A 47,138-nucleotide genomic window follows, 5' to 3' on the forward strand; every position below is an offset into this window, starting at 1 on the left:
ATAGTATCTGTTACTTTAATGAGATCGCCTATCTTGAAAGGTTTAAAGATGATAATAAAAAATCCTCCTATTATGTTAGCTAGTGCCTCTTGAGAAGCGATACCTGCAATAATAGCAATAACCCCAGCACCACCTAATGCAGTATGAGCAATACCCCGCATAGAAGGAAAAGCTAATAGAGCAAGTATAATACCTAAAAAATATATACTAAAGACAGCGACATATCTTAGGTACTTATATGCTGTGGGATCTTCATTACTGGCGATTTTATGCGCTACCTTTCTTTTAAACCAAATATTAATACCGGCAGCAGCAACGATGGCGAAGATGGTAATTGCGCCTAAATAAAGGACTATGTTAAAGTTGCGTAATATAATCTCATCTTTCTCTCTATCTACTACAACAAAACTCAAAGCAATAATACCCAGAACAAGCCACAGCGCCTTGAGTATTCTTTTCAATACGTTTAAAATATTTGAGTTTTCATCGGGAAGTAGTTGCTTCTTCTTCCTTACAGCCCATTTATAAAATAAATTAGTAACACCCCGTAAAATAATTACGGTTATAATAACTCCTATGATCCAATATATTGAAGCTTTGTATGTGAGAATAAATTCTTCCATTAGAAATTAACTATTGCTTAATGTTTGATTACTATCATTTGAGATTTTGCTAAATCTCAAAATCAGATAGCCTATTATTGCTGAAATAAAGGAACCTAACAATATTCCTATTTTTGCCGAATCTATAAATTCTGGTGATGATGTAAATGCCAGACTAGCTATAAAAATGGCCATTGTAAAACCTATTCCTGCTAAAAAAGAAACCCCTAAAATTTGTTTAAAACCTATATCATTGGGAACTTCTATCAACCTTAGTTTTTTAGCAAACATCACAATAGAGGTAATGCCAATTGCTTTACCTATCACCAGACATATTATAATATTGATTACTAAAGCTGAATCTAAATATGCATTACTATCAATGAACACACCTGCATTAGCAAGCGCAAACAAAGGGATTATAAAATAGGCGACCCAACCGTGCAAGCTGTGTTCTAAATGCTGTAAAGGCGATTGAAATTTTGAAGACCAGTCCTCTAAATCATCTATGTGCTCTATCTGTTCTGTAGAAAGTATAGGCTTATGCAAAATACTGGAGTTTTTAATGTTATTGTAAACGACCTCTAATTGAGCCAGAAATTTTGAAGTATCGATTTTCTGTCTAATAGGAACTGAAAATGCTAATAAAATTCCTGCAACCGTTGGGTGTATACCAGATTTTAAAAACAAGAACCAAATTATAACTCCAAAGAAAAACAAAAGAAATCTTGAATAAAAACCTTTAAATGATAAGCCATACAATATACCGAGCATTGTTAATGGAATCAGTAGTAATGTAAGATTGATGGAGCCACTATAGAATAAGGCAATGACTAACACCGCGCCTATGTCATCTACAATAGCGAAGGCCGTTAAAAATATTTTGAGACTTAATGGGACGCGTTTTCCAAGTGCACTAAGAACTGCCAGTGAAAAAGCAATGTCTGTAGCCATAGGTATACCCCATCCTTTAAGTGTTTCTGGGTTTTCATTGAGTATAACAAAGATTATAACAGGAATTAACATCCCGCCGAGAGCACCTACTAAGGGAAACGCAATTTTTCTCTTTGAATTGAGTTCTCCAATCATCAATTCGCGTTTAATTTCTAAACCAATAAGAAAAAAGAAAACAGCCATTAAGCCATCGTTTATCCAAAGAATCAATGGTTTTTTAAATTCAAAATTTTCGGTTATGATTCCTAAATCATTTTGCCAGAGTTCCCTATATATATCACCAAACGGAGAGTTTGCCCATACTAACGCCACAATAGTTGTGAACAATAATAAAATACCACTAAGCCCTTCGATTTTTACGAATTTTTGAAAGGGTGTTAGAAAAACTCTTTGAATCATCTAATTGGTTTTATAGTTTACGTGATTCTGGTAGTGGTATAAATTCTTTTTCATCCCCCTGAACTTTGGCAAAAGTCTTCAGATTTTGTTCTTTCCAATCTTGTTTAGCCTGTTCGATGACAGCTTTATCAGAATTCACAAAATTCCAATGAATAAATCGCTCTTCTTCAAATGGGATTCCTCCAAAAACATATATGATCGTATCAGGTTCCATTTCAAACGAACACAAAGTACTATCCTTAGCGATTAAAATTAGTTTATTACCATATTTATGTCCGTCTGTATTAATACCACCTTTTAAAATATACAGCGCACTTTCGCCGTAGAGTTCATCGCCAATATTAATTTGCTGTCTATCAAAGCTTTTTATTTCGATAAAATACAAATCACTATAAACAGGCACGGGAGATTTTTTGTCAAATGCTTTACCTGCTATCAACTTAAATTGAGCTCCTTGTTCGTCCCAATGAGGTATATCTTTCTCTTCAATATGGGTAAAGGAGGCTTCTGTCTGCTCTAAATGTTTTGGCAATGCTACCCAAATCTGTAATCCGTGTAGAGACTTCTCTAAGTCACGTAAATACGCTGGAGTTCTTTCAGAATGTACTACACCTTTTCCAGCGGTCATCCAGTTTACCGCTCCTGGTTTAATCTCAATATCTGAACCCAAGCTATCTTTATGCTGAATGGATCCCTCAAACAAATAGGTAAGTGTGGACAACCCAATATGTGGATGTGGTGGCACATCAAGATTTTCTTCTTTGCTCATTTTCGCTGGTCCTATATGATCAATAAACGCAAAAGGCCCTACTGTGCGTTTCTGTCTAAATGGCAGTAAACGTCCTACCATAAAATTGCCGATGTTGGCGGCTCTTTCTTCTATAATTAATTTAATGTTCGACATAGTATTATTATCTACCTGGTCTGTTTAGTTTTTGAACCAATTTAAAAGATGCATAGTCTGCATAAATACCATAGGCATTTACTAATAAGCCTCTTACTTTACCATCTGTAGAAGAAATAGCATACAAAACGCTTTCATTGTCCACATCAGACATTTCCTGAAAACGGTATTTTTCATCAATTTCGAATTCTTCAGGTTTTAATTGACAGTGTTTTTCTGGACATTCTATAAAATCTTCTTTCATATTAAAGTTGTAGGTGTAGCCTTTGTTTGTAAGGTCATTGATGGCTGTAGATAATGTGGTGTATTTTCCCATTGTATGATCATTTAATTTGTTGTTGTGATACTATTTAATTGTCCAAATAGCCCATTTTTGTTGTCCATATTTCAAGTTTTTCGGTTTAGGAAAGTTCTGATAAGACTTTTTCACTTTCTTTTATCGACATTTCCGATAATTCAGAAAATTCTTTTGCAGTGAGTGAATGGTATTTAGAAAAAAACGTTTTCCAATTTTTACTGTATTCACTTTTAGTTTGAAAAGGGATTTTTAATTATTTCAAATAGGAGTTAAACATCCAAAGGGTTTTTTCTGTTTCTGAAATATAATCACTCATTAGACTTACAGTACCTTCATCATTAGTATCTGCTGCAAGCGTAAGAATTTCCCGTTCTTTTTTTACTAATGTTCTAAAATTATCTATGACTACTTCAACACCTTTTGTACCATCTGATACGTTTTTTTCTTCTTTAATCTGTGTGGTTTCAAGATAATCTGTGTAAGCGTGCAACGGTACGGCTTCTAGTGTTAAAATGCGTTCTGCAATCTCGTCTATTTTAACAAAAGCATCCTTATACAATTCTTCAAACTTAGCGTGTAGTTCAAAAAACTCTTTACCTTTTATGTTCCAATGTAGTCCTCTGAGGTTTTGATAGAAGATTTCATAGTCTGCTAATAAAACATTAAGTTCTACAGCTAATCTCTCAGCTTTTCCCCTGTCTAATCCTACTAAATTTTTCATATTTTTAAATTTTTAATTGGGTTATATATTATAAGCTCCCTACGAGCATTTTTATTATTGAATTATAGCAGAATAATAAGTATTTGAAATACTTATTATTTATCTAATATACAGCTAAATAACTCCTTCTGTGTTATTAATTGCAATTGCTGTACCTATTATTTGTTAGTATATCCAATAATCTCATATAAATTTGAAAATCAATATGTTAGATTGATAATTGTTTTGTATTTATCTTTGTGTGTGAGTGATAATTACCCGATAGGGTAATTATTACCCGATTTTGTTTTCCTATTTCTCAATTTTAAAACGTGCTATAATCCCATCGAGAGATGAATAATACATTAAATTTCCACGCTAAATATTAATCTCAAAAGACTAACGAATTTGTAATGATACCATTCATTTACAGTTTAATATTCGTAAAATGAATGGTACCTTTAACATAACCATTAATGATTAGTATCATTACAAGCTTCATAAAAAATAACCTTAAGGAACTTTCAGAATTCTTAAAAAGCACCAGCTTTTCAAAGGCTATTTTGGTAGGTGTCGCCATTACATTACCAATTGTTACTGGAATTGTTACAAACCGTTTGGACATTGGTCTTGCTATAGGTTTTGGTGCCTTTTGGTGCTCGCCCAGTGATGTGAGTGGTAGCTTAAAACACAAGCAAATTGGAATTTTGTTTTCATCCATTTTGGTTGTAATAATCAGTTTTTTTGGAGGTTATTTTCATATTTCCAACATTTTTCTTTTTCCGCTATTGGGCGTTTTAACCTTTGGAATTGCGTTTATTTCTATATATGGGTTTAGAGCTTCACTTATAAGTTTTTCTGGATTACTTGCTTTGGTTTTGAGTTTTGCTATTACTTCAGAAAATTTGGAAGTATATCAATATGCATTATTAATCGGGTTAGGAGGTATTTGGTACCTAGTGTTATCTACATTAGCATACTTAATAAACCCTAAAGCTCAAACTGAGGAAACTCTCACAGAGATAATGCTTCTCACAGCAGATTTTCTGGATGCCAGGCGAAAACTCATTGGGGAGCAACCCGATAGAACCACTTTGCAAAATCAATTGATGACCTTGCAAATTGAAATAACGAACCTTCACGACATCTTGCGGGAAATTCTCATTTCTTACAGAAAAACATCAGGAAAATCTAAATACCAAAGTAAGCGTTTGTTGATTTTTATTCAACTGGTAGAATTACTGGAAACCGCTACTGCTAATCCTGTAAACTATGAAAAAATGGATACACTATTTGAAGTCCATCCTAAATTTAAAACCGATTTTCAAAAATTGATTTCAGAGTTGTCAAACCAACTTCGTACCATAGCTAACAATTACCACAAACCTAAACGAAAACTCTCAAGCAATACACTTATGTCCATTTTTGAAACTCTTGAGATTGATGTTCAAAAATTAAAAAATGCATTATCCTCAGATAGTTATGAAGATTTTTTAATACTCCAAAACTATTTAGATTATCAAAAGAAACAGTATGAAAAGCTCAAGAAGATCAAATGGTTATTGGGCACTCCTGAATTAACTTCAGAACATATTTTGGAAAAGGATAAATTGAGACTTTTCATTGGTGCGCAGGATTACAACCCTAAACTTATCCTAAGAAACCTGAGTTTTAGGTCAACAATTTTTAGACATTCGCTACGCTTAGCAATTACTGTAATGGTAGGTTATGGTATAGGCTTGCTGTTTGATCTGCAAAATCCGTATTGGATTATCTTGACCATAATAATCATAATGCGCCCTAGTTATGGATTAACAAAAACACGTTCTAAAGACCGAATAATCGGTACACTCATTGGGGCCGTCGTAGCGAGTGGTTTCGTATTTCTAATAGATCATCCTTATATATATGGCGCATTTGGAGTAGTTTCTTTAGTGGCTGCGCTTTCTATGGTTCAAAAAAATTACAAAGCATCATCTGCTTTTGTGACGCTGAGTGTCATTTTTATTTATGCCATTATACAGCCTGATATTTTAAGGGTCATACAATTTAGAGTTATTGATACTCTAATTGGTGCAGGATTATCATACCTCGCAATGCGATTTTTGCTACCTGCGTGGTCATTTATGGAAATTGGAGACACGATAAAGGATGGACTAAAGGCAAACACAGCATTTTTTAAATCAATCAGTAGTTATTATCAAGAAAAAGGTAAGGTCCCAACCAGTTTAAAAGTAAACCGAAAAGAGGCCTTTTTGCAAATGTCTAATTTAAGTGCTGCTTTTCAACGTATGGCTCAAGAACCAAAATCAAAGCAAAATCACATAGATCATATTTATGAGCTTGTGGAAATTAACCAAAGTTTTTTGACCTCCTTAACATCGTTAAGTGCATATATACAAAACCATAAGACCACCAAAGCTTCCAAAGAATTTAAACAAGTTTCAGAAAAAATACAACAAAATCTAGATGCAATTTGTTTGCAATTAAAATCGATCGATTTTGAAAATCCTAAAATGCATTCTAATTCAACAAAGTCAAAGATTGAAACTCCAACACTTGGGTTATCAATAGAAAAGCTTACTAATGAGGTAATTTCCAAAACTGATAATGTACGTGCTCATAAGGAAGTGCACCTTATCTGGGAGCAGTTGTATTGGTTGTATAGCTTAAGTGAAGATATGTTGAAGTTAGTAGTTAAATTTCAATTATATTGAGTTCATAAAATACATTCTTGTCAAACTTATCTTTAAATTTGATTTTCTAAATTTATATTAGAACAATTCCTTTTTTCAATTAAAGTATTAAACTTAAGGTATGAAAGTTCGTGAACAGTTTATTTTAATTTCCGTAATTGTAGTGATTTCTATTATAGGAATAGCATTTTTTTGGGAACCAGTTTTATGGCTTTTTATTATAATAGGCCCTCTAGTTTTGTTAGGGGTTTTTGATATTTTTCAAAAAAAGCGAACGATAAGAAGGAACTTTCCCCTAATTGGCCGTTTTAGATATGCTTTAGAGTCCATTAGACCAGAAATAATGCAGTATTTTGTGGAGACCGATACTTCTGGAAGACCTATTAATCGTATTCTGAGATCGTTAGTGTACCAAAGAGCGAAGGGGGAAAATGATACAGAGCCTTTTGGTACACAAATGGATATTTATCATTCCGGATACGAATGGATGGAACATTCTATGTATGCAAAAAATAATCCTAAAGACATAGGTAAGTTTCCACGGTTAATTATTGGAGGGAAGGATTGTAAACAACCATACTCCTCTAGTTTATTAAATATTTCTGCGATGAGTTTTGGTTCTTTGAGTAAGAATGCCGTTTTAGCGATGAATAAGGGGGCTAAAATGGGAAATTTTGCGCAAAACACCGGGGAAGGTGGAATAAGTGACTATCACTTAAAGCACGGGGGTGATCTTATTTGGCAAATTGGAACTGGATATTTTTGTTGCAGAAAAGATGATGGTACTTTTAACGAAACTACCTTTAGGGAAAATGCGCTTCGACCCGAAGTTAAAATGATAGAGATTAAGTTATCACAAGGAGCCAAACCAGGACACGGAGGTATCTTGCCGGCTATTAAAAATACTGAAGAAATTGCAAGAATAAGACATATTAAACCTGGCATTGCCGTTCATTCTCCACCGTCTCATTCAGCTTTTTCCGATCCAATAGAGTTTATGCATTTTATCCAAAGACTTCGTGATCTATCCGATGGTAAACCCATTGGATTTAAACTATGTCTTGGGCGTAAACAAGAGTTTATGGATTTTTGTGAAGCGATGCTTTTTACCAACATAATGCCAGATTTTATTTCGGTTGATGGTGGTGAAGGTGGAACAGGCGCAGCACCTGTTGAGTTTTCTAATTCAATGGGAATGCCGCTACGTGAAGGTCTCATTTTTGTACACGATACCTTAACCGGTTTTGGTTTAAGGAAAGAGATAAAAGTAATTGTAGCAGGAAGGATTATTACAGGGTTTCATATGGCCAGAGCTATAGCTTTAGGCGCGGATGGGTGTAATAGTGCGCGTGCAATGATGCTCTCTATAGGATGTATTCAGGCTTTACAATGTAACAACAATACGTGTCCTGTTGGCGTTGCTACTCAAAACAAATCACTAGTCAAAGGTTTGGTAGTAGATGATAAAGCACCTAGAATTAAAAGATATCACGAAGCTACTATCCATAGCTTTTTAGAATTAATTGCTGCGGCAGGACTCAATGGGCCAGAAGAATTAGACCGAAGTCACATAAGCAAAAGGGTTGGGATGTATAACGTGCAAACCTATGATGAGATTTATCCATATATAAAAGAAGGTTGTTTGGTTAATATGGAAACAGTGCCTGAAGAATATAAAAGGTTTTTTCAACTTACAAGGTTAATGAAATAATATTCACATCGTTAAATTATTTAAGATGAAATGAAAAAATTCTAATTTTTCATATAAAGAAAAGTCCTAATGAAACATATACCAATTTTACTAGTATTTTCAATTTTGATTGCGGGCTGTAGTCCCACAAAGTTGATTCAGCAATATAAAAATCCTGATGCTGTAAACTTTAATGCAAATAAAGTACTCATTATTGGAGTTTCGGCGGACAAAGACTTACGCCTCATTTATGAAAAAAGAATGGTAGAAGAGTTAAATAAAAAAGATGTAGCGGCTGTTAAAAGTATAGACCTTTTTGAAAAATCTTTTACAAATAATGAAAAAAAGATAGAACAACTTAATGAAATCGAAAAAGAGCTCTTCAAAGCTGGTTACGATGCCATACTTATTACTAAAATTACGGATAGGAGAAGCAAAATAAGTATGACGGATTCTTACCGAAATTTTGCAAAAAAACATCAATCTTTTGAAGAGTACTATTATAACAATCAACATATTTACTTATCAAAACAGCTAGAACGGAATCAAGTATACACTACCGAGACTTCTTTATATTGTATTTGCCCAGAGAAAGAACGAGAGTTGTTATGGCGAGGTGAGATTGACGTTGTAGATGCTACTAAAATTAATAGAAATATTAATAGTATCATTAGTGTTCTTCTTAAAAACTTAAAAGCAAATAAACTGTTGTTGCGAAATTAAAGATAGTAATAATAAGAAAGTTTTAATCTTATTGAACAGAGTGTAGGTGGCCATTTTACAAAGAAAGGTTGTCATATTTTCTCCTCTCTTATAATGGCTACAGATTAAGCAACAATCGAGTTTACGGAACAGTAGTAAATTTTATAAGATTTACACCTATATATTAATTTTTGTCCAAACCGCAGGATGTTCACTCGCGGCCTGTTTTTTAGAATGCATAGTAGGATAAACCTTCCAAATAGGGCGCTTTTTAGGAAGTATCCCTTTTCGGTTAAGACCGCAATCCTTGACATTGGTAAATAGATTAGGAGAAAGTAATAAATAGTCTTTCTGTTTGATATTTACTCCTAAGCGATATGCACCCAACCTAAAATAATCGGCATCGCTGCCTTCATCAAAGTCTACATTAAACGATTTGTGTTTAGTTACATCCTTTAAATCTGTTTCGCGCAATAATGGTGAAAGCGAATCAGAATAGGAAACTGAATTTAATGTGCCAGCAATGATGATGTTTTCGTGACCAGATTTAAAGAGTTGGTGATATACATTCGCTATTTGTTCGGCTTGAATCTTACGGTATGCATCCGTCATTTCCTTGTCTGAGGTTTCTTCTTGCAGATGAGCGGCCAGCAACCATATGGTCTGATTAGATGTCGTTTCAATTTCATATTGAAAAAACTCTTTTTTCGGATTAAGGCTATTGTCGATATCGAAAGGATGGGTTCTAACAGATTTGATGCGGTAACCATCTTTCAGTAAAACTCCCATTTCCTGACCACGTTTGTCGCTACCTTGAACAACTGTTACCTCTTGAAATGGTTCACAATCATATTCGGGCAACAGTAGGGCGTTAAATTCTTCCAACGAAGCCCTATCTTCGATTTCCTGCAAGAGCAATATGTCTGGATTTACATCGGCTATAGCTCTGGCTTTATTTTGCACCGCTTTTGGGTCAATAGGGGTAGTTCGTAAGGCTATCCAACCGTTCCAATCGGTAAGTTCGCAAGATTTCATTTCCTTAGAATAGTCCATCCCTTTTAAGAAAACAAAGCCGGCTCGCTTACGCATTACAGCATAAGGTACATCAAAGGTTTTGTCAAAACCCAATAAAAAAACAAGTTCTTGAATACGCTCGGCATTATTTGATGCACGACTGTTTCCCCGCATTAGTTCATCAAGTTCATTTATCCAATCTGTAACGCATTTTCCGTACGGTTTTTCTAAAAGGGTTCTGTCTCTGTGGAAGAGGTTCTGGATGTTAAATGTGGCTATTTTCATAACTATTTACGTTTATCATTAGTATTCTCATCAAATGCAATCAGGTTAAAAAGTTCCCGCATCCTGCTCCGTACTCGATTGCCGTATCGTTCTTCGAGTTCTTCGGCATTGAGGTTCGTGGTGGCGTGTGTTTTAATTTTTGATTTGGTTTTTAGAAACAGATCGTACCGTGAAAGAAGGACTTCGCCCATCACATTACAATCCTTGCCATAGTGCCGACCTATGGGCTCTACACCCAAATCATCGAAGCAGATAGGACTGCTGTCACCATAATCTTCAATGATTTTATATCCCAGATGATTGAAACCGAAAACAATGTTGCGACAAGGAGCAAACAAATAGGGGCGTTGTAATGGAACCAAATTTTTTAACAGTTTTATCAAACTGGTCTTGCCACAGCCTACGGGACCTGTAAGTAAAATCCCTTTTTCTGGGTCAATGTCATTTTTTTGGCAATTTTCTTTATCCTTGATGAAGTAATGGCAGAGTTTTCGGATGATGTTTTCGTCTTCAGTATAAATTCTGAAATGATCTCCAAAAAGCAATTTTCCCTTTGCATTTAGATAGATAAGTATTTTATCAAAATCGTACAGTACGCTTTTTCCATCAAATTTGCCCAAGGTGTACTCAATGCCACCTTCAATTATTTTAGAGGGGTTGTCCATAATCCTTGACTTTAGTAGTTTTAAGGTTGTCCCTATTTTGAGACAGTTCCTTTTCCGTTTGTTCTTTTTTTATTTCAGCAGCTTTTAGCATCCAATTTTTAGCTGAAGCTTGCCAATCGACAATTTTTATTTTACCGCCAACTTTCCACCCAATTGAGGTGTAGTGGTTAAAGAACTTTCTGCCCTCGATAGATGGCCATTTCTTTTTTTTGAAAAAATCCAAAACCTCATTTTCATTTTTGGGTAGCTTAGGTTTATTTTTGTTTTCTATTTGTTTATTACTGTTTGTGTTAGATACTAATGCTTGTCCCACAACTTGTTTAATACTTGATCCAGTAGTTGTACCACTACTTGTATCACCACTTGTGCCGAATTTGAGCATCTTGATTTGACTGCCTTTGTATGGATTATGTGAGGGCATATAATAAATGTATTTCCAGTCGTTCAAATTCTTTAGGCATCGGTGATAGGTTGCTTTGGAGCCTATTTTTGCCATTGCCATCACTTCTTCCCGGTTGATGTAGAACACCTCCGGAAAGCGGTGGATGTTCCAGAACTGAAACAAAGCAACATACAAGCTGATGTGGGTGGGGTTCAATCTGGAGTCCATCGAGAATTGCTGAAAGACTGCGTTTAAATGTTTTATATAATTCATACATCATTAATCAATTTTATGATGAACTCTATTGGCCGTCATTACAGATTGAATTTCCTCAACATCGTAATAGATGATGCCACCTATTTTTGTGTAAGGTAATGTACCGTTGATCCGAAGATTTTGTAATGTGCCTGGGCTTACTTGAAGCATATCCATCACTTCGGAAGACTTCAGATATTTTTTGAGTTTTCCCGTAGCTTGTTTTGATAAAAGTTTTTTGATGTCATCGAGCAATTCGATTTTGAATTCCCGAAGGTCGTCTGTGGTTATGATGCTTGTTGGCATAGTAGAACGGTTTTAGTAGAAAGAGACTTCCGTTTAGTGTTCAACTAAAATGATAGTCCCTGACCGGATTTAACTTTCGTTCTACAAATTTGTAGAGTATTATTGAGTTTTCTTCCCCAGTACAACCGTACTACGGTCAAAATTTAACATCTTAAAATTTGATAGATATTGTAGTGTTTTGACGGTTATTTACTGGAAATTATATGTCAAAACATTCCAATTTAAATGAATACAGGACACAAAATAAAAAGACCGTAGGTTAACCGTAGTACGGTCTTTTTTTGTGTCTTAACAAGTGGGTGTAAATACTTGGTAAAGTTTATTATTCCTCACTTTTAGCCATCTCAGTGAGTAGGGAGGTCATAAGCTGGTCGAGAAATAAAGTGCGACTATTTTTACGATTTTTGATGTCTTGAAAGGTTTTGTAGATATCCTTTGGTTCAAAGTCGAATATTTCTTGTAACAACTTGGAAATTTTAACAATACTCAGCTTATTATTTTTAGATAGTCCAGCAGCATAAAGCGCATATACGAATTCAACCCAATCTGTATTCGTAAACGGCCAATCAATTTTTTCAATTTGTTTTCCATTCAAATAGCTACCGTTTAGACTGTTTTTAACTTTAAGTTTCTTATGATTCATATACTCCACCAAAGAATTGTAAGCTTTATATTTTCCCAAAAGCATATCTCTGGGTGTGCAGAAATCAGGATCCTGGAAGTAAAATTTAGAAGTAGTTATATAGAAAGTATCCAGATGTTCCCGTGTGAAGTATTCTTCATCAAAATGGGTTGAGCCTGATTTAATATATTGTCCAAAATCAAGATTATATAAAAAGAATCGATTCAGTTTCTTGATCTTTTTTCTGATGAATTTTAATTGCGCAGATTTATCTGCTTTTGGAAACTGTATTTCGAAGGAATGAATTTCAGAAAAATAAATAAGTTCTTTGAGGGGAAGTTGTTTGGTTTCTTTGAAGAATTTGATTTCATCGCCCAGTGATTTGAAACCAAATTCCAAGACCTGCTTTTTAAACTCACTTAAAATACTTCTGCATAGAATTATTGACCGTTTGGCTTGCTTCAAAATCGGTTCATCTTGAAGTTTGATTTTTTCCAACTGGTCAGGTAACTGTGCAGATAGTAATTCGAAATTCATAAATAGGCCTCCATTCTTGGTGCAACATATTGTTAAGCTTTGATTGGTTTCGGTTGTAAAATTTCCTATAAAATTCTATATACCAAAATAACAAGTACAGTACTAAATTGATATGAAAAAAACCGTATTTTCCTACGGACTTGTATCATACCGTATAATTTGTGGATAATTATTTGGTTTTGAATCGTTTTATAAATTGTTTTCTGTTTTTCACCCCCGTTTTTTTATAGATGTTAGAGGCGTGTTTAGAAACGGTGCTTTCGGCAATGAATAATTCTTTACCAATATTTTTGTAAGATGAATTACTTAAAATAGCCAACGCTATTTCTATCTCTCTACGCGTAAGATTTTCATAGATTGCGGTTTGTTCAGTATTCTGAACGTCTGTGATATTGTTGAGTGCATATACCTCATACATTTTAGCTTTATTTTCAACGATGTATAAATACCGGTCAACTTCAATAACAGTTATGGCATAAAATGCAATGTTCATATTTGTAAACGTCAACCATTGATAATCGCCTATTACTGTAAATATTGGTAGTAGTGCAATACAAGCAACGCTAACTATGGACAACTTGTTTCGTCTTAAAATAAACTTGTTTGGGTTTTTAGGATTTGATATTCGCTTGTAAAATATCCTAAGAAATATAAATGCTGCAATCGCAATGGGAACAGTAAATGAAAAACGTGCATAATCCAGTGAACCAGTAACAAAATAAGGGCCTAAGAAAAGTATATGGAAACATACGATACAAAGTAATGCCAGATTTTTTATGGACGAACGAAACTGAAGTACAACAATATCATATTCTTTATAAAGATAGTAAACAATATAAATGCACATCGTTATAGCGATGCCATAGGTAATGATATATTGAAGAATAAAAGGGCCTGGAAAATTATCTATCGGTAAAAAACCTCCTGTAACGTTATAGGCTATGAAAAGAAAACCAAGTGTAAGAAACCTTTTATAATTACTGTTTTTATTTTTAGAAGCGAAGTATAAAGTGATCAATACAATAACTATATCTAAAAGTAGATAGAAGAACGTTGTCCAATGTATCGATGTGCCAAACATACCTCATTCATATTTTCTCTCAAATTTGTTGTCTTTAAGATTCTTGGTTACGTTATCCCAATTAAAAATTTGTCCGTTCATTGCTACATAAACTCCATTGTTAAGGTGCTGTAAAGCACTAACAGCATAACCTAAATTGAAAGAGGCGTCTGTATTATTTTCTGAGCCTAAAATAAATGAACCCACAAGAACAATTGTTTTTTTTAAGTTGAGTTTACCCAAATATTGAGCGGTGTCTTCCATTGTATAGGTACCGTGAGTGATTAAAACTTTTGTAGTTTTAATTGCAGTTATCCTATCCGCCAGCAGTTGTCTATCGGTTTCAGTTATGGCACGGCTGTCTTTTTTAAATACATTTTCGATAGTGTATTCAAAGTTAATATTTGCACTCTTTAGAAAATCCTTAATGGTAATATTAGATTCTGTAATTCCTTCATTATCCACATAATCTAATCCCTCGATAGTACCTCCGGTTGTGAGAATGTGAATCATAGTCCATTAATTTAAATGCTTGTATAAAGTTAGGGGATTTATTTTATATGAAGCAACTGAGCAATAACCACAGGTAGAACAAATTTTTTTTTATGAAAATGGTATGAAACTATTTGTCATCTACAGTTTCAATGAAATCTTCAATAGTTACACGTTTTTTTTCATCCAATAATAATGGGGAATCGTCATCTACTTTTATCCTTTTATAATTAATATCAGCCTGAATATTTACTGTAAGCGTTCCTTCTTGTTTATGAGTTTTGGACATAAATTTCCAATGTAATTCTAACCATACATCTTCTGGGTATGCTTTTAAAAAAATAGGGTCAGAACTAAAACTATCATCACTCACCAAAATTTTCTTTCTTGGTTCTAATTCAATGAGATTATTTTCTTTATCGATATATGTGTCAAATTGAATAGTTGGTGAATTATGAAAAAAAGTATAACCTTTCTTTTTTTCATAATTTTTATGGGTTGCTTCTGAAATTTGTTCAGGTAGCAACAAAATTAATTTCCAATGTTCTAACGGTTCGGAGCCGTCATTTGTGACTAAAAGAGTACTGTCAAAAAAACTACGATTGAATTCAGTTCGTTTTGGAACAGGCGTATACCCCATATCAAGTATACCGTGATTATTCCAAAGGTCTTCTTGAAAATCTGTAAAGATTTTAGGAATGTACTTCGCTGCCTCTTTTTCGAGCTCTTCGTATCGAGTTTTGGAGATTCTGGATTTTTGTGTAAACTTAGGATAAACCGTCATTTCCGTTTCCCCGTTTTTGAAAGTCACTTGTACAGATTGGTTGGTTTTAAACGAATTGCTGTTCAAATAATAATCGTAAGTGCCTTTGTTTTCTTTAATAAGATCAACGATATCCTCCCAAGAGTAAAGATAGACTTCAAAAATCCCTTGCTTAATATGTTCAAGATTTTTCTTTCTTACAAAGCTTTCAATCTTTGCATCCTTAACTGCAGTGGTAGTAAAGTACATTTTCTTTAAGGCAGGCTCGAAGGTTTTGGCTTTCTCAATTTCTTCAAGAATTTCTTTTTCGGTCAGTTGCTTGTGGGTATATAGGTCTTTTCCTTTACATTGAATCCCATAATAAGAATCTTCCCCTTTAGGTATTCCAGAAATATCAATACCGTTTTGATTTTGTCCATTGCGACCATTCATTGTAATTTCTGGACAATCCCATATTTCGCCCCAAAGCTTTTTACAGAGTCTTTCAAAGTCTTTCCAGTTATCTGGAGGTCGTAAGGATTTGGAAATTTTCATATACAGCCATATTTAAACGAAAATATTAATATTCCGTTAGAATTTCTATTTAATGGAAAATATTTTACTAAAATCCGCTTATACTGGAAAATATTTGACAGCATTGACTATTTAAATTTTTTTAATGGAAAGTCTTATGACAATTATAATGGAAAATATTTTGCAATAAATATTCTATAATGGAAAATATTTTGCATTTTTGCAGTTAAATTGATTTATGATGGAAAAAAATAGCCCATTGCATCTACAAGAAATTATTTTTGGTTCGCCAGATTCTGTAACCTCCCGTAGAATATCGAAGTGGGAGGATGACGGTATTGTACGAAAGATTGCTTCAAGAATCTATACGTCGAACTTTGAAGATACTCCAGAAGACATCATCCAACGAAATATATTTCCCATTCTTGGCAACTTATACCCGGGCGCTGTATTAAGTCATCGCTCTGCATTTGAGTTTAAGCCTACAGCTAGCGGTCAATTATTTGTAACGTACAAATACACCAAGAAAATAAAACTTCCCGGTATTACCATTCGGTTTATAGAAGGAGCGGGAGCGATTGATGGTGACACCTCCTTTTCGGGGGAACTAATGGTTTCACAACAGGAACGAGCACTACTTGAAAACTTACAGGTTTCCCGACAGACGGGTGCCGACTCCAAAACACTTGCGTATCCGCAGATAGAAGAAAAACTGGAACAGATTATCCGTGTTAATGGCGAGGATGAACTTAACGCCGTGCGTGACCGTACGCGTGAAATAGCTGAAGAGTTGGGGATGCATAAGGAGTTCGAAAAGCTTAATAAAATAATTAGTGCGCTATTGGCCACGCGATCTGCAAAGGAACTTAAATCGCCTGTAGCTGCTGCCAGAGCAGTTGGACTGCCTTATGACCCTGCGCGAGTGCAATTGTTTGAGATTCTTTTTAGAGAACTGAAACAACAGGAATTTAAGAATAGGGAAGAGCAAAATACAACGACTCAGGCCTATCGCAATTTTGCTTTTTATGAAAGCTATTTTTCCAATTATATAGAGGGAACCGTTTTTGAAATAGATACTGCAAAACAAATCATTGCCACCCAGCAACCGTTGCCAGCCCGTAATGAAGATTCCCACGATGTATTGGGAACCTATCAGTTGGTTTCCAATAGGCAGGAAATGAAAATAATACCGTATTCGGGTGAAAACCTGCTTGACATCTTGCAGTACCGCCACGAGATATTATTGAGTGCGAGAACAGATAAAAATCCCGGTAAATTCAAGAATAAAAATAATCAAGCTGGTAACACATCTTTTGTAGAAATGGAACTGGTGCGAGGAACGCTACTGCAAAGTTTTGACTTTTATAAAGCACTTGTGCATCCTTTTGCAAAGGCCGCTTATATGATGTTTGTGGTAAGTGAGGTACATCCGTTCTTAGATGGAAATGGACGTATGGCGCGGGTAATGATGAATGCAGAATTGTCTAGCGCTGGTCATACAAAAATAATTATACCCACCGTCTATAGGGAAGATTATTTGGGTGCATTACGCAGGCTGACCAGGAACAACGACCCAAAAGTATATATCCGAATGCTGGAAAGAGCCCAAGCGTTTAGTCATACGATTTATGGTAGCGATATGGATGCGATGGAAGCTATCTTAAACCAAAGCAATGCCTTTAAAGAAAGTAACGAAGGGGTTTTGAAGATAATAGAAAAATAATAACTTGTTTAAAATTTAAAAATAAGAATGGGATCAACATCAAGTAACGCTCAGAATAGAGAATTAGCCGATTGGTATAGAAAAATAAAAAACGGAAATATAAAATTACCACGTTTTCAAAGGATGGAAGCTTGGGATAGAGGAAGAATAGAAAGCTATCTTGAAACAATCGTCCAAAATTTACCGATTGGGATAACACTAATCTTGAATGTGGGTTCTCAAGAAAAATTTATTTCACGATACATTAGCACAGCGGAACCTGAAACTGAAGATAAAGTAACTGAGCATCTTCTTGACGGACAACAACGATTAACGTCGTTTTGGAGAGCATTAAATAATAATTACGAATCAGAGACATATTTCGTTTATTTTCCTGAGTTTGAAGATTACGACGATTATCCTTATAATGATGAAATAACGATATTCTGTCGTACTCGTTATCTGAAAAAAGGGCAGAAGTACCCACTATGGGCAGATTCACCAAAGCAGTCTTTGAAACGCGGATTCGTACCAACTCATTTATTTAGACCAGAGGAAATTCAATCTGAAATTGATTCTTGGATTGACGAAGCTACAAAACATTTAGAACCCAAAGATTCTGAACCTGATGCACTTTCAAAGTTTAAAAAATATACAAAGTTTCAAAAAGACCTTACATTAAGAATAAACAAGTTAAGAGAAACTATTGCACATTTTAATTTGCCATATCTTTCCTTACCCGAATCAACGCCAAAAGACATAGCATTGCAAGTATTTATAAATATGAATACAAACAGCAAGCCGTTATCTATTTACGATATCATAGTTGCTGAAGTAGAAAGTGAAATGAAAAGCTCACTACACGACTTACAGGCTAACTTAGATATAAAACACCCAAAATTAAAAGACTATTTTGAACTTGAGTTTTTAATTTTAGCCACATCGGCATTATTACAAGATAAATTACCTAATCATAGGGGAATGGCAGAAATGGATAAATCCATACTTGTTTCAAATTGGGATACTTTAGAAAACTGCTTGGGTAGAATGGCAGAATTTATGGAATCCCAAGGTATTTATGATAAAGCAAGATTACCAACAAATGCAGTTCTATCAGTTATATCTGCGGCATTTTCACAAATTCCCGAAAGTGGTGATTTAGCTGGAAAAGGAGAAATCCTTCTTAAGAAATATCTCTGGTCTTCATTTTTTACCAATAGATATGAAAATTCAGCCGCTTCAAGGGCTTTTCAAGATTTTATAAATTTGAAAAGAGTATTGAATGATAAATTGAAGGAAAATTCCGAGCCATACACGGAAAAGGATATTCCTGTATTGAACAGAAAATTATATCCATTAGTAGAGAAAGAAGAACTATGGACTATTGATTGGCCTAAGAGAGTAAATATTCGTGCAAGAGCAATACTTGCAATTTCAACTTATTTAGGAGGCTACGATTTTGCAGATGGAAAACCAGTATCAAGGAAGAATATAAAAAAGAGGGAATACCATCATATATTTCCTGATGCATTGCTTTCTGAAGCTGAGATAGACGGTGATGTTGCATTAAATTGTGCTTTAATTACAGGAAAAACAAACAGAAATATAGGGCGCAAAGACCCTTTGAAATATTTATCTGAAAGATATGATTGGGCTGAAAGAGAAATTGTACATAGTAGGTTGAGCAGCCATCTAATACCTATTGAAGAGCTTGCAAATGGCGGATATGAAGGTCTCGAAAAAGAGGAAAGACTATCCAAGATTTATGAAGATTATGAATCTTTCTTAGAAAAACGTGCAGATTATGTTATGTCTGCAATTGAAGCTCTCGTTTCGGGAAAACAAATCTATGCGGATGCGATTATAAAAGATGATTTCAAACTTCCCCCAGCATTGGAAAATTTGAACAAAGAAATTGAACAGATAGAAATTTCAATTAGAGATTTAGTTAATGAGAGATTATTAGCAGTAAGCGATAATCCATTTTACCAGTTTGTCCCTGAAAGAACAAGACAAAGTGCAGAAGGAAAAATAAATTCTCATATAAAAAAGTTTCCAGGAGAAAGTTTAAACAATTATCAGTCATTCAGAAAAAAGTTAAATTTTTTTACTCTTGGGGAGTTTAAAGATTTAATCATCAAAAAAGACTGTTGGTCACAATTTGAAGATACTTTTAAATCTAAACCAAACTTAGAAAATAGATTTAATCAATTGTTCACTTTACGGAATCAGATTGCTCATAATAATGACCTCAATGATATTTTAGTTAAGGACGGTGAGGCAGCGATAATGTGGTTTAAAAGTATTTTGAATTAAGGAATATTAAAAATTTACATATTACACGAAAAGAATTTTTAGGTTACAATTACAAAGGTATAAAAGTCTTCCCAAGGTTGGATTTGCTTAGGGTTTACAAAACTATTGGCCGGTCAACCAATACCATAATTCGCAATACAGAAAACTGTATTTTTTGTGGCGATGAACTGAAAACAAACAATAAGACACATTCTCATTTAATACCGGAATTATTCGGTAAAAACTCCAGCCGAAATAATTTTGAGTGTGACAGTTGCAATGAACTATCGGGCAAATGGGAAAGTTCTGTAGGCACTTTTTTAACACCTATTAGGATTGTAAGTAGAATAAAAAACAAAAGAGGTAAAATCCCTAAGTTTAAGTCGAGGCTGGATGGGTTTGATTATCCAACGGAAATTTATGTTGATGAATCTGGCATATTCAAAGGGAAACTGGCTACAATGGATGATTTTCAACTACAAGCAGATGGTTCAGGTAGATTGGTTTTTAGGTTGGGTAGGACAAATCCTTTTCATATTTACAAGGTGTTCTTAAAAATAGCCCTTTCATTAATGCCGGAAGAGGTATTAAAAAAGGAAAGCTGGATGAAGCAACATCTTTTTAGAGAAGAAGTTGACAAGCAACTATTTCCTTGTATGTATCAAATATTTACGGACGAGATTATTTTTCCAACACCTATATTTGAATTGAAACGACTTTCCGTACATCATAAATATCATCCACAATACCTTTTGATTGCTTACTTTGGCAAGACAATGGTTGAAATTATATTACCCATTAAAAAGCCGAAAAAAAAGATTGTTATTAATATGCCACCTATCTTAGAAATTCAGAGTGTAAGGCAACGCTACGAAGTTGAAAAGATAGACTTATGTGCTACTGAAAACGCAAAATGGGATATGACTTTTAACTTTCAATTAAAGAATAAAGGTAAAGAAGTTGATTTTTCAGTATGACTGTTAATGCCACGAAACTTTAAAAGTTAACATCGATTCTTCGCCTGCATAATTTCTTAAATAAATCGATATATTATAATTTAAGTATAACTGGGAGATTTATTTAAGCTCAACAATTTCTTCTGAACGATTATCAAAAAAGAATACTCGGTCAAATCGTTTTCGCGAAAGCATAGAACCATCCAACAGGTCAAATCGAAATCCAGATGATCTATGACCTATGCCAGCAATGATAACGAGCCATTTTTCATCAATGTCAATGGGATAGGTGGGAACTAAATCTGACTTCTTGTCAATATGTTTCTGCACTTGTTCATAGTCTGCTGGCTTGACAAGTAAAGCACCTGATGATTGCCAATTGCTCCAAGTTGTATCAGATTGAACTGTCAAACTATCAATGTACTTATTTTCAACTTTGAGTCTGTGAGTGGAAACCCTAAAATTTCGTGTTTTATTTACTTGATAAATATCGTTGACCATATTAAAAAGCATATCCACATAGGATTGTTTTGAATGTTCCCTGTCCATAGGGGTTCTGGAATACCTAAAAGATACCTGTATATCCACTCCAATTTCTTCTTCAAATCGTTTTCGGGCAGAGTCTATAATTTGTTGCCTGTATCGCTCTATTTTCTTGTGCTCTCCATCTATATATCTGGTATGTTCGATAGCGATTTTCTTTTCTAAGGTCTTTGCAATAAAGTCAGGAGTTTCATTTTCACTTAAACTTGTAAAATAGATTCCGTGATCTTTATTTGAAATAAATCTTTCAATTTGGCTTCGCTCAATCGCTTTTGTTGAAGGTCTTGTCATTTAATATTAAGAATCATATTGAAGTCAGATCAATAATTAAATTAGAAATTCACCACACTATCCAAAGCATCATCTGCATCTTTGTGTATAAAATTTGCTTGATAGTTCAGCGTTGTTTTTAAATCACTATGACGATATAATTTTTGAAGCATCAGTGGATGAATTTTATCTCCTGCAATATTCCCAAAGGTATGGCGCGCGATGTGGTTAGATAGATTTTTGTCTATGTTGCACAATATGGCAAGTCTTTTCAGATATTTATTGAATAATTTGGTTGCGTTACGTTTTTTTTTGAAAACTTCCTCTTCATTAGTCGGGTCAACTTCTTTTAAAAATGGAAATACATACCCATTATTTTCGTCTCTGTGATTTTTGTAAAGTTCTAAGATTTTGGCAGCCTTTTCAGGAATTTTTAAACTAACTGGCTTTTCATTTTTATCCATTGTATAGATGAGCCTTTCATCAATGAAGTCAGACCATCTTAGCTCTACAGCGTCAGATATTCTCACACCGGCAAAATAGAAAGCTACCAGCCATACATTCTTTGTATGCCAGATAGAAGTATCTGGATCTAAGTTGACAATTTCGAGACGCTCAACTTCCTCTATTGTGAGCCCTATTTTATGACCAGAACTAATCCGAATTTTTTCTTTCTCACCACCAAAGGGATAATACTTAACATCAACTACACCATCCTTAATAGCCTTATTAAATAGTGTACGGATAAATATAAGTTGATTAGTGATTGTACGGTTTTTTTGCTCCAGATAAACTGTACAGAAATCTTTATACTTATCTAAAAACGATTCGGAAATATCTTGAAATTTCAGTGATTTCTTTTTCTTGAAATGCTTCACAGAGTCTATAAACAAATGCGTTCCTTTTCTTCCTTTACTCACTCGCTCTTTACGCCTATTTTTAATAGTAAGGATAACTTCATCTTGAGTTTTGGCGGTATCCAGATTTAAGAATTCTTCTAAATTGTAGAGAATAGATAATTCAGATTTTGCCACAGAATAAATACCTTTTTCATATTTATTCTTGACCCTCTCTGAAGCTACTGTAAAGAAAGATTTTGAACCACCAGCTCCTTTAAGCTTTTGCTTGACCTGTTTTGTGGTAAGTTCCTTTTTGGAATCAAAATAAATATCGTTTGCTTCAGTTAGTTTTTTCAGTAAGAAATTGTTGAGTTTTTTTGAATTGGGGTGCGTTCTTTTTACTCTCCCAGTTATTTTGTCCCAATCTTTTTCCAGCACATACTGTCCAGTAAATTTATAGTTTGTTTTATAATTTTCACTAATTCTTAGGGCAAGTGGAGCCGTTCCATCTTTCCTTTCTTTATTTTTACGACGAACAATCTTGATACTTGCCATAATGGTAAATGTGCTTGTAGAATACAAAGATAATTAAAAACTACAAAAGGGGTACAGAATAGGTACAGAATAATTTGGTTTTAAACGACTTCATTTAATATAAAAAATTATTAAAATACTGATAATCATATTATTTGTAGTTGTTTGTTAAGTAGAGGTGTATATTACCTCCAAGCTCATAACCCGAAGGTCACTGGTTCGAGTCCAGTTCCCGCTACTAGCAAGGCCAAGGCTTCACACAATTGTGGAGCCTTTTTTTGTGGGCTGGATACAACATCGGGACAACAATGGGTTTGTTTTCTTTACCTAATTTTGTAGCCTTTAGTTTATTCGGCATAAAAACTACTATACCTAACCAATGTTTGTTGCATTTTAATTCCGTTTCCTTTTACACGAAGACAGAAGCGCTATACTTATTCAAATAGTCCAGCGGCGTCATATCTGTAAATTTTCTGAAGACATCCCGAAACGCTTTTGGGTCTGAGTAACCCACTTCGTACATTACTTCATTGATTGTTTTTCGGCCTTTTTCCAGTTCTTTTTTTGCGGCTTCTACTTTTACCCTTTGGTGGTATTCTACCACGCTATTGGATGTTGCTTGTTTGAAGCGGCGTTCAAAAGTCCGTCTGCTCAAAGCTACTTTTTCAGATAAATCGTTTACCGCAATTTTATCTTTGAAGTGTTCTTCAATATAATTTTGTGCTTGTAATACCTTATCATCTTTATGTGTTTTTTGTCCTGCAAAAATCATAAATGGCGATTGACTGCTTCGGTCTATGTCTATCATAAAACCTTTGGCAGCCATAATGGCTGTTTCACGACCAGCATATTTTTCAATCAAGTAAATGATGAGATTGGTAAAAGCATACGCACCACCACTGGTATAGATGCCATCCGCTTCAGTCACTATTTTTTCATCGGTTAAAACAACGTTGGGAAATAATTCCCTAAATTGATTTGCAGAAGCCCAATGGGTAGAACACGGTTTCCCGTCCAATAATCCTGTGGATGCCAGGAAAAATGAAGAGATACACAAGCTCACCAATGCGGCACCATCTTTATAGTGATGAATTAACCACGGAATTAAGTCACTATTTTCCTTTAAGCTTTCTTCAAAATCTGAATGAATCGCAGGAAGGATTATCAAGTCGGTTTTTGTGATGTCACTAATCAATTTCTCAGGAACAACGGGAAACAATCCTGCATTCGCACTCGGTGTTTTTGATACCCCAACAAGGTCAATCTTAAATAATTTCTGATGCCCAGATTGTTTTGAAAACTCATTGGCCCACGTTAATATTTGGTGGGTGCCTGCGACATTCACTACACTTATATGGCCTTTTGGAATTAAAATAGATACGTGTTTCATTTGTTTTTTATTTGGCTTAACGAAAGATATAAAAAGGTTTTGTCGCAATCAACCCCTGATATTGACGTAATTACACCCGAAGAACCTTAAGTATCTATATTATCTTTGAATAACCAATAGATAAATAATAGATGTACTATGAGATCAATATGGATCAATCTTCCCGTAAAGGACCTTGAGAAATCAACTACTTTTTTTAAGGAAATAGGATTTAAACAAAACCCTAATTACAACCGAAGCGATGGAGCAAGTTTCCTTTTAGGGGAAAAAGAAATCGTGATGATGCTCTTTCCCGAAGAAACCTTTAAGAATTTCACCTACAACGAAATAGCCGACACCAATAAAGGAACCGAAGTCTTATTGAATATCGATGCCCAGAGCAAGGAAGAAGTAGATGAAATGGCAAAAACGGTAAAAAAGGCAGGGGGGAAGATCTTTGCAAAACCTGAACTATCTGAAGGTTGGATGTATGTTTTTGGCTTCGAAGACCTTGATGGCCATCGATGGAGTATGTTGTATATGGACTTTAAAAAAATCAAGAAATAGTTAACAACAATAAAAATGTAATAAGTATGAAAGCAAATCCAGTAGTATGGTTCGAGATCTATGTAAACGATTTACAGCGAGCCAAGAAATTTTATGAAACCGTTTTTAAAACTGAATTAAGCGAACTACCCCCGCCCGATACCAAAAACGAAATACAAATGCTGTCTTTCCCAATGGAAATGAACGGCGAAGGAGCGGCTGGCACCCTTGTTAAAATGAAAGGCATTGAACCTAGTGCAGGTGGCACACTTGTCTATTTTAGAAGTAACGATTGTGCAAACGAAGAAAGCCGAATAGAAGCAGCTGGTGGCAAAGTAGTTCAGTCAAAACAATCGCTTGGTGACTATGGGTTTATGGTGCTGGCAGAAGATACCGAAGGCAATATGTTTGGGATTCATTCTCAAAATAAATAGTATTCCACTGGCAGAAATACACACTAGGACCCGCTCCACTCATTAAAAAGTTATGGAAGGTTTGAATTACACCATTATTGTCAACAAACTAAAAGAAAATGTTATGACGGTAGATAAGGCTTTACAGGGAGGTATGATGAAAAATGGCCAATAGCATTGAAATATTTTAAAGAGGTTTGTGAAAACTATAAAGAATAACCATCTCAAATATGGTGAAGGACAGATTTTTTTTAGCTTAGAAATTACCCCAATGCATTGTCCAGGATGTTCTGAACTACCTCTGGATTGAGCAAAGTGCTGGTGTCTCCCAAGTTACCAGTATCCTTGCTAGCAATTTTTCGTAAAATTCGTCGCATGATCTTTCCACTTCTGGTTTTTGGTAAACCTTCAGTGAATTGAATTTTATCCAGTTTGGCTATCGGACCAATACGATCGGTTATCAGTTGGTTGATTTCTTTTCTCAAATTATCTTGATTGCGATCCTCTCCTGTTTCCTTCAGCGTGATGTAACCATAAAGTGCATTTCCCTTTATATCGTGCGGAAAGCCCACAATCGCACTTTCGGCCACAGCAGGGTGTTCGTTTATGGCGTCCTCAATGGGTGCAGTGCCTAAGTTGTGACCGCTCACTATAATCACATCGTCCACACGGCCTGTGATACGGTAATATCCCACGGCATCGCGCCTTGCGCCATCTCCTGTAAAATACATGTTTTTAAATGCGCTAAAATAGGTGTCTCGGTAACGATCGTGGTTGCCATAAATAGTACGTGCAATAGAAGGCCACGGGAACTTGATGCACAAACGGCCCTCTACTTGATTTCCTTTCATTTCTTCCCCGTTCTCATCCATCAAAGCAGGTTGAATGCCCGGTAACGGTAGGGTTGCAAAAGTAGGTATTGTAGGCGTTGAGTAAGGGATAGGGCTTATCATAATGCCACCGGTTTCGGTTTGCCACCACGTGTCTACAATGGGACTGTTTTTTTTGCCTACGTGATCGTTATACCAGTGCCAGGCCTCTTCGTTTATAGGTTCCCCTACAGTTCCTAGTACTTTAATGGAGCTAAGGTCATGCTTTTCTACAAAGTCCAGGTTCTCCTTAGCCAGGGCCCGTATGGCGGTAGGTGCCGTATAAAATTGGGTTACTTTGTGCTTTTCAACGATTTGCCAAAAACGGCTAAAATCTGGATACGATGGTACCCCCTCGAACATCACTGTGGTAGCACCATTACACAAGGGGCCATACACAATGTAGCTATGTCCAGTGATCCAGCCAATATCTGCTGTGCACCAATACACATCATCCTCCCTGTACTGAAATACATTTTTGAACGAATAGGCCGTATATACCATATAGCCACCAGTAGTGTGCACCATTCCCTTGGGTTTCCCTGTGGAGCCAGAAGTGTATAATATAAACAGAGGGTCTTCAGCATCCATAATTGTAGCCTTACAAATTGTATCTGCATTGTCCAGTAAGGGTTGTAGCCAGGTGTCACGGCCTTCCTTCATGGTCACTTCGCCTCCAGTACGTTTTACTACTAGATTTGTTTTTACGCCAGGGCACGATTCCAGGGCTTCGTCTACTATCTCTTTAAGGTTTATGGTTTTGCTTCCGCGGAAGCTTCCATCGCTGCAAATCACTATTTTACAATCGCAATCATTAATACGTGTAGCAAGGGCAGTAGCACTAAAACCTGCAAATACTACCGAGTGTACCGCACCTATGCGTGCACAGGCCAACACTGCAATAGCCAATTCAGGAATCATAGGTAGATAGATGCACACCCTGTCTCCTTTGGTTGCACCTTGTTCTCTAAGAACATTTGCCATAGTAGCTACTCGCTGGTGGAGCTCTTTATAGGTAATGTGCTGGGCATTTTCTTTGGGGTCGTTAGGTTCAAAGAGGATGGCGGTTTTGTTGGCTCGGGTGGCAAGGTGACGGTCCAGACAATTCTCGGTAATGTTCAATGTTGCACCCTCAAACCATTTTACCTCTGGTTTCGTGAAATCCCAAGACAAAACATTGTCCCATTTTTTTCGCCATAGAAAATGTTCTTCGGCTATTTCTTCCCAAAAATTTTCGGGGTTCCGTACCGACTTTCGGTATACTTGCCAGTATTCTTCAAGGTGTTTTATATGGTAGTTGCTCATAATAGTCTTTATAATGAAACCCCGTTTTTTATGTAATGCTGAAAGGTTTTCTGAATTCACTTAGAATGGGTTGTTAAATTAGCAATAAAATATGAAACCCGCCACATTTCGCAGAGCCCCAAGTGTCAGGAACAGCCAATATTTAAACTTTAAACAATTTCCCTTTTTTGTAAAATCTTACTGTACTGTAAGTTTCTTAAAACTGTCATCCCTTTTGCTTTATAACTTTTTTCAGTTAGAGCGATATTTTTAAAACATTATTCCTGCTGAAGGGGTTGATTATTTGTGAGCCTCAATGTGCTTTAAACCTTTGTTAAAAGGTACTTTAGGTAAAGATTAACAAACAAATAATACCGTGTTAACACAAATGAAGCGTGTGAATGCTTTCTTTGTGAAAAAATAATTGCCAATGCCCCTATTAGTTGAAAAGAAAGATACCCAGACCGTATCTAACAAGAAAGCAGAGAAGTTTGAATTCGATTTTAATCTATTTGTCCCAAATGAGGGAATGAGATTTGATGAGATTTACGATATCTTCGAAAAACCCAAAGCATCATAGATAGCTATTACGAATAGATAGTTTTTTTTGATTCTTGGACAACAAAGTATCTTTGTTGTATGCAACCCAATAACTTCACCACCGAATTCTTTGGAATTGGAATCCTCCACGGAAAGACTCCCGAAAACCTTGGCGTGCTTTGGCGTACTGCCCAAAACCTGGGGGCCAGTTTTATCTTTACCGTTGGCAAACGTTACGCAAATCAAGCCAGCGATACGCACAACGCCGTAAAGTCTATGCCCTACTTTCATTACAAAACTTTTGATGATTTCTTCAGCCACCTTCCTAAAGGCGTTAGGATTGTAGGTGTAGAGAAAACCGAAAAAGCACAAAACCTCGAAGATTTCGAACATCCCAAACGTTGCGTCTACCTTTTGGGTGCCGAAGACAATGGTCTCACCAACGAAGCTATTGAAAAATCACACTTTTTGGTCCAATTCCCTTCAGAATATAGCTTAAATGTTGCTGTCGCCGGGAGTATAGTACTATACGACCGCTCGAGGAACAAACCAAAAATTTAAAGGTTTTTTAAGGCTTCAAGCTTCGTGAAGGCCGTACCTTTGCAGTATGCAGGAACAAAGTCACAAAGCTGGATTTGTAAATATCATAGGAAACCCAAACGTGGGGAAAAGTACGTTGATGAACGCTTTTGTAGGGGAGCGGCTTTCCATTATTACCAATAAATCGCAAACCACCCGCCACCGTATCTTGGGTATCGTTAATGGAGACGACTTCCAGATGATACTCAGCGACACGCCGGGGATCATAAAACCTGCGTATCAACTTCAGGAAAGTATGATGGACTTTGTGAAATCTGCTTTCGAAGATGCCGATGTGTTGTTGTATATAGTGGAGTTGGGCGAAAAAGAGTTGAAGGACGATGCCTTTTTCAACAAAATAACCAATGCTAAGATTCCCGTACTCTTGCTCATCAATAAAATTGATAAGGGGAACGAAGAACTTTTAAGTGCAGCTGTAGACCATTGGAAAGAAAAAGTACCCAATGCCGAGGTGTTTGCCATTTCAGCATTGCAGAATTTTGGCGTAACCGAAGTCTTCAACCGCATTGTAGCACTACTTCCTGAAAACCCACCTTTTTATCCCAAGGACCAACTCACCGATAAGCCCGAACGTTTCTTCGTGAATGAAATTATCCGTGAAAAAATATTGATGCACTACAAAAAAGAGATCCCTTATTCCGTAGAGATTGATACCGAAGAATTTTTTGAAGAGGAAAACATCATCCGCATACGCTCCGTGATTATGGTAGAGCGTGAAACACAAAAAGGAATTATAATTGGCCATAAAGGATCGGCGCTTAAAAGAGTAGGGGTAGAGGCCCGTAAGGATCTGGAAAAATTCTTTGGAAAACAGGTGCATCTAGAGACCTACGTAAAAGTGAACAAAAACTGGCGTAGCGACGATAGGCAATTACGCAGGTTTGGCTACAATAATAAGTGAATAGTAAGCAGGAGGTTATGAAAATAATTTTAACTGCAAACTGCCACTGTCAACTGCCAACTAAAACCTAACTTTGCAGTCCATAAGAATTTAGAACTATGAGTATTGTTGCCATTGTAGGAAGACCCAACGTAGGAAAATCCACTTTTTTTAATCGCCTTATCCAACGTCGTGAAGCCATTACCGACGCCGTGAGCGGTGTTACCCGAGATCGTCACTACGGAAAGAGCGACTGGAATGGGAAAGAATTTTCTTTAATAGACACGGGAGGCTATGTAGTGGGAAGCGACGATATTTTTGAAGCAGAAATAGACAAACAAGTAGAACTTGCCATAGATGAGGCAGATGCCATTATCTTTATGGTAGATGTTGAGACCGGCGTAACCGGGATGGACGAAGAGGTTGCCGAACTTCTCCGTAAGAGTGGAAAACCCTATTTCCTTGCAGTAAACAAAGTAGATAGTGCAAAACGTGAGAACGATGCGGTAGAATTTTATTCGCTGGGGGTTGAAAAATATTATACTATTTCCAGTATTAACGGAAGTGGCTCGGGCGACTTGCTGGACGACCTTGTAAAAGTACTCCCCGATGAGTCCGAAAATGATGAAGAACAACTCCCAAGATTTGCCGTGGTTGGACGACCCAATGCTGGTAAATCTTCTTTTATCAATGCATTGATTGGTCAAGATAGGTTTGTGGTGACCGATATTGCAGGGACCACCCGCGATAGTATTGATACCAAATACAACCGTTTTGGGTTTGAATTCAACTTGGTAGATACGGCTGGGATAAGAAAGAAAAGCAAGGTAAAGGAAGACCTTGAGTTTTATTCTGTAATGCGTAGCGTCCGCGCCATTGAACATTGCGATGTTATTTTGCTGGTTTTTGATGCCACACGCGGATTCGATGGTCAGGTACAGAACATCTTTTGGCTCGCAGAGCGCAACAACAAGGGTGTAGTGATTTTAGTGAACAAATGGGATTTGGTTGAAAAAGACAACCAGAGTACCAAGGACATGGAGGCTTACGTCCGCCAACAGTGCGAACCGTACACCGATGTTCCAATCGTATTTATATCGGCATTGACCAAACAACGTATCTACAAGGCCATTGAAACTGCCGTTGAGGTTTATAAAAACCGAACCAAAAAGATAAAGACCTCAAAGCTCAACGATACCATGCTCCCCATTATTGAAGCGTTCCCGCCGCCACAGTACAAAGGAAAATATGTAAAGATAAAATACTGCACACAGCTTCCCACTCCGTATCCCGCCTTTGCGTTTTTTGCCAACCTGCCGCAATATGTAAAGGAACCTTACAAACGCTTTATAGAGAACAAAATCCGCCAGGAGTTTGATTTTACGGGTGTTCCGGTAACTATTTATATTAGGAAGAAGTGATGTATAGATGTACTGGGCTATTTTTTCGGTAGTACTAAATGTTTATACGGATTCAACCACCACCAAACCCAGCTCCAAAAAGTTTATGAATTAATTCGTAATTCGTACCTCGTAAATCATACTTGAAATCACCAACTCCCAGAAGCACCGCCACCTCCAAAGCCTCCGCCGCCAAAGCCCCCACCGAAGCCACCACCACCGCCGCCAAAGCTGCCCCCACCACCAAAGCCTCCTGTACGTCCCATATTGCTCAAAATAATTACATCCAGCAAACTGCTGCCACGGCCACTACCACCGTTGTGCTTACCGCCCCCTTTGTCACGACGCCTTAAAATGACCATAAAAATTATGAAGATAGCCACGACGATCACAAATTGTATCCAGTCATAATTTTTTTCTAGATCTCTGGTTTCTACAAACTCACCGTTCAAAGCTTGAAAAATAGCATCGGTCCCTAGGTCCAAACCGGCGTAATAGTTATTGTTTTTAAACTGTGGGATCATCACCCGGTTAATGATGCGCTCGGCCATTCGGTCGGTCATACGGTATTCTATTCCGTAGCCAGTGTTAATGTCTATTTGCCTATCTTCTTTGGAAAGTAGGATAAAGATCCCATTGTCTTTATTGGCTTGTCCAACCCCCCATGCTTGCCCCCATTTGGCTCCCACCATAGAAATATCATCACCATTCAGAGTATTTATAATAGCGACCACGATTTGGGTTGAGGTAGTATCGGCATAATTGATAAGTTTTTGCTCCAGAGCACCCTTTTGCGTAGTTGTAAGCAGATTTGCTTGGTCGTAGACTGAAGTTTCAATTCTCGGTTTTTCAGGAATTGTAAATTGCGCAAATACTGGAGTTGTGCATACCAATAAAATTAAGGTATAAATAAATGTTCTGTTCTTAAGAAATTCCACCCTCGCGCTATTTTTGACTAATGACCATTATTTCACCCCACCGAAATATCATCCGGTAGTTCGTTTGTATCTTTCTTGCTATACGGAAAATGCTTTTTAAGTTGCTCTCCAGCCTGTAGGATGCCATCTACCAATCCCTGCATGATATCCCCTTTTTTAAACTGTTTTATAATGGCCTCGTTGGTGCTTTCCCAAAAGTGTGGAGGCACTTTGTCGTTTATGCCTTTATCGCCCATAATAACAAGTGTGCGATCTTCTACGGCAATGTAGATGAGCACCCCGTTGCTCAATTTTGTGTTGTTCATGTGCAGGAAATCAAATACTTCGGCAGCACGGTCAAAAGCATCTGCATTGCTATGGGCTTCCAAGTGAACACGTATTTCTCCCGAGGTATTCTTCTCGGCAGTGCGGATGGCTTCAACTACAGCGTGCTCTTCTTCAGCGGTAAGGAAATCTTCTACTTTGGACATGGTCTAGCTATTAAAATCGAATTCAACTTCTGGGGCATTCTCGGCACCTTCGTCTGCTTTAAAGTAGGCACGTTCGTCAAAGCCCAGCATACCTGCAAATAGTTTCGCTGGAAATTGCTTTATCTCCACATTCAATTCTCTTGCAGCTTCGTTAAACCGGTTGCGTTCTACGTTTATTCGGTTTTCGGTACGTTCCAGCTCGTTGATGAGTTCCTTGAAGTTCTCATTGGCCTTTAAGTCTGGATATCGTTCAAAAACAGCTAGCAGTCGCGAGAGCGCAGAGGTCAGTCCTGCCTGTGCCTGTTGGAATTGCTGCAATTGCGCCGGTGTAATATTACTGGGGTCTATTTGGATGGAAGTTGCTTTGCTGCGCGCTTCGGTTACTTTAATGAGTGTGCTCTGTTCAAACTCTGCATAACCCTTTGCGGTGTTAACAATATTAGGGATTAGGTCTGCACGGCGCTGGTAGGCACTCTCTACATTTCCCCATTGTGCCGAAACGTTTTCATCCAACGGCACCAAGCGGTTGTTAAGGTTGGCCAGATAGGCTCCCGCTAATAATACAATACCTACAATAATGATGAGAGGTAACCATTTTTTCATGATAGTTTAGTTTTATAGTTGGTCTTTTATTTTCAGTAGCTCGGCCTTTACGGTTTCGAGTTTCCTGATAATTTCAAAATTTGAAAGTGTTTCTTTTTTGTTCTCCTTTAAATGTATTTTGGCACCTTCCAGCGTAAACCCACGCTCTTTTACCAAGTGGTAGATAAGCTCTAGGTTCTTTATATCGGCAGGGGTGAATTTTCGGTTGCCCTTAGCATTTTTCTTGGGTTTCAGTGCATCGAACTCTTTTTCCCAAAAACGGATGAGCGATGTATTCACATCGAACGCTTTGGCCACCTCGCCAATGCTGTAATATAATTTTTCGGGAAGTTCTACGTGCATACTACTCAATTACTACACGAAAATAGTGAAAAGAATTTCAAATTACAGCTTTAAAAATCTGCAATCTAAAACCTGTCCGTCCGGCAGGCGGGTCAACAACCGTTAATCCAAGGATTGGTTTTCCTGTTGCGATTTCTTCAAGAGTTCGGCAAATTCTTCGGGGCTCAAGTTTCCGTAGTAGAAATTGATGGGGTTGATGCGCTCGCCATCCTTAAACACCTCGTAGTGCAAGTGAGGGGCTTCGCTACGCCCAGTGCTGCCCACAAAACCTATTAGATCGCCACGTTTTACCTTTTGTCCCTTGCGGATGTTGTATTTGTAGAGATGCGCATACAAGCTCTCGTAGCCGTAGCCGTGGTCTATACGTATGTGGTTTCCGTAACCAGAGGCACTATTGTCTGCCCGGCTCACCACACCATCTCCGCTGGCATACACCGGAGTGCCTCGAGGAGCTGTAAAGTCCATTCCCCAGTGCATTTTTCTTGCTTTGGTAAAGGGGTCGGTCCTATACCCATAACCAGAGGCCATGCGGGTAAGATCTTCGTTATTTACGGGTTGTATGGCGGGAATTGCAGCAAGTAGTTTTTCCTTTTCTTCGGCCAGGGCCGCAATTTCGTCCAAGGAGCGGGATTGTACCACAATTTGTTTGGTCAGGATATCCAAGCGTTTATTTGCGGTAACAATAAGTTTGGAATTATCAAAACCTTCCAAGTCCTTGTACCGGTTCACCCCGCCAAAACCAGCTTTTCGTTGTTCCTCGGGAATGGGATTGGCTTCAAAATAAACTCGATATAAATTGTTGTCGCGGTCTGCCAACTCATTCAACACCGTCTCGGCTTGGTCCATTTTACGGTTCAGCAAGTCGTATTGCAGTTCCATATTCGCCAGTTCACGCTTAAGGGTTTTTTCTTTTGGGGTTTCAATTCCTGGTATGTTCAAATAAAAAACCAGCAATAAAAAACCGCTCAGCAACATCCCGAGCAAGCTCAAAAGAAAGATACCCAGTTTTCGGCCTTTTTTCTTTTCAATTTTTCGGTAGGAGAGGGTCTCGCTATCGTAGTAATATTTAACCTTAGACATACGCTAAAAAAATCCTATTTTTGCGGTGTTGGACGTGTTACGCTTTAAGTAACGCCTCACAAAGATATAAATTGTTTTTACGTGTCAAAATTGGCTCGTTGTTACCATAAACATATACAGATGAAATCTAGCGAGATACGCTCACAATTCCTTCAGTTTTTTAAGTCGAAAGCACACAAAGTGGTTCCTTCGGCACCCATGGTCTTAAAAAATGACCCTACCTTAATGTTCACAAATGCAGGAATGGTACCGTTCAAGGAGTATTTTCTGGGCAACAAGGAAATTAAGGAGCCTCGTGTGGCCGACACCCAAAAATGCCTGCGCGTGAGCGGGAAGCACAACGATTTGGAAGAAGTGGGGATGGACACCTACCACCATACTATGTTCGAGATGTTGGGGAACTGGAGCTTTGGCGATTATTTTAAGGAGGAAGCCATTGCTTGGGCTTGGGAATTTTTAACTGGAATCTGTAAGATTGACAAGGACATCCTCTACGTTACGATTTTTGAAGGCGATGCAAGTGACGACCTGGACCGCGATACTGAAGCATACAATTTCTGGAAACAACATATTGCCGAGGACCGAATCCTGAACGGAAACAAAAAGGATAATTTTTGGGAAATGGGCGAACAGGGTCCCTGCGGGCCGTGTTCCGAGATACACGTGGATATTCGTTCTGCCGAAGAAAAAGCAAAAGCTTCTGGTGCTAGCTTGGTGAATCAAGACCATCCGCAAGTAGTGGAGATATGGAACTTGGTATTTATGCAATTCAACCGAAAAGCAGACGGAACCCTTGAAAAACTACCTGCACAGCACGTAGATACTGGGATGGGTTTTGAGCGTTTGGCCATGGTGCTTCAGGGCAAGCAAAGTAATTACGATACCGATGTATTCACCCCGCTCATTCGTGAAGTGGAAGCCATTGCCAATAGTAAATATGGAAAGGATGAAAAGGTGGATGTTGCCATTCGGGTAATCTCTGATCACGTTCGTGCAGTGGCCTTTAGTATTGCCGATGGGCAATTGCCTAGCAATACAGGAGCGGGTTATGTAATACGTAGAATCTTGAGACGGGCCATCCGCTACGGATTTACATTCCTGAGTACGAAAGAACCTTTTATCTATAAATTAGTAGAAACGCTCACGAAGCAAATGGGGGATGCCTTCCCAGAACTGAAAAAGGAAAAAAACTTGATCACAAACGTTATCAAAGAGGAAGAGGCTTCATTTTTACGCACCTTGGACCAAGGTTTGGTATTGCTGGAAAATATTATTGAACAAAGCAACGAAAAGGAAATTTCAGGGGCCAAAGCATTTGAGCTGTATGATACCTTTGGCTTCCCCATAGATTTAACCAGCCTTATACTGCGCGAGCGAGGTTTCAGTTTAAACGAAGAAGAGTTCAACGTAGAGCTACAAAAACAAAAAGACCGGTCCCGTGCTGCAACCAAGGTAGCCACTGGCGATTGGGTAATACTGCAAGACGATGCCGTTGAAGAATTTATAGGGTATGATACGTTAGAGACAAACGTAAAAATTACCCGTTATCGAAAGACAGAAAGCAAAAAGGAGGGCGAACTTTACCAATTGGTCTTCAATTTAACACCCTTCTACCCCGAAGGCGGCGGACAAGTAGGGGACAAAGGATATTTGGAAGCCTCCAATGGTGAGGTGGTGTATATCGTGGACACCAAAAAGGAGAACAACGTCATCGTCCATTTTGCAAAAAACCTTCCCCGCAACGTAAAGGACACTTTTACCGCCGTGGTAGATGCAAAACAACGTAGCCGAACAGCCTCTAACCATACCGCCACCCACTTGTTGCACCAAGCGCTCCGTAATATTTTGGGAGAACATGTGGAACAAAAGGGAAGTATGGTGCATAGTGGATACCTGCGTTTCGATTTTTCACATTTCAGCAAGGTGACCGATGAAGAACTGCGTGAGGTGGAAGATTTTGTAAATGCACGAATCCGTGAAGGCATTCCGCTGGAAGAAAAGCGAAACATTCCCTACCAACAAGCTATAGACGAGGGTGCCATCGCTCTGTTTGGCGAGAAGTATGGAGACGCCGTTCGCGCCATTAAGTTTGGAAAGTCCATGGAACTGTGTGGAGGTACGCACGTTCCGAATACTAGCGATGTGTGGCATTTTATCATTACTTCTGAAGGTGCTGTGGCCAGTGGTATACGTAGGATCGAAGCCATTACCGGCGATAAGGCAAAAGGATATTTTGAAGAACGCAGTAAAGCTTTTAGAGACGTTCAGAAATTATTGAACAACACAAAGGATCCTGTTTCGGCCATCGAAAAACTTCAAGAGGATAACAATGCCCTTCAAAAACAGATTGAAGCGTTGCTGAAGGATAAGGCCAAGAATATTAAAGGCGACCTAAAAAACGAGATAGAGGATATAAACGGCGTTAACTTCTTGGCAAAAGAAGTAGACCTGGACGCAGGGGGGCTAAAAGACCTCGCCTTTGAACTGGGCGGAGAGGTAGAGCATCTCTTTGTGCTCTTTGGAAGCAAAAAAGGAGGGAAGGCTATCTTGACCTGTTATATCTCCAAAGATGTTGTAGCCGAGAAAAACCTGAATGCTGGACAGATAGTTAGGGAGCTGGGCAAGCACATCCAGGGCGGCGGCGGCGGACAGCCATTTTTCGCCACTGCAGGTGGTAAAAACCCTGATGGGGTCGGGGAGGCTTTAAAGGAGGTGAGGAAATATATTTAATTAACTTTATACAAATTTTACCACAGAGGCACAAAGAACACAGAGCAAAATATGACAGAAAAAGAATTGACTTCTAAAATCATAGATGCTGCATTAGCTCCCATACATACAGCACAACTCCTGACATATTTAAAACTTACCGAAAAGCGCTTGGGTTTATTGATGGATTTTAATTCAGTAAAAATTGTTGATGGTATAAAAAGGGTTGTTAATGGCTATTAACCCTGTGCCCTCCGTGCCTCTGTGGTATCTTTTTTCCGATATAATTTTATGAAACTACAAACCACCATACCACTCACCCCCGAAACACACCAAATAGACTACAAATCCAAGGTGCTACTGTTGGGCTCTTGCTTTACAGAAAACATAGGTGGAAAGCTGGACTATTTTAAGTTTCAGAATATGCAGAACCCCTTTGGGATCGTGTTTCATCCCTTGGCTATTGAAAAAGTGGTGGAGCGTGCTGTAAAGAATATTTCTTTTACCGCACATGATGTGTTTGAACGTGATGGACAATGGTTCAGTTTTGAGGCGCATTCTTCGGTTACGGCACTTTCACAAGAGGATTTGGTTGTGTTGTTGAACAAACGACTGGAAGAATTTTCAAAGTATCTTTCGGAAGCTTCGCATGTAGTTATCACCTTCGGGACTGCCTGGGTTTACAAGCATAACGCATTAAATAGAGTGGTGGCCAATTGCCATAAAGTTCCGCAGAAAAACTTTTCGAAAGAATTACTTTCAGTCGGTTCTATTTCAGAAAGTCTGAAAAACACGGCTTCGCTTATTTTGGGAACAAATCCTTCTGCATCTATTATTCACACCGTTTCGCCCGTTAGGCATTTAAAGGATGGTTTTGTTGAGAATTCCACCAGTAAAGCACATTTATTGGCAGGGATTCACAAATACAATACCCTGCAGTTCACAACCTCCCATCAAAGCTCTTCGTATTTTCCTTCCTATGAGATTATGATGGACGAGTTGCGGGACTACCGTTTTTATACTGAGGATATGTTGCATCCCACTCCTACGGCGGTACACTATATCTGGAAGAGATTCAAGCAGGTGTGGATTGCCTCGGAAACTGAATCTGTTCAAAAAGAAATTGATACTATACAAAAAGGTTTGCTGCACCGCCCTTTTAATCCTGAAAGTGAACAGCATCTAAAATTTCAACAAGACCTTCAGCAAAAAATTGAAAAACTAAAACAGGAGCTACCACATCTTAGCTTTTCATAAATAAAAAAGACTACCACCCGATTTCAACCGTGCTAGACAAACCTTAAACCTATCGTGTTGCCACCGCATCACCCACCAAGTTCCCACCACACGAAGTGCGAGCAAACCAACCCGTGCACTACCAGCAACTTTAGTTGAGTCCTAAAGCCTACCATCTACCAACAATACGTCAATTGCCCTATTGATTGTCCTAGTCGCATCCCGCACCTTTGTACCATAAACTTAAAAACCTTAATTATGAAGACTTTAAAAAAATTAACTTTCTTATTATTTGTGAGCCTCGCAGTAATGGCTTGTAATAAAAGCGATGATGATGGTGGTGATGATCCACAGGGAGGTGTGGGTTCTTTCACGGCTCAGGTAGATGGCAGTTCCTTTACTGGAATAACTGGTACAGTGGTAGCCCAGCTATCCAATAACGGCACAGCTCTAGCGGTTAGCGGAGGTACAAACGACTCAGAAAACTTACAGATTATACTAACAGCATTTGATGGTGTAGGGACCTATCAACTGGGCTTAACAAACATTGGTTCGTATGCTTTCTTGCCAGACCCTAGCAATCCAGACCCTTCTACCGTAGTGACCTACACCACTGTAAACGGTACGAGTAGTAATGGAGAGATCAACATTTCGAGTTTTGATGGAGACACTGTTGCAGGTACTTTCAGTTTTACTGCGTTCAACCCCCAAAACACCAGTGAGAGCGTTGAGGTTACCAATGGTGAATTCAATATTGAGGTAACCAACCAGTAAGCACATATTAGCCACATAAAAGAAAATCTCAAGTGTTGAGGTTTTTACGTGGAGCCGGGAGTAGGACTTAGTCTTTCTTCCGGTTTTTTTTTAGCTTTTGAAGGGGGAACTTCTTAATTATCAATATTCCTAAAACCAGTAAAATCTTAAGGGCGAGCGAAGCAGCCCGTGTACTACCAGCTGCGTCCTACCGTCTACTATCTAAAGACCATCAACTACCAACAATACGTCAATTGCCCTATTGAATTGCCCTATAGGTAATTGCATCTTTGGACTATCAAATTGTAAAAACCTTTTTCTATGAAACTTACTAGTATAATACACACGATGCTATGCTTTCTGTTGGCAGGAACCGTAGCGGTGGCACAAAAAGCCGAAGCACCAGACTTTAGATACGATACAGGTGCAAAAATTAATGATATGACCTTAACACAAGGTGGAACAATGGTAGTTGCTACCAACGATGGTTTAGTGGGGATTAAGCCAGGTAGCAACGACCTTTTGTTCAACTTTACCGATTATGGAAGGGTAAAGCCCGAGGAGCTCAGTTTTATACCCTTTGCGCCTTATGTGGTGGTTGCCCAAGGCGGTTTTGCGGGAATTTCTTCAAAAAAAGCGGTGATAGACTATATCTCTGGCAAGAAACTTTTCAGTACCGAGGATAATGGCTGGAAAATGGCAACTACTGTGGAGGTATATATGCCACAGAACAAACTCATCGTAGCAGGGCAACGTAAGGCAAAAGAAAAATATGCTTCACAAGTGGCGATGTACGATTTAAACACGGGTGCCGAGGATTTCCGTTTTAACCTCGTAGATCCCGGAAAAGTAACAATGAAGTCCTTTACCGTTACGGGAAGACCCTTGCTCTTAAAGGACAGGGTGTTGGTGCCTACTTCACAGGGAGTGCTTTCCAAGACGCATAATGGAGATACACAGTGGGACAACAAACTGAAAAACGTACATTGGATGGTTGCCAATGAGTCTGAGACCGATATCTATGCCTTTGTTACTAACCCTAATAAAACAAACACAAAAATCTACAAATTGGGCTCCAACAACGGACAGGAACTATGGAAAGACGAAGCGAAGGTAAAAGGGGTGGTGACCAATTTCGAAATTTTACCACAGGGACTTGCCGTGGTAAGTAATACCTATAACGAGGGTAAGAGTGTTCTTGCGGGTAGGTCTGAATCTAAGATTGCCATGTTGAGCGCTACCAATGGGGAGGATCTTTGGGACAAGGCACCTAAGACGAAAGGGTATGTGCAACATTTTTATATTATGGACGACGGAATTCTGTTCGGAATACAACAAGGGGGAATCAACAAGATTTCCTATGATGGGAAGACCCTCTTCAAAAAACCATTAAAGACTGGCGAAAATATCTTAACAATGGCCGAAACTGAGCAAGGGTTGATCTATATCACATCTTCAGATGCTAATATCGTGAATATGAAAACGGGAGAAACCGTTTGGAAAAAGCCACTGAAGTACAAAAGAGCAGATGCCATCTCTTCAACTTTTGACACCAAGAACAATCGTTACCTTATAAGTGCAGACGAGCAATTGTATGCTATTGATGCTGCTTCAGGAAACGTAGAGGAGTTTGCCAAAACAAAATTTGAAGGAAAAGAATCTCCCACAGGCGTGGACGTGCGCAACGGAGGTATCTTGTTAACTAGCGACCAAAACTTAACGATGTTGGATTGGGATGGGAAAGAGACCTGGCACGGGTATTACAAAGCGCCCGGGAAGAGCGCTTTTGGAGCCATCCTGGCGGGAGTTACAGCGGTAGCTTCAGCAGCTGGAAGCATGGCAGCTGCAAATTCTTCAATACGAAATAGAATAGCAAAGTATGATGCCACGGCAGACAGAGAGGCAGAACTTGCGGGAGGTCTGGCTGCTGCAAGTGGAGCCTCGGTAGCCGAAATGTTAAAGCGCTTTAAGGCAACTGCAGCAACTGCGAATGCACAATTTATCTTAACCAAACTGGACGATGGCGTAGGGCTTGTAAAAATTAATAAGGACACCGGTGCCAAAGAGAAAGAAATTGTGTTAAAAGATAAAAAACCAGAATATCAAGTAGACGATCGCGGAGGCATCCTATACTACAAAGCAGACAACAACACTATTTTTGCCTATGACCTTACTAAGTAGCTTCTAACCAAGTTAAATACAGGAAATGGAGTTGAGGAGTTCTATTTTCAGTGAGAAAGTGCCCCATAGTTGTATGGGGTATTTTTTGTTCAACAAGTCTGGAAACCTCTTTTTGGGACCAGTATATTCGATTTCGATGTAAGAATATTCTCCAAAAATCTATGTGAAATCATACATTTTAAGGTGCTTTTTAAAAATAGGGCATTTGTCGTATTGGTTTTATTGGCTGTTTTTCAGAATTTTATATACTCAACGTAAAACCTTATAGTTATGAAACTACTACTTCAACTTTCAATATTGTTAGTGTCACTATCTGTTATGGGACAGGGAAAACCTCAACCGCCGGGAAGCTCTAACTCAGGCTCACAAACAGTGGCTACCCCAAAGGTGCCCACTACAAAAACTACTACCACTACTACATCTAACTGTGTAAGTGGAGATTGTGTGAACGGATATGGTAAACAACAGTTCGATTCCGGATACTATGAAGGATTTTTCAAAAACGGAATGCCCCATGGCCCAGGATACGAAACCTATGCCAACGGTTATTATCTAGGATTTTATAATAACGGGAAGCGCGAGGGCTTCGGGAACTTTGGATGGAACGATACCAAAGACCTATACCGTGGTATGTGGCGAGACAACTTGCGCGATGGTTATGGCTATATACTGGATGGCAATAACCACTTAAAATCGGCTGGGGTATATAGAAATTCCAAGATTACAGTAAACGAAGGAATGGATTATATAAACAATAAGAAGTCTACCAATTGTACTGGGAATTGTCTAGACGGTTACGGTGCATATTCCTGGAGCAATGGCGATAAATATAATGGTTTCTTCAGAAATGGTAGAAGGACAGATTTTGGCACGTATTCCTACCCGGATGGAGGTGTATACCATGGGCAGTTCAGTAACGGTAGCCGCCACGGACAGGGAAGTTACCTTTGGGCAAATGGAGACTTTTACATAGGTGGCTGGAGCAATGGAAAACGTCACGGAAAAGGAATTTACTATTATAAAAATGGTTCCGTTAAACATGGAACCTGGAGTGAGGGTACTTTTATTCAATAAATAAAGTGCCATATATCATTACAATTAGTACCACGAAAAAACAATACAGCATGAGAGCAATCAACAACTTTATATTACTTTTTTTTATGTGTGGCATTTTTTTGGGAATGGCGCAGGGACCAAGACCAATGCACGTATCAAGCAATTCTGGAGCAACCTTCACCAAGGATGGAGAAATGGACTATACCGTGAGAGATGCTAGCGGTAGGATTCTAACCAATGTAATGGACCTTAAGTTTTTGGGGACTGAAACCTTGAGTGTCCTGGACAAGGCCAACAGGACCATTTACTTGTTGGAAGATTTTGAGGTTAAGAGTGTTGGAGCTTCAGGAACAGCGAAGGTATTATCAACAAACATCGACAAGGATTTTTATATCACGAACCCAAATTCTTTCGCTTTTTTCTTACAGGATAGATACGTGAGTGGTGGGGATTTTGTAAATATCAAGAGCAGTTATGTTTATTACCTTCCAGATAATAACACCACCTACTTTTTAGAAGGTATACGAAGTTTCCCAGATTGGGGAGCCAAGAGTGCCGAAATGTTGCCCTATAATGCATCCAACACATATTGGACGAGAGACGCTACCAATAACACCTATCATGTTATCGTTAAGGGGAAGGCGGCAGAATACAAAACACTCTCTTCCGAAAAGAGCGGAAACGACCTGATAGTAAAGCAAAACGGAATTAAAAAATACAAGCTGCCTGGGTATTATACAACAGCATCCTATGTATACAAACCGGTGGAAATGGTTTCTGGAAATTCCTCGGTGGGTAACAATTCTTCAGGATCTGGTTGTGTGTCTGGCAACTGCCAGGATGGTTGGGGAAAACAGCAACTTGAAGGTGGGTATTACGAAGGTTTTTGGGAAAACGGAAAAAAAGAAGGATACGGTATGTACAAATGGGAAGGCACCGGCAAATACATTGGTAGCTGGAAAAACGACCAAATGCAAGGGTATGGTACCTACATTGCCGATAACGAGGATAATATAGTAGGATGGTACTCCAATGGCCAACTTAACGGTACAGGATACACGGTTACAGGAGGAAAGTGGGAGCAGGGAGTGTATACCAATGGTGAACTTACAACGCCCTATACATTTATTACAAATAAAATAGACTCCGGATGCACAGCTGGAGATTGTAAGAATAAGTACGGAAGGTACAAATGGGATAATGGAGATAGTTTTACAGGTTTTTGGAAAAATGGAAGCATGTATATGGGAACCTATACTTTTGCCAGTGGCGATAAATATAGTGGCACCTTTAACAACAACAATCAGTTTGATGGTTTTGGCAGGTATTTTTATAAGGATGGTGGTTACTATGGTGGAGAATGGAAAAACGGTAATTACGAAGGAAAAGGCTACTATCACAACAAGGACTATGAAAGACAAATAGGGATATGGCGTAATAGTTCGCTGGTAAATAATTTAAACTAAGAAGTAAGATTTTAAATATAAATACGGCGACAGCCGTATTTTTTTTACATTTATCTAGCTGAAATTCAACTAACTTACCAATGTATGATAAAAGTTTTTACACTGCTTTTTCTTGTTGCTACAATACAACTTACTGAAGCACAGGAAATAACAAAAAAAGGGGATAGTCTTGCGCAGCTTGTAAAAAAGAATAATGCAAGGGATACAGACCAAGTATTCGAATACGGAAAGGAGCTGGCGTTGCAAAACGATACGCTGGTCTCCCCGATTGGAAATGCTGAAAAACTGGGATATCCTTGGGAAGATAAGGTGTCATTCCAGTTTCACCTTGGGACCACCCGTGGGTATTTCGATGCTGGACTGTATCAAGAGGCAAAAGCTGAAATGCAACATGCTGAAAAGTTTCTAGGGAACTCGAACAAAGAGCAACTGGATTATTGGTACAGTATGGGGCTTGTAGAACAGAAGCTCAGTAATTTTAAAACAGCAAAGCAGTATTACAATAAGGCCTTTACGTTTCTTGAAAAAGTGGAGAATGAAGAAATACGTCAAGACTGCTTAAATAATCTAGCTGCTTGCGAGATAGAATTGGGAAATTTCGAAAAAGCTATAGAACTTCAGCAACAAGCCCTTACACTGGCCGAAAAACTAACCGATAGCGTCTCTATGGGTAAGGTGCTGAACAATATTTCAGTATTGTACCAAAAGCTGGACAATTTTGAAGCCTCATTGGAGTATATGGCCAGGGGAATACAGTTGGACAGTATTATGAATGATAGGCGAAGCCTTTCAGCAAGTTTGTTAAACTACGGAATCACTACAAGGAGGAAGGCCCTAAAAGAAAAAGATACCGAAGGACTCAAAAAAGCACGAAGCTATTACTTAAAATCCATGCAGGTTGCTGAGGAAGTTGATTACTTTCAGGTAAAAGCGGCGGTGTTGGCAAATCTAATAAACGTCGAAACCGATCTAGGTAATTTTAAAAAAGCCATAACCTATGGTGAAGAGGCGCTGGAATTCAATAAAGGTATCAATAACAAATATGGTGTTATGCTCACAAGTCTTAATTTGGGAGCAGCGTATGTTGACGACAAGCAATTTGCCAAAGCCGAGCCATTATTGGATAATGCATTGACCTTGGCACAAGAAATGAACTTTACAGCAGGTATTCAAGAAACAAAATATGCCCTTAACAGTTTGTATAAGGAACAAGGAGACTACAAACGCGCCTATACGCTTTATAGGGAATATATCGATATTAAAGATTCAATCGCATCGATGGATGTGAAAAATAAAGTGAACGAACTGGAGATACAATACGAAACCGAAAAAAAGGAAAACGAGATCCTCCAGCAACGTGCCCAGCTGGCAGAGAAAGATTTGGAAGTACGTCGAAAGAACACCTTGGTGTATGGTGGCTTTGGACTGGCGCTACTGTTGGGATTGATGGGCTACCTATTCTACAACCAGCAAAAACTGAAGAACCGTCAACTACAAAAAGAGGCCCAACTGCAAACCGCCCTCTCTAAAATTGAAACACAGAACAAACTGCAGGAACAACGCCTGCGCATCTCCCGCGACCTGCACGACAACATTGGCTCACAGCTTACCTTCGTGACCTCTTCCATAGACAACCTGCAATATGCCTTGAAAGGAAGCAATGAAAAGATAACCCAAAAATTGGGCAACATAAGTGAGTTCACCACACAGACCATCTATGAGCTTAGGGACACCATCTGGGCGATGAACAAGACGCAGATCACGGCAGAGGACCTTCAGGTGCGCATTGCCAATTTTATAGACAAAGCTGGAAAGGCCGCTGAAGGGGTAACCTTCAATTATGAGGTGGGTGAGGGAATCTCAGAGAAAATGTTCACTTCGGTGCAGGGTATCAATATATATCGCATCATTCAGGAAAGTGTCAACAATGCATTGAAACATGCCCAAGCCAGTAAAATTTCAGTAGTGATGGAACAATCCGAAAAAGGAACTGTTATTGAAATCATGGACAATGGTATTGGTTTTAACGAAGCTGAAATTGAAGCAGGAAACGGTTTGGTAAACATAAGAAAGCGTGCTCGGGAATTGGGGGGTAAAGCCATTATTTCTGCTGCTCCACAAAATGGGACCAAGATTAAAATAGAACTGTAAAAATGTACCATATAAAAATACCTACGCTCTTAATGCTAACGACCATTGCTGTTATTACAGCAATGCATGGTTTGTATGGCCAAACCCAACAGCACATTGATAGTGTCAATGCAATCGTGATTCAGGGTTCAGCAAAAACACCCCAACAATTAGAGGATTTGCTGTTGCAAAATATTGAAGATGCCCAAACGATACATTATCAAAAAGGAATTGCAGATGGATATGCTAAGCTCTCCCTTCTCCAATACTATAATGGCAGGTACGAAGATAATGTGACCAATATGTTACAGGCCATTAAAATTTACGAAGGCTTGCAATTGTTTGAGAATGTTTCGAAGAGCTATGGCGAGTTGGGATACCAGATGAAGCGTAGGGATTTTCAAAAAGGCGCTCGGTACATGCAAAAAGCTATTAACCTTGCTGAAAAGAATGATTTCCATTCAATCCTCAAGGACTTATACAACAATTACGGTGTATTAAAAGAAATGGAAGAGCAGTTGGATAGCGCACTATACTATTATGAAAGTTCGCTGCAACTGAAACAGCAGGAGGGAGACACTTTTGGGATTCCATACAGTATTAGCAATATTGCAGGGGTGTACAGGTTAAAGAATGAATTTGATAAGGCTTTGGAAAATGCGAACCTGGCTCTGGATAAGAGAATCGCTTTGAACGATTCCATTGGCTTGGCAGAAAATTACACCCAGTTGGCCGAGATTTTTCTAGCCCAAAACCGGCTGGATAGTGCTGTAATATACTTCGACAAATCGGTACTCATTTCCAAACGGAAGGAATACCCATTTTTAACGCAATACAATTACCAACAACTAGCCGATGTCTTTAAAAGAAAAAATAACGCAACCAAGGCATTACAGTATTTCGAAGCTTATACTAAGATAAAAGATAGTATTCAAGCAGTTTCGGTTTCAGAAAAGGTAGCCAATCTTGAAATTGAATTCGAGACCGAAAAAAAGGAAAACGAGATACTACAGCAACGTGCGCAGCTGGCCGAAAAAGATTTGGAAGTACGTCGCAAGAACACCTTGGTGTATGGTGGCTTTGGGCTAGCGCTACTCTTGGGATTATTGGGCTACCTTTTCTACAGCCAGCAAAAACTGAAGAACCGCCAACTACAAAAAGAGGCCCAATTGCAAACCGCCCTCTCTAAAATTGAAACACAGAACAAACTGCAGGAACAACGCCTGCGCATCTCCCGCGACCTGCACGACAACATTGGCTCACAGCTTACCTTCGTGACCTCTTCCATAGACAAT

General features: G+C 38.2%; 43 protein-coding genes (1 of these 43 running past the window's edge). 21 read left to right on the forward strand and 22 right to left on the reverse strand.

Features of this window, described 5'->3' with window-relative positions; all coding sequences use genetic code 11:
* The 5 genes from C8D94_RS05310 to C8D94_RS05335 all read right to left on the reverse strand — a co-directional run.
* A protein-coding gene (locus tag C8D94_RS05310) for a mechanosensitive ion channel family protein (RefSeq protein WP_115122826.1) crosses the window boundary here: on the reverse strand, positions 1-623 show its 5' portion. 460 nt of this gene lie to the left of the window's left edge; 623 of the gene's 1,083 nt are visible here — the first part of the coding sequence; its start codon is at positions 621-623; its stop codon lies off the left edge, out of view.
* Positions 624-629: 6 nt separating this feature from the next.
* Entirely contained in the window at positions 630-1,955 is a 1,326-nt protein-coding gene (nhaA, locus tag C8D94_RS05315; protein WP_115122827.1) for a Na+/H+ antiporter NhaA, read from the reverse strand.
* Positions 1,956-1,965: 10 nt separating this feature from the next.
* Complete coding sequence (locus C8D94_RS05320; RefSeq protein ID WP_115122828.1) at positions 1,966-2,859, reverse strand: pirin family protein; 894 nt, start codon at positions 2,857-2,859, stop codon at positions 1,966-1,968.
* Between the two features lie 7 nt (positions 2,860-2,866).
* Positions 2,867-3,175, reverse strand: a complete 309-nt coding sequence (locus C8D94_RS05325) for a phosphoribosylpyrophosphate synthetase (RefSeq protein WP_115122829.1) — start codon at positions 3,173-3,175, stop codon at positions 2,867-2,869.
* Positions 3,176-3,410: 235 nt separating this feature from the next.
* Positions 3,411-3,878, reverse strand: a complete 468-nt coding sequence (locus C8D94_RS05335) for a Dps family protein (RefSeq protein ID WP_115122830.1) — start codon at positions 3,876-3,878, stop codon at positions 3,411-3,413.
* 455 nt (positions 3,879-4,333) lie between these two features.
* Here C8D94_RS05335 and C8D94_RS05340 point away from each other — a divergent pair, with 455 nt between their 5' ends.
* From C8D94_RS05340 to C8D94_RS05350, 3 genes are all read left to right on the forward strand, one after another.
* Positions 4,334-6,574: an FUSC family protein gene (locus C8D94_RS05340; RefSeq protein ID WP_115122831.1), complete on the forward strand. Its 2,241-nt coding sequence runs from the start codon at positions 4,334-4,336 to the stop codon at positions 6,572-6,574.
* 100 nt (positions 6,575-6,674) lie between these two features.
* Positions 6,675-8,264 carry an FMN-binding glutamate synthase family protein gene (locus tag C8D94_RS05345; RefSeq protein ID WP_115122832.1) on the forward strand — a complete coding sequence of 530 codons (1,590 nt, stop codon included), beginning with the start codon at positions 6,675-6,677 and terminating at the stop codon, positions 8,262-8,264.
* A gap of 69 nt (positions 8,265-8,333) precedes the next feature.
* On the forward strand, positions 8,334-8,966 hold the full coding sequence (locus C8D94_RS05350; RefSeq protein ID WP_115122833.1) for a hypothetical protein: 633 nt from the start codon (positions 8,334-8,336) through the stop codon (positions 8,964-8,966).
* A 156-nt stretch (positions 8,967-9,122) separates the two neighbouring features.
* Here C8D94_RS05350 and C8D94_RS05355 read toward each other — a convergent pair whose 3' ends face one another.
* The 8 genes from C8D94_RS05355 to C8D94_RS05390 all read right to left on the reverse strand — a co-directional run bounded on the left by C8D94_RS05355 (position 9,123) and on the right by C8D94_RS05390 (position 15,860).
* Complete coding sequence (locus tag C8D94_RS05355; RefSeq protein WP_115122834.1) at positions 9,123-10,244, reverse strand: exonuclease/endonuclease/phosphatase family protein; 1,122 nt, start codon at positions 10,242-10,244, stop codon at positions 9,123-9,125.
* Between the two features lie 2 nt (positions 10,245-10,246).
* On the reverse strand, positions 10,247-10,909 hold the full coding sequence (locus tag C8D94_RS05360; RefSeq protein ID WP_115122835.1) for a P-loop NTPase family protein: 663 nt from the start codon (positions 10,907-10,909) through the stop codon (positions 10,247-10,249).
* Complete coding sequence (locus C8D94_RS05365) at positions 10,893-11,564, reverse strand: hypothetical protein (protein WP_115122836.1); 672 nt, start codon at positions 11,562-11,564, stop codon at positions 10,893-10,895. The genes C8D94_RS05360 and C8D94_RS05365 overlap by 17 nt, the downstream gene beginning before the upstream one ends.
* 6 nt (positions 11,565-11,570) lie before the next feature.
* Entirely contained in the window at positions 11,571-11,852 is a 282-nt protein-coding gene (locus C8D94_RS05370) for a helix-turn-helix domain-containing protein (RefSeq protein WP_115122837.1), read from the reverse strand.
* A 322-nt stretch (positions 11,853-12,174) separates the two neighbouring features.
* On the reverse strand, positions 12,175-13,011 hold the full coding sequence (locus tag C8D94_RS05375; protein WP_115122838.1) for an RteC domain-containing protein: 837 nt from the start codon (positions 13,009-13,011) through the stop codon (positions 12,175-12,177).
* A 169-nt stretch (positions 13,012-13,180) separates the two neighbouring features.
* Positions 13,181-14,092, reverse strand: coding sequence for a helix-turn-helix domain-containing protein (locus C8D94_RS05380; RefSeq protein WP_115122839.1), 912 nt, complete (start codon positions 14,090-14,092; stop codon positions 13,181-13,183).
* A 3-nt stretch (positions 14,093-14,095) separates the two neighbouring features.
* Entirely contained in the window at positions 14,096-14,584 is a 489-nt protein-coding gene (locus C8D94_RS05385; RefSeq protein WP_115122840.1) for an asparaginase domain-containing protein, read from the reverse strand.
* A 109-nt stretch (positions 14,585-14,693) separates the two neighbouring features.
* Positions 14,694-15,860, reverse strand: a complete 1,167-nt coding sequence (locus C8D94_RS05390; RefSeq protein ID WP_115122841.1) for a hypothetical protein — start codon at positions 15,858-15,860, stop codon at positions 14,694-14,696.
* Between the two features lie 217 nt (positions 15,861-16,077).
* Here C8D94_RS05390 and C8D94_RS05395 point away from each other — a divergent pair, with 217 nt between their 5' ends.
* The 3 genes from C8D94_RS05395 to C8D94_RS05405 all read left to right on the forward strand — a co-directional run bounded on the left by C8D94_RS05395 (position 16,078) and on the right by C8D94_RS05405 (position 20,813).
* On the forward strand, positions 16,078-17,562 hold the full coding sequence (locus C8D94_RS05395; RefSeq protein WP_245946186.1) for a Fic family protein: 1,485 nt from the start codon (positions 16,078-16,080) through the stop codon (positions 17,560-17,562).
* Positions 17,563-17,589: 27 nt separating this feature from the next.
* Positions 17,590-19,857, forward strand: a complete 2,268-nt coding sequence (locus C8D94_RS05400) for a DUF262 domain-containing protein (protein ID WP_115122842.1) — start codon at positions 17,590-17,592, stop codon at positions 19,855-19,857.
* Positions 19,858-19,934: 77 nt separating this feature from the next.
* Positions 19,935-20,813 carry an HNH endonuclease gene (locus C8D94_RS05405; RefSeq protein ID WP_170134721.1) on the forward strand — a complete coding sequence of 293 codons (879 nt, stop codon included), beginning with the start codon at positions 19,935-19,937 and terminating at the stop codon, positions 20,811-20,813.
* A gap of 99 nt (positions 20,814-20,912) precedes the next feature.
* On the opposite strand, the gene C8D94_RS05410 is transcribed toward C8D94_RS05405, so the two are convergent.
* The 3 genes from C8D94_RS05410 to C8D94_RS05420 form a co-directional block, all read right to left on the reverse strand.
* A complete protein-coding gene (locus C8D94_RS05410) occupies positions 20,913-21,626 on the reverse strand; it encodes a hypothetical protein (protein ID WP_115122844.1) in 714 nt (237 codons plus the stop codon).
* Between the two features lie 41 nt (positions 21,627-21,667).
* Positions 21,668-22,999, reverse strand: a complete 1,332-nt coding sequence (locus tag C8D94_RS05415; protein WP_115122845.1) for a tyrosine-type recombinase/integrase — start codon at positions 22,997-22,999, stop codon at positions 21,668-21,670.
* 388 nt (positions 23,000-23,387) lie between these two features.
* Positions 23,388-24,368 carry a GlxA family transcriptional regulator gene (locus C8D94_RS05420; protein ID WP_115122846.1) on the reverse strand — a complete coding sequence of 327 codons (981 nt, stop codon included), beginning with the start codon at positions 24,366-24,368 and terminating at the stop codon, positions 23,388-23,390.
* 138 nt (positions 24,369-24,506) lie between these two features.
* Between C8D94_RS05420 and C8D94_RS05425 the strand changes: the two genes are divergently transcribed.
* Entirely contained in the window at positions 24,507-24,914 is a 408-nt protein-coding gene (locus C8D94_RS05425) for a VOC family protein (protein ID WP_115122847.1), read from the forward strand.
* A 26-nt stretch (positions 24,915-24,940) separates the two neighbouring features.
* Positions 24,941-25,327 carry a VOC family protein gene (locus C8D94_RS05430; protein WP_115122848.1) on the forward strand — a complete coding sequence of 129 codons (387 nt, stop codon included), beginning with the start codon at positions 24,941-24,943 and terminating at the stop codon, positions 25,325-25,327.
* Positions 25,328-25,569: 242 nt separating this feature from the next.
* Here C8D94_RS05430 and acs read toward each other — a convergent pair whose 3' ends face one another.
* Positions 25,570-27,540, reverse strand: coding sequence for an acetate--CoA ligase (gene acs, locus C8D94_RS05435; RefSeq protein ID WP_262510537.1), 1,971 nt, complete (start codon positions 27,538-27,540; stop codon positions 25,570-25,572).
* 349 nt (positions 27,541-27,889) lie between these two features.
* On the opposite strand from acs, the gene C8D94_RS15260 reads away from it, so the two are divergent.
* The 4 genes from C8D94_RS15260 (at position 27,890) to der (ending at position 30,900) form a co-directional block, all read left to right on the forward strand.
* Entirely contained in the window at positions 27,890-28,039 is a 150-nt protein-coding gene (locus C8D94_RS15260) for a hypothetical protein (RefSeq protein WP_170134722.1), read from the forward strand.
* Positions 28,040-28,098: 59 nt separating this feature from the next.
* Entirely contained in the window at positions 28,099-28,560 is a 462-nt protein-coding gene (locus C8D94_RS05440; protein ID WP_115122849.1) for an RNA methyltransferase, read from the forward strand.
* A gap of 46 nt (positions 28,561-28,606) precedes the next feature.
* Positions 28,607-29,500 carry a GTPase Era gene (era, locus tag C8D94_RS05445; protein WP_115122850.1) on the forward strand — a complete coding sequence of 298 codons (894 nt, stop codon included), beginning with the start codon at positions 28,607-28,609 and terminating at the stop codon, positions 29,498-29,500.
* A 98-nt stretch (positions 29,501-29,598) separates the two neighbouring features.
* On the forward strand, positions 29,599-30,900 hold the full coding sequence (gene der, locus C8D94_RS05450; protein WP_115122851.1) for a ribosome biogenesis GTPase Der: 1,302 nt from the start codon (positions 29,599-29,601) through the stop codon (positions 30,898-30,900).
* Between the two features lie 128 nt (positions 30,901-31,028).
* Here der and C8D94_RS05455 read toward each other — a convergent pair whose 3' ends face one another.
* The 5 genes from C8D94_RS05455 to C8D94_RS05475 form a co-directional block, all read right to left on the reverse strand.
* Positions 31,029-31,817 carry a TPM domain-containing protein gene (locus C8D94_RS05455; protein ID WP_115122852.1) on the reverse strand — a complete coding sequence of 263 codons (789 nt, stop codon included), beginning with the start codon at positions 31,815-31,817 and terminating at the stop codon, positions 31,029-31,031.
* 32 nt (positions 31,818-31,849) lie between these two features.
* Positions 31,850-32,287 (reverse strand): TPM domain-containing protein, encoded by a 438-nt coding sequence (locus C8D94_RS05460; protein ID WP_115122853.1) that lies wholly within the window; start codon positions 32,285-32,287, stop codon positions 31,850-31,852.
* A 3-nt stretch (positions 32,288-32,290) separates the two neighbouring features.
* Entirely contained in the window at positions 32,291-32,890 is a 600-nt protein-coding gene (locus C8D94_RS05465) for a LemA family protein (RefSeq protein WP_115122854.1), read from the reverse strand.
* Positions 32,891-32,902: 12 nt separating this feature from the next.
* A complete protein-coding gene (locus tag C8D94_RS05470; RefSeq protein ID WP_115122855.1) occupies positions 32,903-33,232 on the reverse strand; it encodes a MerR family transcriptional regulator in 330 nt (109 codons plus the stop codon).
* Positions 33,233-33,334: 102 nt separating this feature from the next.
* On the reverse strand, positions 33,335-34,312 hold the full coding sequence (locus tag C8D94_RS05475) for a M23 family metallopeptidase (protein ID WP_115122856.1): 978 nt from the start codon (positions 34,310-34,312) through the stop codon (positions 33,335-33,337).
* A gap of 120 nt (positions 34,313-34,432) precedes the next feature.
* Here C8D94_RS05475 and alaS point away from each other — a divergent pair, with 120 nt between their 5' ends.
* The 9 genes from alaS to C8D94_RS15265 form a co-directional block, all read left to right on the forward strand.
* Positions 34,433-37,042, forward strand: a complete 2,610-nt coding sequence (alaS, locus tag C8D94_RS05480; RefSeq protein ID WP_115122857.1) for an alanine--tRNA ligase — start codon at positions 34,433-34,435, stop codon at positions 37,040-37,042.
* Positions 37,043-37,093: 51 nt separating this feature from the next.
* The gene (locus C8D94_RS05485) at positions 37,094-37,264 is read left to right on the forward strand and encodes a GxxExxY protein (RefSeq protein WP_115122858.1); all 171 of its coding nucleotides are present in this window, start codon (positions 37,094-37,096) and stop codon (positions 37,262-37,264) included.
* A gap of 48 nt (positions 37,265-37,312) precedes the next feature.
* Entirely contained in the window at positions 37,313-38,278 is a 966-nt protein-coding gene (locus tag C8D94_RS05490; protein ID WP_115122859.1) for a GSCFA domain-containing protein, read from the forward strand.
* A gap of 237 nt (positions 38,279-38,515) precedes the next feature.
* On the forward strand, positions 38,516-39,031 hold the full coding sequence (locus C8D94_RS05495; protein ID WP_115122860.1) for a DUF6252 family protein: 516 nt from the start codon (positions 38,516-38,518) through the stop codon (positions 39,029-39,031).
* Between the two features lie 300 nt (positions 39,032-39,331).
* Complete coding sequence (locus C8D94_RS05500; RefSeq protein ID WP_115122861.1) at positions 39,332-41,191, forward strand: outer membrane protein assembly factor BamB family protein; 1,860 nt, start codon at positions 39,332-39,334, stop codon at positions 41,189-41,191.
* 270 nt (positions 41,192-41,461) lie between these two features.
* Positions 41,462-42,265 carry an MORN repeat-containing protein gene (locus C8D94_RS05505; RefSeq protein ID WP_115122862.1) on the forward strand — a complete coding sequence of 268 codons (804 nt, stop codon included), beginning with the start codon at positions 41,462-41,464 and terminating at the stop codon, positions 42,263-42,265.
* 50 nt (positions 42,266-42,315) lie between these two features.
* Complete coding sequence (locus C8D94_RS05510; protein ID WP_147278498.1) at positions 42,316-43,713, forward strand: MORN repeat-containing protein; 1,398 nt, start codon at positions 42,316-42,318, stop codon at positions 43,711-43,713.
* A gap of 84 nt (positions 43,714-43,797) precedes the next feature.
* A complete protein-coding gene (locus C8D94_RS05515; protein ID WP_115122864.1) occupies positions 43,798-45,864 on the forward strand; it encodes a tetratricopeptide repeat-containing sensor histidine kinase in 2,067 nt (688 codons plus the stop codon).
* A 2-nt stretch (positions 45,865-45,866) separates the two neighbouring features.
* Positions 45,867-47,138: tetratricopeptide repeat protein (locus C8D94_RS15265; protein ID WP_170134723.1), on the forward strand; the 1,272-nt coding region annotated here is incomplete at its 3' end.

The sequence above is a fragment of the Marinirhabdus gelatinilytica genome (genome assembly GCF_003353425.1).
GTDB lineage: Bacteria > Bacteroidota > Bacteroidia > Flavobacteriales > Flavobacteriaceae > Marinirhabdus > Marinirhabdus gelatinilytica.

What these genes read in the sequence shown, in the direction of transcription:
- C8D94_RS05500 (WP_115122861.1), top strand. Translation starts at nt 39,332, where the DNA reads ATGAAACTTACTAGTATAATACACACGATGCTATGCTTTCTGTTGGCA.
- C8D94_RS05400 (WP_115122842.1), top strand. Translation starts at nt 17,590, where the DNA reads ATGGGATCAACATCAAGTAACGCTCAGAATAGAGAATTAGCCGATTGG.
- C8D94_RS05515 (WP_115122864.1), top strand. Translation starts at nt 43,798, where the DNA reads ATGATAAAAGTTTTTACACTGCTTTTTCTTGTTGCTACAATACAACTT.
- C8D94_RS05355 (WP_115122834.1), bottom strand. Translation starts at nt 10,244, where the DNA reads ATGAAAATAGCCACATTTAACATCCAGAACCTCTTCCACAGAGACAGA.
- C8D94_RS05325 (WP_115122829.1), bottom strand. Translation starts at nt 3,175, where the DNA reads ATGGGAAAATACACCACATTATCTACAGCCATCAATGACCTTACAAAC.
- C8D94_RS05365 (WP_115122836.1), bottom strand. Translation starts at nt 11,564, where the DNA reads ATGAATTATATAAAACATTTAAACGCAGTCTTTCAGCAATTCTCGATG.
- C8D94_RS05510 (WP_147278498.1), top strand. Translation starts at nt 42,316, where the DNA reads ATGAGAGCAATCAACAACTTTATATTACTTTTTTTTATGTGTGGCATT.
- C8D94_RS05430 (WP_115122848.1), top strand. Translation starts at nt 24,941, where the DNA reads ATGAAAGCAAATCCAGTAGTATGGTTCGAGATCTATGTAAACGATTTA.
- nhaA (WP_115122827.1), bottom strand. Translation starts at nt 1,955, where the DNA reads ATGATTCAAAGAGTTTTTCTAACACCCTTTCAAAAATTCGTAAAAATC.
- C8D94_RS05485 (WP_115122858.1), top strand. Translation starts at nt 37,094, where the DNA reads ATGACAGAAAAAGAATTGACTTCTAAAATCATAGATGCTGCATTAGCT.
- C8D94_RS05410 (WP_115122844.1), bottom strand. Translation starts at nt 21,626, where the DNA reads ATGACAAGACCTTCAACAAAAGCGATTGAGCGAAGCCAAATTGAAAGA.
- C8D94_RS05345 (WP_115122832.1), top strand. Translation starts at nt 6,675, where the DNA reads ATGAAAGTTCGTGAACAGTTTATTTTAATTTCCGTAATTGTAGTGATT.
- C8D94_RS05440 (WP_115122849.1), top strand. Translation starts at nt 28,099, where the DNA reads ATGCAACCCAATAACTTCACCACCGAATTCTTTGGAATTGGAATCCTC.
- C8D94_RS05395 (WP_245946186.1), top strand. Translation starts at nt 16,078, where the DNA reads ATGATGGAAAAAAATAGCCCATTGCATCTACAAGAAATTATTTTTGGT.
- C8D94_RS05350 (WP_115122833.1), top strand. Translation starts at nt 8,334, where the DNA reads ATGAAACATATACCAATTTTACTAGTATTTTCAATTTTGATTGCGGGC.
- C8D94_RS05370 (WP_115122837.1), bottom strand. Translation starts at nt 11,852, where the DNA reads ATGCCAACAAGCATCATAACCACAGACGACCTTCGGGAATTCAAAATC.
- C8D94_RS05390 (WP_115122841.1), bottom strand. Translation starts at nt 15,860, where the DNA reads ATGAAAATTTCCAAATCCTTACGACCTCCAGATAACTGGAAAGACTTT.
- C8D94_RS05340 (WP_115122831.1), top strand. Translation starts at nt 4,334, where the DNA reads ATGATTAGTATCATTACAAGCTTCATAAAAAATAACCTTAAGGAACTT.
- era (WP_115122850.1), top strand. Translation starts at nt 28,607, where the DNA reads ATGCAGGAACAAAGTCACAAAGCTGGATTTGTAAATATCATAGGAAAC.
- C8D94_RS05360 (WP_115122835.1), bottom strand. Translation starts at nt 10,909, where the DNA reads ATGGACAACCCCTCTAAAATAATTGAAGGTGGCATTGAGTACACCTTG.
- C8D94_RS05470 (WP_115122855.1), bottom strand. Translation starts at nt 33,232, where the DNA reads ATGCACGTAGAACTTCCCGAAAAATTATATTACAGCATTGGCGAGGTG.
- der (WP_115122851.1), top strand. Translation starts at nt 29,599, where the DNA reads ATGAGTATTGTTGCCATTGTAGGAAGACCCAACGTAGGAAAATCCACT.
- C8D94_RS05465 (WP_115122854.1), bottom strand. Translation starts at nt 32,890, where the DNA reads ATGAAAAAATGGTTACCTCTCATCATTATTGTAGGTATTGTATTATTA.
- C8D94_RS05385 (WP_115122840.1), bottom strand. Translation starts at nt 14,584, where the DNA reads ATGATTCACATTCTCACAACCGGAGGTACTATCGAGGGATTAGATTAT.
- C8D94_RS05505 (WP_115122862.1), top strand. Translation starts at nt 41,462, where the DNA reads ATGAAACTACTACTTCAACTTTCAATATTGTTAGTGTCACTATCTGTT.
- C8D94_RS05335 (WP_115122830.1), bottom strand. Translation starts at nt 3,878, where the DNA reads ATGAAAAATTTAGTAGGATTAGACAGGGGAAAAGCTGAGAGATTAGCT.
- C8D94_RS05425 (WP_115122847.1), top strand. Translation starts at nt 24,507, where the DNA reads ATGAGATCAATATGGATCAATCTTCCCGTAAAGGACCTTGAGAAATCA.
- C8D94_RS05380 (WP_115122839.1), bottom strand. Translation starts at nt 14,092, where the DNA reads ATGTTTGGCACATCGATACATTGGACAACGTTCTTCTATCTACTTTTA.
- C8D94_RS05420 (WP_115122846.1), bottom strand. Translation starts at nt 24,368, where the DNA reads ATGAAACACGTATCTATTTTAATTCCAAAAGGCCATATAAGTGTAGTG.
- C8D94_RS05415 (WP_115122845.1), bottom strand. Translation starts at nt 22,999, where the DNA reads ATGGCAAGTATCAAGATTGTTCGTCGTAAAAATAAAGAAAGGAAAGAT.
- C8D94_RS05320 (WP_115122828.1), bottom strand. Translation starts at nt 2,859, where the DNA reads ATGTCGAACATTAAATTAATTATAGAAGAAAGAGCCGCCAACATCGGC.
- C8D94_RS05490 (WP_115122859.1), top strand. Translation starts at nt 37,313, where the DNA reads ATGAAACTACAAACCACCATACCACTCACCCCCGAAACACACCAAATA.
- C8D94_RS05375 (WP_115122838.1), bottom strand. Translation starts at nt 13,011, where the DNA reads ATGAATTTCGAATTACTATCTGCACAGTTACCTGACCAGTTGGAAAAA.
- C8D94_RS05495 (WP_115122860.1), top strand. Translation starts at nt 38,516, where the DNA reads ATGAAGACTTTAAAAAAATTAACTTTCTTATTATTTGTGAGCCTCGCA.
- C8D94_RS05460 (WP_115122853.1), bottom strand. Translation starts at nt 32,287, where the DNA reads ATGTCCAAAGTAGAAGATTTCCTTACCGCTGAAGAAGAGCACGCTGTA.
- C8D94_RS15260 (WP_170134722.1), top strand. Translation starts at nt 27,890, where the DNA reads ATGCCCCTATTAGTTGAAAAGAAAGATACCCAGACCGTATCTAACAAG.
- C8D94_RS05475 (WP_115122856.1), bottom strand. Translation starts at nt 34,312, where the DNA reads ATGTCTAAGGTTAAATATTACTACGATAGCGAGACCCTCTCCTACCGA.
- alaS (WP_115122857.1), top strand. Translation starts at nt 34,433, where the DNA reads ATGAAATCTAGCGAGATACGCTCACAATTCCTTCAGTTTTTTAAGTCG.